At 67.9% G+C, this 56964-nt stretch carries 56 protein-coding genes (1 of these 56 only partly in view); 18 read left to right on the top strand and 38 right to left on the bottom strand.

Translation table 11 applies throughout. The features are described from left to right. Nucleotides 1-201: 201 nt before the first annotated feature. From BHE97_RS11795 to BHE97_RS11805, 3 genes are all read right to left on the bottom strand, one after another. The gene (locus BHE97_RS11795) at nucleotides 202-3126 is read right to left on the bottom strand and encodes a UPF0182 family protein (protein WP_087624242.1); all 2925 of its coding nucleotides are present in this window, start codon (nucleotides 3124-3126) and stop codon (nucleotides 202-204) included. Between the two features lie 62 nt (nucleotides 3127-3188). Beyond that, nucleotides 3189-3695: a PPA1309 family protein gene (locus BHE97_RS11800; RefSeq protein ID WP_087624243.1), complete on the bottom strand. Its 507-nt coding sequence runs from the start codon at nucleotides 3693-3695 to the stop codon at nucleotides 3189-3191. Beyond that, nucleotides 3683-4756 carry a PDZ domain-containing protein gene (locus tag BHE97_RS11805; RefSeq protein WP_140400123.1) on the bottom strand — a complete coding sequence of 358 codons (1074 nt, stop codon included), beginning with the start codon at nucleotides 4754-4756 and terminating at the stop codon, nucleotides 3683-3685. Before BHE97_RS11805 ends, BHE97_RS11800 begins: the two co-directional genes overlap by 13 nt. A gap of 64 nt (nucleotides 4757-4820) precedes the next feature. Between BHE97_RS11805 and BHE97_RS11810 the strand changes: the two genes are divergently transcribed. Together BHE97_RS11810 and BHE97_RS11815 are read left to right on the top strand one after the other, a co-directional pair. Then, complete coding sequence (locus BHE97_RS11810; RefSeq protein WP_087624245.1) at nucleotides 4821-6098, top strand: zinc-dependent metalloprotease; 1278 nt, start codon at nucleotides 4821-4823, stop codon at nucleotides 6096-6098. Continuing rightward, entirely contained in the window at nucleotides 6095-6673 is a 579-nt protein-coding gene (locus BHE97_RS11815; RefSeq protein WP_087624246.1) for an NUDIX domain-containing protein, read from the top strand. The genes BHE97_RS11810 and BHE97_RS11815 overlap by 4 nt, the downstream gene beginning before the upstream one ends. Here BHE97_RS11815 and BHE97_RS11820 read toward each other — a convergent pair. Further along, nucleotides 6606-7115 carry a SprT-like domain-containing protein gene (locus BHE97_RS11820; protein WP_087624247.1) on the bottom strand — a complete coding sequence of 170 codons (510 nt, stop codon included), beginning with the start codon at nucleotides 7113-7115 and terminating at the stop codon, nucleotides 6606-6608. The two genes, BHE97_RS11815 and BHE97_RS11820, sit on opposite strands and share 68 nt — an antisense overlap. Before the next feature lie 356 nt (nucleotides 7116-7471). Between BHE97_RS11820 and BHE97_RS11825 the strand changes: the two genes are divergently transcribed. Both BHE97_RS11825 and BHE97_RS11830 read left to right on the top strand, forming a co-directional pair. Next, nucleotides 7472-8212, top strand: a complete 741-nt coding sequence (locus BHE97_RS11825; protein ID WP_140400125.1) for a hypothetical protein — start codon at nucleotides 7472-7474, stop codon at nucleotides 8210-8212. A gap of 58 nt (nucleotides 8213-8270) precedes the next feature. Further along, complete coding sequence (locus tag BHE97_RS11830; RefSeq protein WP_236757661.1) at nucleotides 8271-9608, top strand: AarF/ABC1/UbiB kinase family protein; 1338 nt, start codon at nucleotides 8271-8273, stop codon at nucleotides 9606-9608. 91 nt (nucleotides 9609-9699) lie between these two features. Here the strand turns inward: BHE97_RS11830 and BHE97_RS11835 are convergent, their stop codons facing one another. Next, the gene (locus tag BHE97_RS11835) at nucleotides 9700-11745 is read right to left on the bottom strand and encodes an ATP-dependent DNA helicase UvrD2 (RefSeq protein ID WP_236757662.1); all 2046 of its coding nucleotides are present in this window, start codon (nucleotides 11743-11745) and stop codon (nucleotides 9700-9702) included. A 286-nt stretch (nucleotides 11746-12031) separates the two neighbouring features. On the opposite strand from BHE97_RS11835, the gene BHE97_RS11840 reads away from it, so the two are divergent. Continuing rightward, nucleotides 12032-12280, top strand: a complete 249-nt coding sequence (locus tag BHE97_RS11840) for a mycoredoxin (protein ID WP_087624251.1) — start codon at nucleotides 12032-12034, stop codon at nucleotides 12278-12280. 21 nt (nucleotides 12281-12301) lie between these two features. On the opposite strand, the gene nudC is transcribed toward BHE97_RS11840, so the two are convergent. The 5 genes from nudC to moeZ are packed head-to-tail and all read right to left on the bottom strand — an operon-like array spanning nucleotide 12302 to nucleotide 20979. Next, nucleotides 12302-13168, bottom strand: coding sequence for an NAD(+) diphosphatase (gene nudC / locus BHE97_RS11845; RefSeq protein WP_236757663.1), 867 nt, complete (start codon nucleotides 13166-13168; stop codon nucleotides 12302-12304). Nucleotides 13169-13172: 4 nt separating this feature from the next. Continuing rightward, nucleotides 13173-16307, bottom strand: coding sequence for an ATP-dependent DNA helicase (locus BHE97_RS11850; RefSeq protein ID WP_087624253.1), 3135 nt, complete (start codon nucleotides 16305-16307; stop codon nucleotides 13173-13175). Then, nucleotides 16304-19489 carry an ATP-dependent DNA helicase gene (locus tag BHE97_RS11855; RefSeq protein WP_140400127.1) on the bottom strand — a complete coding sequence of 1062 codons (3186 nt, stop codon included), beginning with the start codon at nucleotides 19487-19489 and terminating at the stop codon, nucleotides 16304-16306. Before BHE97_RS11855 ends, BHE97_RS11850 begins: the two co-directional genes overlap by 4 nt. Before the next feature lie 12 nt (nucleotides 19490-19501). Continuing rightward, complete coding sequence (locus tag BHE97_RS11860) at nucleotides 19502-19789, bottom strand: MGMT family protein (RefSeq protein WP_087624255.1); 288 nt, start codon at nucleotides 19787-19789, stop codon at nucleotides 19502-19504. A 17-nt stretch (nucleotides 19790-19806) separates the two neighbouring features. Further along, entirely contained in the window at nucleotides 19807-20979 is a 1173-nt protein-coding gene (gene moeZ, locus BHE97_RS11865; RefSeq protein ID WP_087624256.1) for an adenylyltransferase/sulfurtransferase MoeZ, read from the bottom strand. A 127-nt stretch (nucleotides 20980-21106) separates the two neighbouring features. Between moeZ and BHE97_RS11870 the strand changes: the two genes are divergently transcribed. Then, nucleotides 21107-21748 (top strand): TetR/AcrR family transcriptional regulator, encoded by a 642-nt coding sequence (locus BHE97_RS11870; protein ID WP_201791425.1) that lies wholly within the window; start codon nucleotides 21107-21109, stop codon nucleotides 21746-21748. Nucleotides 21749-21750: 2 nt separating this feature from the next. Beyond that, on the top strand, nucleotides 21751-21978 hold the full coding sequence (locus tag BHE97_RS11875) for a DUF3107 domain-containing protein (RefSeq protein WP_087624353.1): 228 nt from the start codon (nucleotides 21751-21753) through the stop codon (nucleotides 21976-21978). A gap of 16 nt (nucleotides 21979-21994) precedes the next feature. Here BHE97_RS11875 and BHE97_RS11880 read toward each other — a convergent pair whose 3' ends face one another. Further along, entirely contained in the window at nucleotides 21995-22690 is a 696-nt protein-coding gene (locus BHE97_RS11880; RefSeq protein ID WP_087624258.1) for a ferritin-like fold-containing protein, read from the bottom strand. Nucleotides 22691-22790: 100 nt separating this feature from the next. On the opposite strand from BHE97_RS11880, the gene BHE97_RS11885 reads away from it, so the two are divergent. Next, on the top strand, nucleotides 22791-24284 hold the full coding sequence (locus BHE97_RS11885) for a DEAD/DEAH box helicase (RefSeq protein ID WP_236757674.1): 1494 nt from the start codon (nucleotides 22791-22793) through the stop codon (nucleotides 24282-24284). 305 nt (nucleotides 24285-24589) lie between these two features. On the opposite strand, the gene BHE97_RS11890 is transcribed toward BHE97_RS11885, so the two are convergent. After that, nucleotides 24590-25225 carry a L,D-transpeptidase gene (locus BHE97_RS11890; protein ID WP_170931389.1) on the bottom strand — a complete coding sequence of 212 codons (636 nt, stop codon included), beginning with the start codon at nucleotides 25223-25225 and terminating at the stop codon, nucleotides 24590-24592. Continuing rightward, nucleotides 25218-25973 carry a ParA family protein gene (locus BHE97_RS11895; RefSeq protein ID WP_170931390.1) on the bottom strand — a complete coding sequence of 252 codons (756 nt, stop codon included), beginning with the start codon at nucleotides 25971-25973 and terminating at the stop codon, nucleotides 25218-25220. Before BHE97_RS11895 ends, BHE97_RS11890 begins: the two co-directional genes overlap by 8 nt. Nucleotides 25974-26055: 82 nt before the next feature. On the opposite strand from BHE97_RS11895, the gene BHE97_RS11900 reads away from it, so the two are divergent. Then, entirely contained in the window at nucleotides 26056-26814 is a 759-nt protein-coding gene (locus BHE97_RS11900; RefSeq protein WP_087624261.1) for an SDR family NAD(P)-dependent oxidoreductase, read from the top strand. After that, entirely contained in the window at nucleotides 26814-27641 is an 828-nt protein-coding gene (locus BHE97_RS11905) for an alpha/beta hydrolase (RefSeq protein ID WP_087624262.1), read from the top strand. The genes BHE97_RS11900 and BHE97_RS11905 overlap by 1 nt, the downstream gene beginning before the upstream one ends. Nucleotides 27642-27737: 96 nt before the next feature. On the opposite strand, the gene BHE97_RS11910 is transcribed toward BHE97_RS11905, so the two are convergent. The 11 genes from BHE97_RS11910 to BHE97_RS11960 form a co-directional block, all read right to left on the bottom strand. Then, the gene (locus tag BHE97_RS11910) at nucleotides 27738-28028 is read right to left on the bottom strand and encodes a transcriptional regulator (RefSeq protein ID WP_087624263.1); all 291 of its coding nucleotides are present in this window, start codon (nucleotides 28026-28028) and stop codon (nucleotides 27738-27740) included. After that, nucleotides 28025-28471 carry a hypothetical protein gene (locus BHE97_RS11915; RefSeq protein WP_087624264.1) on the bottom strand — a complete coding sequence of 149 codons (447 nt, stop codon included), beginning with the start codon at nucleotides 28469-28471 and terminating at the stop codon, nucleotides 28025-28027. Before BHE97_RS11915 ends, BHE97_RS11910 begins: the two co-directional genes overlap by 4 nt. Before the next feature lie 50 nt (nucleotides 28472-28521). Continuing rightward, nucleotides 28522-29142, bottom strand: coding sequence for a TetR/AcrR family transcriptional regulator (locus tag BHE97_RS11920; protein ID WP_087624265.1), 621 nt, complete (start codon nucleotides 29140-29142; stop codon nucleotides 28522-28524). Beyond that, a complete protein-coding gene (locus tag BHE97_RS11925) occupies nucleotides 29139-29996 on the bottom strand; it encodes a hypothetical protein (protein WP_236757665.1) in 858 nt (285 codons plus the stop codon). Before BHE97_RS11925 ends, BHE97_RS11920 begins: the two co-directional genes overlap by 4 nt. A gap of 5 nt (nucleotides 29997-30001) precedes the next feature. Next, nucleotides 30002-30694: a DUF4166 domain-containing protein gene (locus tag BHE97_RS11930; RefSeq protein WP_170931391.1), complete on the bottom strand. Its 693-nt coding sequence runs from the start codon at nucleotides 30692-30694 to the stop codon at nucleotides 30002-30004. Continuing rightward, complete coding sequence (locus BHE97_RS11935; protein WP_236757666.1) at nucleotides 30691-31374, bottom strand: SRPBCC family protein; 684 nt, start codon at nucleotides 31372-31374, stop codon at nucleotides 30691-30693. The genes BHE97_RS11930 and BHE97_RS11935 overlap by 4 nt, the downstream gene beginning before the upstream one ends. 70 nt (nucleotides 31375-31444) lie before the next feature. After that, nucleotides 31445-32272, bottom strand: coding sequence for a PHP domain-containing protein (locus BHE97_RS11940; RefSeq protein WP_087624268.1), 828 nt, complete (start codon nucleotides 32270-32272; stop codon nucleotides 31445-31447). Nucleotides 32273-32339: 67 nt separating this feature from the next. Beyond that, the gene (locus BHE97_RS11945) at nucleotides 32340-33431 is read right to left on the bottom strand and encodes a type I restriction endonuclease (protein WP_087624269.1); all 1092 of its coding nucleotides are present in this window, start codon (nucleotides 33429-33431) and stop codon (nucleotides 32340-32342) included. A 135-nt stretch (nucleotides 33432-33566) separates the two neighbouring features. Continuing rightward, nucleotides 33567-34148 (bottom strand): histidine phosphatase family protein, encoded by a 582-nt coding sequence (locus BHE97_RS11950; protein ID WP_087624270.1) that lies wholly within the window; start codon nucleotides 34146-34148, stop codon nucleotides 33567-33569. Between the two features lie 84 nt (nucleotides 34149-34232). Beyond that, complete coding sequence (locus BHE97_RS11955) at nucleotides 34233-35267, bottom strand: MaoC family dehydratase (protein ID WP_087624271.1); 1035 nt, start codon at nucleotides 35265-35267, stop codon at nucleotides 34233-34235. A gap of 84 nt (nucleotides 35268-35351) precedes the next feature. Beyond that, nucleotides 35352-35828 carry a general stress protein gene (locus BHE97_RS11960; RefSeq protein WP_087624272.1) on the bottom strand — a complete coding sequence of 159 codons (477 nt, stop codon included), beginning with the start codon at nucleotides 35826-35828 and terminating at the stop codon, nucleotides 35352-35354. Nucleotides 35829-35920: 92 nt separating this feature from the next. Between BHE97_RS11960 and BHE97_RS11965 the strand changes: the two genes are divergently transcribed. Beyond that, complete coding sequence (locus tag BHE97_RS11965) at nucleotides 35921-36586, top strand: histidine phosphatase family protein (protein WP_087624273.1); 666 nt, start codon at nucleotides 35921-35923, stop codon at nucleotides 36584-36586. A 353-nt stretch (nucleotides 36587-36939) separates the two neighbouring features. Here BHE97_RS11965 and BHE97_RS11970 read toward each other — a convergent pair whose 3' ends face one another. Next, complete coding sequence (locus tag BHE97_RS11970) at nucleotides 36940-37791, bottom strand: SDR family oxidoreductase (RefSeq protein WP_087624274.1); 852 nt, start codon at nucleotides 37789-37791, stop codon at nucleotides 36940-36942. 42 nt (nucleotides 37792-37833) lie between these two features. On the opposite strand from BHE97_RS11970, the gene BHE97_RS11975 reads away from it, so the two are divergent. Further along, the gene (locus BHE97_RS11975) at nucleotides 37834-38631 is read left to right on the top strand and encodes an aminoglycoside adenylyltransferase domain-containing protein (protein ID WP_087624275.1); all 798 of its coding nucleotides are present in this window, start codon (nucleotides 37834-37836) and stop codon (nucleotides 38629-38631) included. Here BHE97_RS11975 and BHE97_RS11980 read toward each other — a convergent pair. Then, on the bottom strand, nucleotides 38628-39461 hold the full coding sequence (locus tag BHE97_RS11980; protein ID WP_087624276.1) for an alpha/beta hydrolase: 834 nt from the start codon (nucleotides 39459-39461) through the stop codon (nucleotides 38628-38630). The genes BHE97_RS11975 and BHE97_RS11980 overlap by 4 nt on opposite strands. Nucleotides 39462-39603: 142 nt before the next feature. Here BHE97_RS11980 and BHE97_RS11985 point away from each other — a divergent pair, with 142 nt between their 5' ends. Then, nucleotides 39604-41511: a choice-of-anchor I family protein gene (locus tag BHE97_RS11985; protein ID WP_201791426.1), complete on the top strand. Its 1908-nt coding sequence runs from the start codon at nucleotides 39604-39606 to the stop codon at nucleotides 41509-41511. Between the two features lie 66 nt (nucleotides 41512-41577). Here BHE97_RS11985 and BHE97_RS20415 read toward each other — a convergent pair whose 3' ends face one another. From BHE97_RS20415 to BHE97_RS12000, 3 genes are all read right to left on the bottom strand, one after another. Further along, nucleotides 41578-44148, bottom strand: a complete 2571-nt coding sequence (locus BHE97_RS20415) for a DEAD/DEAH box helicase family protein (RefSeq protein ID WP_201791431.1) — start codon at nucleotides 44146-44148, stop codon at nucleotides 41578-41580. Further along, nucleotides 44145-45335 (bottom strand): acyl-CoA dehydrogenase family protein, encoded by a 1191-nt coding sequence (locus BHE97_RS11995; protein ID WP_087624278.1) that lies wholly within the window; start codon nucleotides 45333-45335, stop codon nucleotides 44145-44147. The genes BHE97_RS20415 and BHE97_RS11995 overlap by 4 nt, the downstream gene beginning before the upstream one ends. 186 nt (nucleotides 45336-45521) lie before the next feature. Next, nucleotides 45522-46397, bottom strand: a complete 876-nt coding sequence (locus BHE97_RS12000; protein ID WP_087624356.1) for a DMT family transporter — start codon at nucleotides 46395-46397, stop codon at nucleotides 45522-45524. Nucleotides 46398-46485: 88 nt separating this feature from the next. Between BHE97_RS12000 and BHE97_RS12005 the strand changes: the two genes are divergently transcribed. The 4 genes from BHE97_RS12005 (at nucleotide 46486) to tatB (ending at nucleotide 49948) form a co-directional block, all read left to right on the top strand. Further along, nucleotides 46486-47748, top strand: a complete 1263-nt coding sequence (locus BHE97_RS12005; RefSeq protein ID WP_170931392.1) for a CBS domain-containing protein — start codon at nucleotides 46486-46488, stop codon at nucleotides 47746-47748. After that, nucleotides 47745-48251 (top strand): DUF1003 domain-containing protein, encoded by a 507-nt coding sequence (locus tag BHE97_RS12010; protein ID WP_201791427.1) that lies wholly within the window; start codon nucleotides 47745-47747, stop codon nucleotides 48249-48251. Before BHE97_RS12005 ends, BHE97_RS12010 begins: the two co-directional genes overlap by 4 nt. A gap of 228 nt (nucleotides 48252-48479) precedes the next feature. Further along, nucleotides 48480-49622 (top strand): Mrp/NBP35 family ATP-binding protein, encoded by a 1143-nt coding sequence (locus BHE97_RS12015; RefSeq protein WP_087624280.1) that lies wholly within the window; start codon nucleotides 48480-48482, stop codon nucleotides 49620-49622. Between the two features lie 26 nt (nucleotides 49623-49648). Next, nucleotides 49649-49948, top strand: coding sequence for a Sec-independent protein translocase protein TatB (tatB, locus tag BHE97_RS12020; RefSeq protein WP_236757668.1), 300 nt, complete (start codon nucleotides 49649-49651; stop codon nucleotides 49946-49948). A 152-nt stretch (nucleotides 49949-50100) separates the two neighbouring features. On the opposite strand, the gene glsA is transcribed toward tatB, so the two are convergent. Then, complete coding sequence (glsA, locus tag BHE97_RS12025) at nucleotides 50101-51261, bottom strand: glutaminase A (protein WP_087624282.1); 1161 nt, start codon at nucleotides 51259-51261, stop codon at nucleotides 50101-50103. Nucleotides 51262-51270: 9 nt separating this feature from the next. Beyond that, the gene (sigE, locus tag BHE97_RS12030; protein ID WP_087624283.1) at nucleotides 51271-51822 is read right to left on the bottom strand and encodes an RNA polymerase sigma factor SigE; all 552 of its coding nucleotides are present in this window, start codon (nucleotides 51820-51822) and stop codon (nucleotides 51271-51273) included. A 327-nt stretch (nucleotides 51823-52149) separates the two neighbouring features. Here sigE and BHE97_RS12035 point away from each other — a divergent pair, with 327 nt between their 5' ends. Continuing rightward, on the top strand, nucleotides 52150-52677 hold the full coding sequence (locus tag BHE97_RS12035) for an O-methyltransferase (protein WP_236757669.1): 528 nt from the start codon (nucleotides 52150-52152) through the stop codon (nucleotides 52675-52677). 7 nt (nucleotides 52678-52684) lie between these two features. Here BHE97_RS12035 and BHE97_RS12040 read toward each other — a convergent pair whose 3' ends face one another. The 7 genes from BHE97_RS12040 to rph all read right to left on the bottom strand — a co-directional run. After that, complete coding sequence (locus BHE97_RS12040) at nucleotides 52685-53026, bottom strand: hypothetical protein (protein ID WP_087624285.1); 342 nt, start codon at nucleotides 53024-53026, stop codon at nucleotides 52685-52687. Between the two features lie 6 nt (nucleotides 53027-53032). After that, entirely contained in the window at nucleotides 53033-53194 is a 162-nt protein-coding gene (locus tag BHE97_RS12045; RefSeq protein WP_170931393.1) for a DUF3117 domain-containing protein, read from the bottom strand. Nucleotides 53195-53310: 116 nt separating this feature from the next. Continuing rightward, entirely contained in the window at nucleotides 53311-53850 is a 540-nt protein-coding gene (locus tag BHE97_RS12050; RefSeq protein WP_087624287.1) for a DNA-3-methyladenine glycosylase I, read from the bottom strand. Beyond that, nucleotides 53850-54581 (bottom strand): TIGR00730 family Rossman fold protein, encoded by a 732-nt coding sequence (locus BHE97_RS12055; protein WP_087624288.1) that lies wholly within the window; start codon nucleotides 54579-54581, stop codon nucleotides 53850-53852. Before BHE97_RS12055 ends, BHE97_RS12050 begins: the two co-directional genes overlap by 1 nt. Further along, a complete protein-coding gene (gene dapE, locus BHE97_RS12060) occupies nucleotides 54578-55639 on the bottom strand; it encodes a succinyl-diaminopimelate desuccinylase (protein ID WP_087624289.1) in 1062 nt (353 codons plus the stop codon). Before dapE ends, BHE97_RS12055 begins: the two co-directional genes overlap by 4 nt. A gap of 59 nt (nucleotides 55640-55698) precedes the next feature. Further along, nucleotides 55699-56304: an RdgB/HAM1 family non-canonical purine NTP pyrophosphatase gene (gene rdgB / locus BHE97_RS12065; protein ID WP_087624290.1), complete on the bottom strand. Its 606-nt coding sequence runs from the start codon at nucleotides 56302-56304 to the stop codon at nucleotides 55699-55701. Beyond that, nucleotides 56301-56964 carry the 3' portion of a ribonuclease PH gene (gene rph, locus BHE97_RS12070; RefSeq protein ID WP_087624291.1) on the bottom strand. It continues 56 nt past the right edge of the window, so the window shows 664 of its 720 coding nt (coding positions 57-720); its start codon lies off the right edge, out of view; the stop codon is at nucleotides 56301-56303. The genes rdgB and rph overlap by 4 nt, the downstream gene beginning before the upstream one ends.

Below are 56964 nucleotides of genomic sequence, written 5' to 3' on the forward strand. Positions count from 1 at the left end.
CTGCAGGAGACGCTCACCCTCGCGCACGATGCCAATCGCGACCTGTTCGATCGACTCGACCTCGACGACCTTCGGGCGCTCGTGCGTGGCACCGGCGCGCTACGCCGCGTCGCCGATGAGCTCGACAGATGAGAACGGCCGGTCGTCACCCGCCCGCTCATCTCGGGACGGGCCACGACCGGCCGTCATCGGACCCGGAGGTCAGTTACCCAGGGCCTGCTCCGCCTGCTCGATCGCATCGGCCATCTGATTGATGCGCCGCTGGTACAACGCGAGATCACCGTCCGCCAGCGCCTGCTGGGCCTCGTCGTAGTACTGCGAGGCCTGCTCGAGCAGCTCCGCCGGAGTGGCATCACCGGCCGGCGCATCGGGCTCCTCCGTGCCCTCATCGCCCTCGGCGGGCTCCTCGACCTCTTCCTCCGGCGGCGGCGCGGCCCCTTCCTCCAGACCGAGCGCAGCGCGCAGCGCCTCGTCGAGGGTCGTGCCGATGCCGACATCCTCTCCGAAGGACGCGATGATGTACTGCAGCACCGGGTACGAGCCCTCGGCCTGCGACCGCTGGATATAGACCGGCTGCACGTACAGCAGGGCTCCGCCCACCGGCAGCGTCAGCAGATTGCCGCGCAGAATGGTGGCATTGGACGCCTGTTCGAAGGGCAGCAGGGTCTGCGTCACCTGGTTGTCGGCCTGGATCGCGGCCGCGATCTGGTTCGGGCCGCCGACACGCGTGTCGCTCGGCAGTTCCAGGATCTGCAGCTTGCCGAAGTTCTCCTCATCGGACGACTCGGAGTTGACCGACATGAAGGCGGCCAGGTTCTCGCGGTTGTTCGGCAGATAGACGCTCGTCAGCGAGAACTGCGGGTCCTCCTGCTCCGGACGCGCCGTCGTCAGGTAGTACGGCGGCTGCAGCGTGCCATTGCCGCTGGACGGGTCCTCCGGCACGCGCCACCGCTCGCCGTCCTCGTAGAAGGTCTGCGAGTCGGTGACGTGGTACCGCGTCAGCACATCGCGCTGGACCTTGAACAGGTCGACCGGGTACCGCAGGTGCCGCATGAGATCCTCGGAGATCTCACTCTTCGGCTGCACCGAGTCGGGGAAGGCGTTCGACCACGTCTTCAGTACCGGATCGTCCTCGTCCCAGGCGTACAGGTCCACCGTGCCGTCATAGGCATCGACGACGGCCTTGACCGAGTTGCGCAGGTAGTTGACCTGATCGGTCGGCAGCGCCGCCTGCGCCGCGGTCTGCGTCAACGTGTCGGACGTCGCCTCACGCAAGGAGCGTTGCTGGCTGTAGGGATACTCGTTGCTCGTCGTGTAACCGTCGGCGATCCACACGACGCGGCCGTCGACGACCGCCGGGTAGACATCACCGTCGACCGTGAGCCACGGGGCGACCTTCTGCACCCGCTCACGCGGATCGCGATCGTAGAGGATCTTGGAGTTCTCGTTGACACGATCGCTCAAGATGATGTTCGGCTCAGCGAATTTCAGCGCATACAGCGCCTTGTTGAAGATATTGCCGACCGGGACACCGCCCTCACCGTCATAGGTGTTGGCGGTGACATTGTCGGCATCGTCCTCGTCGCCGCCTCCGCCGCCGGAGCCACGCGGGATGTCGACCTCGATCGGGTCGGCACCCTCGGGGCGGCCGACGATCGAGTACTCCGGCGAGTTCTCGCCGAAGTAGATCCGCGGCGGGATCTCGAACTCCAGCTCGCCGGTCGGCGGAATGTCGCGGGCGACCCACACCGGCTCGCCCTGCGGGCCACGCTCGTTGCCGTACGCGGCGATGACGCCGTAGCCGTGCGTGTAGACCGTGTGGTCATTGGACCAGGTGCGCTGCGAGTCCTGCAGACCCTCCAGACTCACCTCGCGAGCCGCGATGACGACATCGCGCGGCTGTTCCTCGCCGTCGAGCACGTAGCGGTCGACGTCGAGGGTCTCGTTGACCGTGTAGTAGCCGCGGACCTGCTGCAGCTGCTGGAAGGCCGGCGACACGAGCGTCGGGTCGATCAGACGCGAACTGACCCGCGACTCGGCGGTAGCGTTCAACTCCTCGGCCGAGAGCTCCGTGGTGGCCGAATACGGCAGGACCTCGACATCGGCGACCCCGTAGGCCTCCCTCGTCGCCTCGATATTGCGGGCAATGTACGGATCCTCGCGATCGGCCTCGGAGGGGCTGACCTGGAACTGCTGCATGAAGGCCGGCCAGAGTCCGCCGATCAGGACCGAGGCGACGATCAAACCGCCCAGCCCGATCGCCGGAAGGGTCCAGCCTTTGAGGAAGATCGAGGAGAAGAACAGCAGCGCGCAGATGATCGCGACGACGATGAGGATGTTCTTGCTCGGGATCCGCGCGTTGATATCGGTATACGTGGCGCCGTCGACGACACCGCCGCTGGCGGTCAGATAGGCGAAGCGATCGAACCAGTACTGCAGCGCCTTGATCAGCACCGCCACGCCCGCGAGGACCGCGATCTGGATCTGCGCGCCGCGGGTGAAGCTCACCCCTCGTCCGGCGAAGCGGATACCGCCGTAGACGTACTGCACGAAGGCGGTGGCCACGAGGGTCACGATCAGCATCGTGAAGGCGAAGGAGGCCAGGAACTGCCACCAGGGGAGATCGAAGGTGAAGAAGCCGATATCGCGGCCGAACTGCGGATCGGTCTGCCCGAAGGAGGAGCCGTGCCACCACTGCAGGAAGGTCTGCCACCGCGACTGCCCGACGATCCCCGCGAAGATGCCGATCACCACGGCGACGACGATGAACGCTCCGCGACGGACCGGAGCCAGCGCGAAGCGGTAGCGGGCGGCCGGATCGTCGCGTCGCAGCAGATGCGGTTCGGCGCGCGTGCGATAGGCGAGGAAGAGATTGATCCCGACGAAGGCACCGATCACCAGCGCGAAGACCACGAACAGTCCGGTACGGGTCAAGATGACGGTGGTGAAGACGTGGGAGAAGTCGAGCGACTTGAACCAGAGTCGATTCGTCCACACATTCGTGAACACGCTGGCAGCGACAACGAGCGCGGCCAGCGTGATGAGGGTGGGGACGAGCACCTTTCGGCGCCGGTCGGGCGGCTCAGGGGCCGGCTGTGGACGGGGGGCACCGAAGATGTCGCTCACAGTTCTCCTGGGTCATGTCACGGCATGGCCGATGGCAGCCCAATACTACCGAGTGACCCCAATCACGACATGCTCGCCCGCAGCAGCTCCACGAGACCGGGAACGAGGTCGGGACCTTCGAGCAACGGCGGGTCCTCGCCATCGCGTGCGCGGACCCCGGTGTGCGCGCTGCCATCGCGCAGCACGGCCGCGACGATACGCACCTCCTGACGTTCGGGATGCGCGGCGACGTGGTCGGCGAGCTCGTCGGGGTCATCGGGGAGATCCGCCTCGGCCGAGGGAGGAAGCATGACCCGCTCGATCACGACGGCGCATCCGTCGACCGTCTCCGGCCACATGATCGTCGGCAGGATCTCTTCGACCGGACGCTCGACTCCCAGCTGTTCCTGCTCGACCGGCGTGTAGTCGCCATCGAGCTGGTCGGCGAGCTCCGGGTGTAACCGGCGCAGCTGCTCCGTCGAGACGAGGGCGAAGAGCCTCGGAGGCTGGTCCCAGCCGGCCTCGGCCACGTGCCGCTCCACTTCGAGGGCCGCCTGGCGCACGGGCGAGTCGGGGGCTACTTCGAGCATGTGGGCACCGTCGCTTCCGGGTCATCGGCCAACGCCTGGAGGGCTTCGATCGCGTCGTCGAGGGTCGCGACGTCGACGAGGGTCATGTCGGTGTCCTTGGCCGCGGCCTCGGCGCAGTTTCCCGTGGGCACGAGGAAGATCGTGGCTCCCCCCTCCTCGGCCCCGACCATCTTCTGCTGGACGCCGCCGATCGAACCGACGTCACCGTCAGGAGTGATGGTCCCCGTCCCGGCCACGGACCGTCCGCCGGTCAGCGACCCGGGAGTGAGCTTGTCGTAGATCGCGAGCGCGAACATCATCCCGGCGCTCGGGCCGCCGACCCGGTCGCCGATGTGGTTCTCGATCTCGATCGGAAAGTCGAATCCCGCGCCGACGGTGATGCCGATCATCGCGCGATCCGGATCGTCATCGGCCGCCTTCGTCTCCACGGTGACGTCCTCGGGCCGGCCCTCGCGCTCGATCCCGAGACTGACCTGATCACCCGGCTCCAGGGCGCTGATCACCTCGGCCACCTGCTGATTGCTCTGGACCTCGGTGTCCTCGACCCGGACGATCCGGTCCCCTGCTTCGAGGACGCCCTCGGCGGGCGAGCCCTCGACGACATCGGCGATCTGGACCGTCTCCGGCACCTCGATGTCCATCGCCCGCAATGCCGCAGCACGCGACGAGTCCTGCGAACTGCTCAACTGCGCGGCACTGACCTCGCTCGCATCGTCATCGGTCTCGCCGTCCTGATAGAGGAAGTCGTGCGGCACCAGATTGACATCGGCGTCGACCCACGCCTGAAGAGCGCTGAACAGGTTGATCTCCGTCTCCGCACGCGAGACCGCGACGGTGGTGAAGGCGAGCTCGCCCTCCGTCGGATAGGTCTCCACACCCTCGCCGAAGGTGAGCAGCGGCTGGTCGTCGAGACTGCCGAGGGTGTCGAAGGACGGCCCGGGCTTCATGGTCGAGTAGGGCACCGGCAGGATGAAGACCAGGCTGGTGGCAGCGACCAGCGTCACGAGAGCCACGGTCAGGGTGGCGACGCGGCGGCTCATCGCCGGCTCCAGGGAACGCACATCACCCGAAGCCTAGTGCCCTACGCCGAGAGCCCCGCTATCACCGCGTGACTACTCTGGTGTCATGGCTGGCGACGACCCCCGCGAAGAACCGGAGAACCCGTTCAAGGGCACGCCCCTGGAGAACCTGTTCGGCCAGATGGGCCCCGGACAGGTCGACCTCTCGGCGATCTTCGGGCAGATGCAACGCATGTTCGAGCCCCATGAGGGCTCGGTCAACTACCGGCTGGCCACTGACACCGCCCGCCAGAAACTCGCCACATCCGGTCCCGACCCGTCTCCCGGCAGCACCAAGCAGGGCGCCGTGGACGATGCGGTGCGGCTCGCCGAGATGTGGCTCGATCGCGCGACCGCGGTGCCGAGCGGTGTCACGTCCGCCTCCGCCTGGAGCCGCGCCGAGTGGATCGAGTCGACGATGGACCGTTGGAAGGTCCTGGTCGAACCGATCGCCTCCAATGTCGTCAGCTCGATGGGTGATGCGCTGCCCCAGGAGGCGCAGGCGATGGCAGGTCCGTTCATGGCGATGCTCACCCAGGCCGGAGGGGCCATGTTCGGTCAGCAGGTGGGCCAGGGCATCGGGGAGCTCGCCACCGAGGTCCTCTCGTCGACCGATATCGGCCTGCCGATGGGGCCGGACGGCATAGCAGCACTGCTCCCCCACAATGTCGCGGCATTCGCCGAGGGACTCGACCACACCGAGGCCGATGCGCTGCTGTACGTCGCGCTGCGCGAATGCGCCCATCAGCGCCTCTATGCCCACGCACCGTGGCTACGCACCGCCATCATCGACGCGGTCACCGAGTTCGGGCGAGGCTCACGGCTCGACACCGAGGGCATCGAGGAGAAGATGCGCTCGATCGATCCCAGCCGGCCCGATGCCATCGCCGAGGCGATGGAGGGAGGTCTCTTCGAGCCGGAGGCCACCCCCGAGCAGCAGCACGCCAAGGAACGCCTCGAACTCCTCCTCGCCCTGGCCGAAGGGTGGGTCGACGAGGTCGTCGGGCAAGCGACCGCCGACACCATGCCGACCGCCGCCGCGCTCGGCGAGGCCATGCGTCGACGCCGGGTGACCGCCGGCCCCGCCGAGCAGACCTTCGCCGCGCTGGTCGGACTCGAGCTGCGTCCACGACGACTGCGCGATGCCACCACGCTCTTCTCGGCATTGCGCGACCGGGACGGAGTCGAAGCCCGTGATCGGGTCTGGAGCCATCCGGATCTGTTACCGGACACGACGGATCTCGACGACCCGCTGGGCTACAGCGAGCGTCACGGCGATGGTGACTTCGACGCCGCCCTCGGTCGGCTGCTCGACGACGAAGCCGGGCGCGACGACGCCTCGTGAATCTGCACGACGACGCCCGGCGCACCCTCGCGGCGTGGTCGCCGCCGGATCGATCTCAGGAGGCACTGCGCGAGCAGTATCTGACCCATCTGGAGATCCATGGGGACGCGATGTGGCGCTCCTGCCACCCCGATCATCTGACCGCGAGCGCGATCGTCATCGCCGAGGACGCGTCGGCCGTGGCCCTCACGCTGCACGCCAAACTCGCACGGTGGCTGCAGTTCGGAGGACACTGCGAGCCCGCGGACACGAGCCTGGCCGGCGCGGCCGAGAGGGAGACCCGCGAGGAGTCGGGGCTCGACTCGCTGCGCCTCGACCCCACGCCGCTGTTGCTCTCCCGTCATGAGGTGCCCTGCGGTCCGCTGCGGCCGGCACATCACCTGGACGTGCAGTTCCTGGCCGTGGCCCCCGCCGACGCACCGCTGACCGTCTCCGAGGAGTCGACCGAGGTCCGGTGGTTCGGTATCGACGATCTGCCCGCCGATACCGATGCGACGGTCCGCGCTCTCAGCGCTGCAGCTGCTCGACGGCTTCGAGATAGCCCTCGGCGCGCTCTTTCTTCTCGTAGCGATTGACGAGTTCCCGGAAAGCGGGGCCGTGATCGGCATGGAGCAGGTGCGCCAGCTCGTGCAGGAGAACGTAGTCCACGACATATCCGGGCATCTGCCGGAGCCGGTCGGATAACCGGATCCGTCGGTCGGCGGTGCTGCACGACCCCCAGCGCTTGTTCTGATTGGACACCCACCGCACAGAGAAGGGCCGCACGGACCCGTCGAGATAGCGATCGGCGAGCTCGACGGCACGGCGCTCCAGCTCGACGTCCCCTTGCGGACCTCGTCGCCGCGCGACCCGCGCATCGAGCTTGGCGACGAGCTCTCGGACGGTGCGCTCGGCCTCCTCCTCGCTCATCGCCTGAGGGATCATGACGATCGTGCGCTCGCCCTCGCGCCGCGCCTGGACCGTGCGACGCCGGCGCGCACTGCGCCGCACCTCGATGACGGGCTCCGGAGTGTCCATAACGTGGACTGTAGACGAGACCCCTGACAGACCGGATCCGATCGATGATCACGCCTTCAATCTCCACAGCGATGGCGGCCATCGCCGCAGGTCAGGGGCTGCTTCCCGCGTCCGCGAGCACCATCCACACAACGGCGTCCACACCCGGGATCGGCGTGGCGCACAGGTTGCCCACAACGTTGTCCACAGGCGTGGACAACCGCCGTGCCGCGCCAGCTTGACGACCCGGCCCCGAACCCCTAATTTTGACGCCAGACGAACCCCCGGTGGCCGCAGGGGAAGGCGCGCCGCCGGGGGTTCTTCGCTGCCTGTGGATGGCCCCGGCGCCTCCCCTCCTCGACGGTCACTATGGGCTCATGCACCCCGTACTCCCGCCCGGCGCGACGGTCCTGCGCTGCGGCCCCGGTCAGCTCCAGGTCGGCACGACCCCGCCCCTGCGTGTCCCCGATCTTCCGGGCACCGCTCAGATCCTGCGCCACGCCGACGGGGCCACGAGTGCCCTCGCACTAGCAGAGATCGCGGAACGCGACGGCGCCCGCAACGGCCGCCGACTCGTCTCGTCGCTGCTCTCCCGTGGCGCGCTGGTCCCCTCTGTTCCCGGCGAGGGCTCGTTCCCCGGTATCACCATCGCCTATGAGCCCTTGACGGCCCGATTCGCCACGACCCTCGAGACCGCCGCCTCGAGTCCTGGCGACGATGTCACGATCCTCGCGAGCTTCGGCGAACCCCGCCGGTCGGCGATCCGTGACCTCGGCGAACGAGGTCTCACCCACCTCCCCGTCGTCTTCATCCAGGGGTGTGCGCGGATCGGACCGCTGACGCATCCGGGCAGCTCACCCTGTCTGGACTGCTACGACGCGGACAGGTCGCGCACCGATCCCGCTTGGCGGGTCGTCGCCGTGCAGCTGGGGGCCGGTCGGCCCGCTGGCGGTCCCCCGCCGCGCGCGCTGATGCTCTCGGCGGTCGGTCACACACTGGAATTGTTGCGGCTCGACAGGATCGGCACGGTCGTCACTGTGGGCCAAGGTTGTGAAGCTGGCGTGAGCGAGCCGGTGGGATGGGACGATGCCTGCCCGTGTCAGCTGCTCGCGGCCTGAGCATCGGCGAATGTGGCGAACCGCCCCGCACGTTGCCGCGGTCTCCTATCCTGGCAACGTGTCCGGCCGCGACGAGTCCGACGACGAACGCCCGCTGAGCGGCAATCCGATCGCCCGCGGAGCGCGACTGGCAAGCCTGCCCGCCTCCTTCGCGGCCCGCACCACCTGGGGGCTCGGCAGGCGCATGGTGGGAGCGCCGGCCCAGGCGGTGCTGACCGATGTCCAGCGGCGGACCGCAGACCAGATCTTCAGCGTCCTCGGTCAGCTCAAAGGTGGCGCGATGAAGTTCGGGCAGGCACTGAGCGTCTTCGAGGCCGCCCTGCCCGATGAGCTCGCCGGCCCGTATCGCGATGCCCTCACCAAGCTCCAGGATGCCGCCCCGCCGATGCCGGCCTCGACGGTCCATCGTGTGATGGCCGCGGAGTTCGGCCCTCGCTGGCACGACCGGTTCCCGGTCTTCGAGGACCATCCCGCGGCGGCCGCCTCGATCGGACAGGTGCACCGCGCGACCTATGAGGACGGCAGCGATGTGGCGGTCAAGCTGCAGTACCCCGGAGCCGGGGAGGCGCTCATGTCGGATCTGCGACAGATCGCCCGGCTCGCGCGGCTCTTCGGCATTCTCGCCCCGGGCATGGACGTCAAGTCCCTGGTGGCTGAGCTGCGCGAACGGGTCGCCGAGGAGCTCGACTACAGCCTCGAGGCCGCCGCACAGGATGCCTTCGCGACCGGTTTCGCGGACGACCCCTATGTCGTCATTCCGCGGACGATCACGCACACCGAGCACGCCCTCGTGTCCAGCTGGATCGACAGCACCGGATCGCTCGCGGACATCATCGACCACGGCTCCCAGGAGGAGCGCGATGACTACGGTGAGGCCTTCGTGCGCTTCCTGTTCGCCGGTCCCGCACGAGTCGGACTGCTGCACGCCGACCCGCATCCGGGCAACTTCCGCATCCGCGACGACGGACTGCTCGGTGTCGTCGACTACGGAGCCGTCGCCCGGCTACCCGATGGACTTCCCGACACCATCGGTCGCCTGCTGCGGGCCGCGGTGGACGGCGACTACGGGACGGTCGTCGACGGGCTCCGCGATGAGGGATTCCTGCGCGGCACCGATCTGGACCCGGAGGTCATGGAGCGCTATCTCGCCCCACTGATCGAGCCCGCACGCCAGCAGAGCTTCACGTTCAGCAGATCGTGGCTGCGCTCGCAGGGCCAGCGGCTCAGCCGGCCCGATGCCGAGGGCTTCGGCACGGCTCGCCAGTTGAACATCCCCCGCGAGTACCTGCTGATCCACCGCGTCTGGATGGGGGGCGTCGGCGTGCTCTGCCAGCTCGGCGCCACCGCCCCGTTCCGGGATATCCTCGCCGAGTCCCTCCCCGGTTTCAACGACTGACGACCCGCCCAGTCCGACTTTTGCCGGGTTGTGGCCCTCAGAACGTCTCTCCCAGGGCCACAACCCGGCAAAAGTGGTCCGGAGGAGGGGTCTAGGCGTGCTGGGCGACGACCGCGAGGACAGCGTCGCCGTAGCGGTCGAGCTTGGCCTGGCCGATACCGCGGACCTGTGCCAGCTGCTGCACGCTCGAAGGCTTGACCTCGGCGATGGTCTGCAAGGTGGCATCGGTGAACACGACATAAGCAGGCACCGACTGGTCGGTGGACTCCTCCTTGCGCCACGCGCGCAGCGCATCGAAGAGGGCTTCGTCGTAGGTCGACGGGCAGTCGGCGCATCGCCCTCGCGCGCGGTCCGAGGCCGCCAGCGGACGATGGCACACCCGGCACGTCGCGACCTTGCGCCGCCGTGGCTGACGCGCGACCTGCCGCGCCTCGTGCGAGGCCGGCAGCAGCCCATCGAGGAAGCGCGTCGGCTGGCGATTGCCTCGGCCTCCGGGGTTACGGGTCGCCGACCAGCTGATGAGGAGATCGTGGCGGGCACGGGTGACGCCCACATAGAAGAGGCGGCGCTCCTCCTCGACGGCCGCGGGGGTATCGGCGTGGACACTCGGCATCATGCCCTCGTGCATGCCGACGAGGAATACCGCGTCCCATTCCAGGCCCTTGGCCGCGTGCAGGGTCGCGAGGGTCACCCCATCGGCCGTCGGCGCGTGGGCCTGCTGGGCACGGCGGTCGAGATCGGCGACGAGATCGGTGAGATCGGCCGTGGGCTTCTCGGCGGCGAGGTCACCGGCCATCGTGATGATGGCGTGCAACGACTCCCAGCGGTCGCGGACCGCGCCGCTACCGCTCGGCGGCTCGTCGGTGTGATTCATCGTCGCCAGCACCGCCCGCACATCCGCCACCAGCTCTCCAGCACCCTCGCCGGCGCGAGCGGCGCCGCGCAGCAACGTGACCGCCTGACGGACCTCGGCCCGGTTGAAGAAGCCCTCGACCCCGCGGAGCACGAAGGGCACCCCCAGCTGGCCGAGCGCCTCCTCGAAGGCCTCGGACTGGGCATTGATGCGGAAGAGCACGGCCATCTGCTTGTACGGGGTTCCCTGCCGGTGCAACGCCGCGATCTCGTTGGCAACGGCGAGCGCCTCGGCGGGCTCATCGGGATATCCCTGGTAGGAGACGGGATTGCCCGACTGTTGCTGCGACTGCAAGGCGACACCATCGCGGCCCCCGGGGCCGAAGACGGCATTCGCCGCGGCCACGATCTGGGGGGTGGAACGGTAGTTGCGCACGAGCTCGACCTGGGTGGCCTGGGGGAAGCTGCGCGTGAACGAGCTCAGGATGCGCGGGGACGCACCCGCGAAGGAGTAGATGGTCTGCCGCGGATCGCCGACGACGCAGATCTCGTCCCGTCCGCCGAGCCAGAGGCCGAGGAGCGTGGCCTGCAGAGGGTTGACGTCCTGGTACTCGTCGACGACGAACCAGCGGTACTGCCGCCGGATCTCGGCGGCGACACGTTCATCGTCGGCGAGGATCGCCGTGGTGTGCAGGAGGATGTCCTCCATGTCGATGCGGCCACGTTCGCGCTTGATGTCCTCATAGGCGCGCAGCACCTGCCCCGTGGTGGCGGCATCGAGATCGGCCACCTGGCGACGGCGCTTTGGCGCCTCGGCGGCATAGTCGTCGGGACGGATCGTACTGACTTTGGCCCACTCGACCTCTGCCGACAGGTCACGCAGCAGCGCGGTGTCCGTCGACAGCCCGACCCGACGCGCCGCCTCCGCGACGAGCCCGAACTTGGACGAGATGATCTCGGGGAACTCGGTCCCATAGACCCGCGGCCAGAAGTAGCGCGCTTGCCGCAGCGCAGCGGAGTGGAACGTGCGGGCCTGCACCCCCGATGCCCCCAGCTGACCCAGGCGGGTCCGCATCTCCCCCGCCGCGCGGGTGGTGAAGGTGACGGCCAGGACCTCGGTGGGCTTGTAGACGCCCGAGGCGACACCGTAGGCGATGCGATGGGTGATCGCCCTGGTCTTGCCGGTGCCCGCTCCCGCGACGACGCAGACGGGGCCACGCAATGCCTCGGCGACCTGACGCTGCTCGGGATCGAGTCCGGTCAGCAACTCGTCGGCGTCGGGCACGATGCTCCTCGGGTCGGGGACGGATAGCGGCCAGGCCCAGACTAGACGCCGCACCCGACAAGCAGGAGCGCTGAGTTGGCCGGTGCCCGGGCTGGGCCGGGAAGGCCCACTAGGGAGCGGTGGGTTAGCGTCCATCGCTGCGCGGGAATGGACGCTCACTCACCGCCCCGGTGTCGGGTATGGACGCTAACCCACCGCCCTCGTTGAGGGGAATGCGGACGTGGAGAATGGCGTTGATGCCGACGAGCGGTAGTCGCTCATCGCAACTGGATCCGAGGGGTTTGTCGTGTCTGCTGAGAATCAGTTCGTCCTGTACTCCACACCCTGGTGCGGCTACTGCCACCGGCTCAAGAGCCAGCTGCAGCGCGAGGGCATCACCTTCTCGGAGGTCGACATCGAGGCGGACCCCGATTCCGCGCTGATCGTCGAGCAGGCCAATGGCGGCAATCAGACGGTGCCGACCCTCGTCTTCGCCGACGGCTCGGCGCTGACGAATCCTTCGGTCGCGCAGGTCAAGGAGAAGCTCGGCATCTGAGCTGCATCGTCGGGCGGCGTGCTAGGCCCAGGCTCCTGGGATCTCGCGGCCGGCCCACTGCTCGATGAGCCAGCGCGAGATCGAGACGTGCGGCGGGGGCAGGACGATCTCCTCCCGCTCCCCCAGTTCCACCAGTTCATCGCGAGTGAACCAGGCGGCTTCAGCGATCTCGTCGGCATCGACATGGATCTCGGTGGTGGTGGCGCGGCCGAAGAAGCCGAGCATGAGGCTCGCCGGGAACGGCCACGGCTGGCTGGCCGCGTACCGCACCTCACCGACCTGGATGCCGACCTCCTCGTCGACCTCGCGTCGCACCGCATCCTCCAGGGACTCGCCCGGTTCCACAAAGCCCGCCAGCGTGGAGAACCTGCCTTCGGGCCAGCTCGGGTTGCGCGCAAGCAGCGCCCGATCGTTCTCATCGGTGATCAACATGATGACCGCGGGGTCGGTACGCGGGAAGTGATCGGTGCCGCAGGCGTGACAGCGCAGCAGATGCCCGGAGCTCTCCACCGAGAGGTACTCGCCGCAGCGGGAGCAGTACGAGTGGCCGGCGATCCAGCGGGCGATGCCGACGGCGTGGATCGCCAGGGACAGCTCGGGCCCGCGGAGCAGCGGGGCGAGGATGCGTAGGCTCACCGGGGCCAGTTCCTTCGGCACCCTCCCGACGATCACCGCGGCGTGGGTGATGCCCTCGTGCTCGCCGAGCAGGATCCACTCCCCCTCTGGGGCATCGGCGGGCTCCAACCATCGCAGGGCGGGACCGTCGACGGTGGCTACATGTTCCCCGCCGAGGACGAGCACCCGCAATGTCGGGTCCTTGCGCCATTCCTCGTCGGCTCGCCGATTACCCTGGCGGTCATGATGTGTGCGGTCGAAGGCGAAGTCCACCCGCTCACCGTAGCCCGAGTCGGGTGGCCAGCTCGTCACGGCCGGGGAAGTCGTCGGGGCGCTGGAGCTCGTCAGAGCGCACGTAGTAGAAGGCCGCCGTCACACGGTCCGGGTCCACACCGCGCATCTCGGCCCAGGCGAGTCGGTAGACCGCCAACTGCAAGGGGTCGGCATCGGCACGGTGATTGGTCTTCCAGTCGATGACCTCGAAACCGTCATCGGTGGCGAAGACCGCATCGATCCGGCCGAGGATCTGCTGGCCCGCCATACGCAGCGTGAAGGGCACCTCGACGGCGATCGGCTCGCGGTCGGCGAAGATCCCCGACTCGAAGGCCTTCTTGAGCGCCTCCAGCTCGCCGTCATCGGAGATGTCGACGACATCGGTGCCTGGTGCCCCCGGCAGCTCCTCGGGATCGAGCAGGGTCTGCTGTCCATAGCGTGCCTCGATCCAGGCGTGGAACCGTGTGCCGAAGCGTGCGGCGCTCGAGGGGCGGCGCGGCAACGGTCGGGCGAGAGAGCGGGCGAAGGCCTCCGGATCCTCGGCGAGCGCGAGGGTCTGGGTCGCGGAGAGGGTGTCGGGCAACGGGACCTCGACCACCGTGTCCTGGGCCCGCTCCGCCTCCTCGATCAGCAGATCCAGCTCGGTGCGGATCTGCTGAAGTTCCGGATGCACCGTGAGCGGTAGCGCCTCGGTGGCACTCAGGTGCGAGCGAACCTCCTCGGCGAAGGACCGGCGCGATTCCATCCCCCGCAGAGCCACCGGCCAGGCGTAGACGGTGTCGTCGATATGCGGGTTGGTCGCATCCGGCTCCGGTTCGGCGGCCCAGACGAGCGGCTCGATCCCACGCGCAGCGAGCCACTCACGGACGTCAGAGAGGAAACGCGAGACCTGGCGTGGCCGGACCTGTGTGCGCCCCCACCGATGACCGCTCACATGGAGACGGAAACGGGCACGGGTGAAGGCGACATAACCGAGGCGGATCTCCTCCATCAGCGCATCGGCCTTGTTGCGCCGCTTGAAGTCCTCCTCTCCATCGCGCGAGAGCTCCTCGAGATCCGGCACGAACGTGGCATCGCCACGCAAACCGACCGGCAGCACGCTCGCATTGGAGATCCAGCGGGACCGCCCCTTGTCGTCGGGAAACACCCCGGCCGACACGAAGGGGACGAAGACCTCGTCGAACTCCAGACCCTTCGACTTGTGGATCGTCAGCACCTTGACGGAGTCGGCCTCCGAGGGAGCCGAGAGCTCCATGCCCCGGTTGAAATCGGTCTCAGCGCGCAAGTACGCCAGCAGCCCGGCCAGCGAGGCATAGCGGTCGTGCTGCGCGTAGTCCCCGATAGCGTCGAGCAACAGCGATAGATTGTCCGACCCCGCCTCCGAGACGGCGAGCTCGACATCAAGGTCGAGTTCGGCGACCGCCCGGCGAGCGAGATCCGCGAGCGGCTCGTGGACATGCCGCCGCAGTCTCGCGAGAAGGGACGCGAGATCGGCGAACCTGTGCCGGGCCTCATCGGAGTACGGCAGATCGCCCGGGTCTTCGACCGCTTCAGCCAGCGAGACCACCTCGGTCGGATCGGCCCCGGCGGTCGCCTCCGCCAGATCGGCCTGGAGGCGCTCATCGGGCTGTTCAGGGTCGGGCCCCGAGGCCGTCCAGACGCGTCCGAGATCGGCCGCACGACGCCCGAGCAGGGCGAGATCGCGATCTCCGATGCGCCAGCGCGGACCGGCCAGCAGACGCAGCATGGACGGATTGGCGGTGACATCGTCGAGCACCTCGAGCACGGCGAGGACATCGAGGATCTCCGGCTGACTCAGCAGACCGGTCAGACCGACGATCTCGACGGGAATCTGCCGGCCCCGGAGCGCTCGGACGATCTCGGTGTTCTCCCCCGTGGCCCGCACGAGGATCGCGATGTCACGCCAGAGGTGATCGGCCCCGCCCTCTCTGGCGCGCTCCCCCGCGGCCGCGACAGCGTCCACCAGCGCGTCGATCTCCTCCGCGACGCCCGCGTGCAGCGCCACCGTGATCTCACCCGGCGGATTCTCCGGGGCCGCTCGCAGCGGCGTGACGATGGGCTTGACGGCATCGTCCTCGTAGTACTCGCGGGCGACGACCGCGGCGAGATCGATGATCTCGGGAGCACAGCGCCGGGTCACCGACAGCGCGTGCCGCGTGCCGGGCAGCCCGTTCTCGCCGGCGAAGTCGTCGAGGAAGGCCGCCAGATTGCCCGAGGCCGCGCCGCGCCAGCCGTAGATCCCCTGTGCAGGATCGCCGACGGCACTGATGCCCTGCCCGGCGAAGACGGCTCGCAACAGGTCACGCTGGGCGACCGACGTGTCCTGGTATTCATCGAGCAGGACCACGCCGAATCGGTCGCGCAGGCTCTGCTGGACCTCCGGGAGCTGGGCGAGTCGCGCACCCCAGGCCATCTGATCGGAGAAGTCCATCACCCCGGCGTCGAGTTTGGCCGCGCGGTAGTCGTCGACGAGGCGGGACAATTCGATGCGCTTGCGCGAGGTGACCGCCATATCGCGGTGCAGTTTGAGCTGCTTGGGCACCGACTCGGCCTCGGCGATCATACGTTCGTCGAAGGCCCGCAATTGCTCGGTGGTCACCAGATGCTCCGAGAGCTGCCCGTCCAGTGCGAGGAGATCGGTGATCGTGGTGGGCATCCAGGCGGAGACGTGCGCGAGGGCGCCGGTGTGGTCGCGCACGACACGCGCGGCGATCTGGAAGCGGGTGGCGTCGGCGAGCACACGCAGATCGGGCTCGACGCCCAGGCGGAGTCCGTGTTCGGAGATCAGGGTGCCGGCGAAGGCGTGATAAGTAGAGATGGTGGGCTCGCCGTGCTCGGAGAAGTCGCCGATCCGATTCAGCGAGGCACGGACGCGTGTAGCCAGCTCACCGGCGGCCTTGGCGGTGAAGGTCAACCCGAGGATCGTTGCCGGATCGATCTCCTCATATCCCACGAGCCAGACGACCCGGGCCGCCATGACCGCCGTCTTGCCCGATCCCGCACCTGCGATGATGGCCTGCTGGTGGTGCGGCGGCTCGACGATGGCCGCCATCTGCTCGTCGCTGAAGGGGATCTCCAGCACCTCGCGCAGGTGATCGGGGGAGCTCAGCAGTCTCATGCCCCCTCACCCCCGACGGTGAAGGTGCTCTTGGCCGGGCACACGGTCTCGAACTCGCAGAACGAACAGGTCTGGGGCATCGCCGCGAAGCGCTCGGACCGCATGGTCTCGACCGACGTGCGGACGAGGTCGACGGCGAAGAACGGCTCGTCACCGCCGGGGGCGTCCTGGGGTTGCACCTTGGGATCATCAGGATGCTTGGCCCCAGCCGCCGCGCGGAGCTGAACCAGCTCAGCTCCGCCCGCGGGCGCTCCCGGGGCGAGATCGTCGACCGCACCATGCTGCACGGCGAGCTGGTAGACGCCCAGCTGCGGATGCTCGGCGACATCAGCACCACGCGGAGGATTCTTGGAGGTCTTGAGATCGACCACGTGCACTCGGCCATCGGCATCCAATTCGACGCGATCCATCGAGCCGCGCAGGACCGCGCGCTCACCGTCGAGCTCCAGCTCGACCGAGAACTCGTGCTCTGCGGCGATCACCCGGCGGGGATTGGCGACATGCCAACGCGCGAACCTCACGAGGGCCTCACGAGCCGCGCCTTTCTCGCGTTCGCTGATCCACGGGGCGGCGAAATCCAACCGCCCCCAGACGGCGTCGAGGTGGTCCATCATCGCCTCGACATCGGGAGCATCCTCACCGCGACGGACGATGTCGGCGGCAAGCGCGTGCACGATGAGCCCGAATCCCTGTGCCGCGGAACTCGCGCGCGAGCCGCGCACCTCACGCGAGAGGAACCACTTGAGCGAGCAGCTCGTGATATCGCCGACCGTCGAACCGGACAAGCCGAGAGCCGACTCCGTGTCCTTGATCGGCTCCTCGTTGACGGTCAACTCCCGCACACCCCACCAGCGGTCGGGATGCGCGGCGCGACCGGACCGGAGATCGTGCCGGGCGATCTCGGCCAGCATCGCCGCCGCCTCGGATCGCAGGGCGGGATCAGTCGCATCGCCGTAACGGCGCAACTGCGCGATGACCGCTCGCAGCGAGAGCGGGCGGTGCGGGCGAGCGCGTGGCAGCTCGGACCGATCCTGCGGACCGAAGCCAGCGGCCAGCAGCTCGCGCACGAAACGGGAGGGTTGGTCGCCATCGTCGGTGGGCGTCTCGACCGCGGTGACGAGGAGGCGGCGGCTCGCCCGGGTGCAGGCGACATAGAACAGCCGCCGCTCCTCGCGCAGTCGCTCGGCCCGCTCGCTGGCATGCGCCCCCGCGAGGTTCTCCGCGCCGAGCAGTGACCCACGGAAGCGCAGGTCCGGCCAACGCTCCTCCTGCACTCCGGAGACGACCACTAACGGCCACTCCAGTCCCTTGGCTCGATGCGCCGTCATCAGGCGGACGGCGGCAGGACGCATCTGGCTCACGACGAGCTGATCGGCGGGGATCTGCTGGGCGCGCAGATCGGCGATGAAGTTGGCGACCCCCATCCGCCGCTTGCGCTGTTCGCCACGAGCCGCGTGGTGGAAGAGCGCGACGACCGCATCGAGATCACGGTCGGCCGCCAACCGGCCCTCGCCACCCTCCTCCCACTGGCCGAGAAGGCGGGATGGCCATCCTGTCCCGTCCCACAGCGTCCAGAGCACCTGCTCGGGTGGCTCGCCCTGCTCGATCTGCCGAGCGGCCCGGCGCAGCAGGGCGGCAAGGCGGCGCGTGAGCTCGACCGCCTCGGCGGTGGCCGGCTCCAGTCTGCCGAGGCCGAGCATGGCCGGATCGAGCAGGGCATCGGCGATCAGCTCGGGCGAACGGCGGTCCGGGGTGCGACGGCGCAGCGCTCGCCCGACCCGGCGGAGCGCCGGAGCGTCGAGGCCGGCGAGCGGACCCGTCAGCAAGGTCTGGGCGTGCTCAGGATCGAGCGGGAAACCCCGTGCCACGAGGTCGGCCGCCTCCAGCGCCGACAAGAGCGCCCGCACGGCGGGCTCGGCGACCAGGGGCACCTCGTCGCCGGCGACCTCGACCGGGACGCCGGCCGGGACGAGGACCCGCTGCAGCCTCGACAGATCGCTGCCCGAACGCACGAGCACGGCCATCTGCGACCACGCCCAGCCGTCCTCGAGATGAGCGTGACGCAGGACCTCCGCGATGTGCTCGGCCTCTGCGGTGGCCGAGGCGTACGTCTCGACGACGACCTCGCCTTCGTACGGAGCCTCCGATGCGACCTCCCGGTGCCGGCGCAGGACCTGCGGGTCGAGGCTCCCGGGATGGCCGACCCCGCCGAGGACCGTCTGCGCCGCCGCCAGCACCCGGGGGCCGAACCGGCGCGTCACGCGCAACGCCATGACCTCGGCCCCGGCACCCGGCACCCCGAACTGGTCGGTGAAACGCAGGATCCCGGTGGGGTCGGCGCCGCGGAATCCGTAGATCGCCTGGTCATGGTCGCCGACCGCGATGAGCCCCTGCCCGCCGCCGGTGAGCGCGTGCAGCAGATCGACCTGCATCGGATCAGTGTCCTGATATTCGTCGACTACCACGAGCCGGAAGCGACGGCGCAACTCGGCGGCGATACGCGGGTCGTCCAGCATCCGCCGTGCCGAGGTGACCAGGGTCGAGTAGTCGGCCAGATTGGCCAGCGCGGTGACCTGCTCGTACTCCTCGATGGCGTCGGCCAGGCGCGACCAGTCCGGCCGCTCGCGTTCCGCTGCCAGCTGACGCAGATCATCGACGGTCAGGCCCTCGGCCGCGAGGCGGCTCATGAACCCATCGATCTCGGCAGCGAAGCCGCGGGTGCGGAGCGCCTCGCGCAGCGCGGCTGGCCAGGAGGCGATGTCGTGACCCGCCAGCAGCTCGGTGATGACGGCATCGCGTTCCGGTGCGGTCAGCAGGTCGGCAGGGGCCGCGTAGGTCTCGGGGTCGCTGAACTCGCGGACCAATGCGTAGCAGAAGGAGTGGAAGGTCAGCGCCGAGACGGCCGATGCGGTGGCGGTGCGGCGAGCGCCGATGCGCGCACGCAGCTCTTCAGCGGCCTTGCGGCTGAAGGTGAGCACGAGGACCTCGTCGGGACTCAGCTCACCGCGCTCGAGCCGATCGACGACGACCTCGACGATGGTGGTGGTCTTGCCCGTCCCGGGACCGGCGAGCACCAGCAACGGCCCGCCGCGGTGATCGACGACGGCCTGCTGGCTGGCATCGAGCCGCGGGGCGATCGCGGGGGTGTCATCGGGTGCGACGACGCGGTACTCCAGGGGCATGCTCACATGCAATCAGATGCCACCGACAGCTCGGGGAACATCCACCCTTCCGCGCTTGACGGGCGTGGACTCGCGGGCCCAGTGCTCCTGCGCCTCTATCATCAGCGGGGCCGGGAGGGTGCCGTCGGCGCGCACCACACGCCACCAGCACACGAGATGGCCGAGTCGCGACATCACCTGGCCGACCTGACGCGGCCCGCCCTGGCCGATCTCCTCGGCGATCAGGCCGTAGGTGAGCACCTGGCCCGGGGGAATCGCTTCCACCCGGGCCAGGACACGTTCGTCGAACTCTTCGCTCAGAGCCGCTCACTCACCGATCAGTAGGCGGGCTGCGAGGGATCGATCTGGTCGACCCAGGCCGAGACCCCGCCGCCCACGTGGACCGCGTCGGAGTAGCCCGCGCCCTTCAGCACGGCCAGAGCCTCCGCCGAGCGCACACCGGACTTGCAGTACAGCACGACCTGCTTGTCCTGGGAGAGCTGCTCGAAGGCCTTGCCCGAGAGCACGTCGCCCTTGGGGATGAGCACCGAGCCCGGGATCTTGTTGATCTCGTACTCGTTCGGCTCGCGGACGTCGACGAGCGCGAAGTCGCGTCCGCCGTCGGCGCGCTCCTTGAGCCAGCCGTCGAGGGTCTGGACGCTGATGGTCGACCCGGCGGCCGCCTCGGCGGCCTCCTCACTCACCGCCCCGCAGAAGGCGACGTAATCATCCATGAGTTCTGTTGGAGGAGCCGTGTCAGGTGAACGCCGAACCCTCAACGTTGTATAACGCATCTCCAACGCGTCGTAGACCATCAGACGGCCGATCAGCGGGTCGCCGATGCCGGTGATGAGCTTGATCGCCTCGGTGACCATGATCGAGCCGATCGAGGCGCACAGGACGCCCAGCACGCCGCCCTCGGCGCACGACGGGACCATCCCCGGCGGCGGCGGCTCGGGATACAGGTCGCGGTACTGCGGACCCTCTTGGGCCCAGAAGACCGACACCTGGCCCTCGAAGCGGTAGATCGAGCCCCAGACATACGGCTTGCCGAGGATCACGGCCGCGTCGTTGACGAGATAACGCGTGGCGAAGTTGTCGGTGCCGTCCAGGATGAGGTCGTACTGACTGAAGATGTCGAGGACGTTGTCGTTGTCCAGACGCTCCTGGTGCACGATCGTCTTCACATACGGATTGGTCTCGGCCACCGACTCCGCGGCGCTGAGCGCCTTGGGCTTGTCGATATCGGACTGACCGTGGATGATCTGGCGCTGCAGGTTGGACTCATCGACGACGTCATCGTCGATGATGCCGAGGGTTCCGACACCGGCGGCGGCCAGATACAGCAACGCAGGGCTGCCGAGTCCGCCCGCGCCGATCACGAGGACCTTGGCGTTCTTGAGGCGCTTCTGGCCGGTCATCCCGACATCGGGGATGATCAGATGGCGACTGTAACGGCGGACCTCGTCGATCGTGAGTTCGTCGGCGGGTTCCACGAGTGGGGCTACCAAAGGTCTCTCCTTCTCCCCTGGGGTGCTGATGTCGGTACAACCATGAGGACGTGCCTATTGTTCCCTGCCGGCGAGCACGGGCCGGAGGCTGTCCAGATCATGAACGCCCACCCACTACGCTGGCGTGGTGAGTTCCCCTCCCGATGCCCGTCCCCGCACCAGTCGACTTCCCCGCGATGCTCGCCGTGCGCAGCTGCTGGGAGTCGCCCGCGAGGTCTTCGTCGAGCAGGGTTACCACTCCGCGTCCATGGACGAGATCGCCGAGCGCGCGGGCGTCTCCAAACCGGTGCTGTACCAGCACTTCCCCGGCAAGCTCGACCTGTATCTCGCCCTGCTGACCACCTCGGCGGATGAGATCATCGCGGGCGTCACCACGGCGCTGGCCTCCACGACGGACAACCGCCGACGCGTGCAGGCCACGATCGAGCTGTGGTTCGACTATGTCGATGCCCAGGGGCAGTCCTTCCTGCTGGTGTTCGGTTCGGACCTGACCAATGATCCCGAGGTCCGCGACATCGTCGACCGGGTGATCAGCGAGTCGGCCTCGGCCATCGCGGAGGTCATCAGCGAGGACACCGATCTGCCCGATGCCGCGGCGCAACTGCTCGCGGTCAGCCTGGTGGGCATGGGCCATGTCGGCGCGCGCAACTGGCTCTCCGCCGAGTCCTCTCTCGGCCGCGACGAGGCCGTCCAGCTCGTGTCGGCGCTCGCGTGGCGCGGTATCGGCGGTTTCCCCAATCCTCATCGTCAACCCACCGAAGGAGAATGACCGTGGAGGTCAAGATCGGCGTCCAGAACGCCTCCCGTGAACTGTCCGTCGAGACCGATGCCGCACCCGAGGAGGTGCTGGGCGAGTTGAACGCCGCGATCGAGAAGGAGACGGTGTTCAGCCTCAGCGATGCCAAGGGCCGGACCGTCGCCGTCCCGGCGGACAAGGTCGCCTACCTGTACTTCACCTCCGACACCGGCCGCAAGGTCGGCTTCGGCATCGGCGGCTGAGTCCCTGGCGTCAGGGTCAGGCGGCGAGGCCGAGCTTGTCCATACGCGCGGTGTGCGCCTCGGTCAGTCGGGTCAGCATACGGCCGATGACCGTGAGGTCCATGATCGCGCCGGGGCGGTCGGCATTGCCCACCAGCACCGCGGTCAGGGCATCGCGCTCCGCCACGACCGTCTGGGCCTGGCTCAGGGCCTCGCCCATGAACCGGCGGCCCCAGAGCGCAAGCTTCCCACCGACCCGCGGTTCCTCCATGATCGCATCGCGGATGACGTCGACGACGAATTCGGAGTGTCCGGTGCCGCTGAGCGTGTCGAGCACGAGCTCGCGCGTATCGGCATCGAGGAATGCGGCGATCTCGCGATAGAAGTCGGCTGCGAGGCCGTCTCCGACATACGCCTTGAGCAGTCCCTCCAGGAAGTCCCCCGGCTGCGTCCGCGCATGGAATCGCTCGAAGATCGGCCGGAACGGCAGCATCGCCTCGTAGGGATCCTCCCCCAGCGCGACGAGCCGATCGCGCAACTGCGTGAAGTGCTGCCATTCCGCGGAGGCCATCGCCGCGACCTCGGCCTCCTGGGCCAGCGTGGGGGCCATCTTGGCGTCCTCGGCGAGCCGCTCCCAGGCACTGATCTCACCGTAGGCCAGCAGTCCCAGCAGCTCGACGACGCCTTGCCGGTAGGCTGGGTCATCGAAGGCGTTCGGTACGGCGGCGGTCATGCACCGCAGCGTAGCGCGGCACGATGCATCATGTGAGGCCGCCCGAGCGATACAGACGTGCGACGTCCGCGGACGTCAGAGAAGAAATCCGAGAAGAACCCTGACTACTTTCACCGAACTGGGCGTCGAGTCCTCCATCGCCGAAGCCTTGGCCGAGGTCGGCATCACCACGCCGTTCCCAATCCAGGAGATGACCCTGCAGGTCGGTCTCATGGGCACCGACCTCATCGGCCAGGCGCGTACCGGCACCGGTAAGACCCTCGCCTTTTCCATTCCCGTCATCCAGCGCACCCTCATCCCCGGCGATGCCGACTACGACGAGCTCGCCGCACCGGGCAAGCCCCAAGCCCTCATCGTCGCCCCGACACGTGAGCTGGCCCTGCAGGTCGCCAAGGACGTCGACACCGCGTCCAAGCACCGAGGGACCCGCAATCTGACGATCTACGGCGGCGTGCCGTACGAGCCGCAGCTCGAGGCGCTCGAATCGGGTGTCGACATCGTCACCGGCACCCCGGGCCGGATCCTCGACCTGATCAATCGCGGTGCCCTCGACGTCAGCCACGTCAAGTCGCTGGTCCTCGACGAAGCTGATGAGATGCTCGATCTGGGCTTCCTGCCCGATGTCGAGGCTATCCTCGCGCGCACGCCCGAGACCCGCCAGACGATGTTGTTCAGCGCGACCATGCCCGGTGCGATCGTCTCGCTGGCCCGTAAGCACATGCACCACCCCATGAACATCCGGGCGGAGTCCGCTGAGGCCAACCAGACCGTGCCCGCCACGAATCAGTTCGTCTGGCAGGCGCACGATATGGACAAGCCGGAGGTCGTGGCGCGGATCCTGCAGGCCGATGACGTCGGCCGTGTGATCATCTTCACCCGCACCAAGCGCCAGGCGCAGCGGGTGGCGGATGACCTCGCCGATCGCGGTTTCCCGGCCTCTCCCCTGCACGGCGACATGGCGCAGAAGGCGCGCGAGAAGGCTCTGCAGGGCTTCCGCGACGGCGAGGTGAGCATCCTCGTCGCGACCGATGTCGCCGCGCGCGGCATCGATGTCGCGGGCATCACGCACGTCATCAACTACACATGCCCCGAGGACGACAAGACCTATGTGCACCGCATCGGCCGCACCGGGCGTGCGGGCGCGAGCGGCACTGCCGTCACCTTCGTCGATTGGGCCGATATCCAGCGCTGGAAGCTCATCAACACCGCACTCGATCTGCCCTTCGAGGAGCCGGAGGAGACCTACTCCACCTCCGAGCACCTGTTCCGCGATCTCGGCATCGACCCGAAGGTCAAGGGCCGGCTGAAGCCGGCGGCCCCGCGGGAGCCGAAGCCCAAGCAGGGTGATCGTCAGTCCTCCGGTTCGGGCGGCTCGTCACGCAATCGACAGCGCAACCGCCGGTCCTCCGGTGGCTCCGGCGGCTCGCCAGAGCCCTCGACCGAGAAGGCGCAGGCCTCCTCCGGTGACGCCCAGCCGCGTACCGGTGAGGACGGACAGCCACGTCGACGGCGTCGTCGCCGCCGTCATTCCGGCGGTGGCGGCTCGGGTGAGGGCAACGCCACCTCGGCTCCGGCCTCCACCTCCAACAATTGATACCCGTACGTCTCGATGGGCGGTGAGCAGTCACGTACCTGACCGCTCACGCCCCAGGCTGTCTGGAGACTAAGGATGTGATTCCGTGGTCGCCATGGCAACCGCAGAATCACATCCTTAGTCTCCGTGGGACGAAGCATGTGACTCTGCGGTTGCTATAGCAGCCCTAGAAACACATCGTCCGTCGCCTCGTGCACCGCGAGCGACGAGCGAGCGGGCCGGTAGTGGTTGACCGCTCACCGCCCATCGTCGTAATACGGGATAACTCACCGCCCACGGAGGTGAGGGGTGTCAGCGGGGAGGCGTCAGACGACGATGACCGGGGTGCCCATCGGCGCCCAGTCCCAGAGGAAAGCGGCGTCTTCGATGTCCTGACGGATGCACCCGGCCGAGAGCGCCACGCCCAGATCGTCGAGGGACTGCTCCAGCTGACCGTCATGATCGACGGGGATCGCGTGGAAGCCGATCGGCTCGCTCCAGCCGGTGGTGAACTCGACGAAATACTCCATCGTGCCCGAATTGTCGAAGCTCGTGGCGTGCCGATAGCGTGCCCGCACCTCGTACGAGCCCGGGTCGAGATTGTCGAAGCGGCTGCCGGACACCAGATAGGTGGACGTGACGGTGCCGTCGTCCTCCACGAGCCAGACCCGTTGGTCCCCTTGGCTGAACACCACCCGGCGGCCCTCCCCCGAGTCCGCCGGTACCGCGGGATCCGCCTCCTCGGCTGGCGGCTCCTCGGGCTCCGGCTCGGCCGGCGGGACGACCTCCTGGGCGAGCACGGGCAGGGTCGCGCGCACGAGCGCCGGCGTGTCGTCGTCACCCGCACTCGACGACGGCGCCAGGATCGCCGTCAGTCCGATGCCGAGGGACACGGTGACCGAACCGAAGAACATCGTCCCCCGGGCTCGCATCCGCTGCGAGGAGCGGCGGTGCTTACCCATCGAGGAACCCCCTGGCGATCGCTCGATAGGCATCCGCGCCCTTGTGGTTCACCGAGGTGGCGAGGATGGAGCGGCCGATCGCCGGGGCCTCGGCGAAGCGGATCGACTTGGGGATGGGCGGTTCGAGGAGCCTCAGGTCATAGGTCTCGGCGATCGCCGTGCGGACATTCTGCGCGTGCCGGGTGCGGCCGTCGTACATCGTCGCCAGCACGCCGCGGATGACCAGAGCGGGGTTGATGAACTGTCGCACATCGTAGATGGTGTCCAGCAGCTGACCGACGCCGCGATGTGAGAGCGTCTCGGCCTGCAGGGGGATCACCACTTCGTCGGCGGCGGAGAGCGCGCCGACCGTCAGCACGCCCAGCGCCGGCGGGCAGTCCAACAGGATCCAGTCATAGTCCGAGCGCACCTTGTCGAGCGCCACGCGGAGGCGCTGCTCGCGGCCCGTGCGCGTGACGAGCTGCTCCTCGGCCTGTGTGAGCGCGATACTCGCCGGCAGGAGGTCGACGCCGTCATCAGTCTCCAGGATGGCCTCGATGGCGGGCACCTTGCCGAGCAAGACCTCCCCTACCGTGACGTCGAGTTCCTCGGGATCGATGCCCAACGAGAAGGTGAGGCTCCCTTGGGGATCGAGGTCGACGACGAGCACCCGCTGGCCCTCTTCGGCGAGCGCAGCACCGAGCGAGGCGACACTCGTGGTCTTGGCCACGCCGCCCTTCTGGTTCGCCAGCGCGATGGTCGTCGTCACGTGCCCATTGTGCCATCGTCCCCACCCGCCGCGCGGTGTATCCACATCGGACAGCGCATGGCGGGGATGGCATGCTGGCGCCATGACTGCGCGCGCCCTCGTCACCGGACCGACCGCGGGGATCGGTGCCGCCTTCGCCTGGCGGCTCGCCGCCGAAGGCGTGGACCTCGTCCTGGTCGCACGCGATGAGGATCGACTGCACCGGCTCTCCGACGAACTGCGCCGCGATCACGGCGTGGACATCGAGATCCTGCCGGCCGATCTGACCGACCCCGACGCGCTCGACCGCGTCTCCACGCGGATCGCCGATGAGTCCCGACCGATCGGCCTGCTGGTCAACAACGCCGGCGCGTCGATCGCGGGATGGTTCGGCACGACCGATATCGCGCTGGAGGACCGCCAGCTCGATCTGCTCGTTCGCGCCCCGATGCACCTGATGGATGCGGCGCTCAAGGCGATGTCCCGACGCGGTTACGGGGCGATCGTCAACGTCGCGAGCGTCGCGGCCTTCACCCCGCGCGGAGCATACTCAGCCCACAAATCGTGGCTGGTGAACCTCTCGCTGTGGGCCCATCTGCAGTACGCGGACGCGGGCGTGGTCGTGCAGGCCCTCTGTCCCGGCTTCACCCGCACCGAGTTCCATCAGCGTATGGACGCCGACATCTCCGATATCCCGGAGTGGATGTGGCTCAAGGCCGATGACGTCGCCGCGGCCTCCCTGCGTGATCTGCGGCGACGCAGGGCGTTGTCGATACCGTCCACGCGCTATCGCGTGCTCTCGACGCTCGCGCGGCATGCGCCGATCGGTCTCGTCGCGGCCGTCGCCAAGCGAGGTCGCTGATGAGCGTCCCGCAGACCCTGGACATCCCCGACGGGGTCGAGGTGACCCGTATCGCATCTGTCCGTTGCGAACACGCGGTACATCGGGCCAGACCGCAGGGAGAGGCCCGTGGGGCGATCCTGCTGGTCCATGGATGGACGGGGAGCAAGGAGGACTTCACCCCGATCCTGCCGTTGCTGGCAGCACACGGCTTCGATGCCCTCGCCTATGACCAACGCGGCCAGTACGAGACACCCGGCGAGCCGGACGACGACTACACCCTCGACGGTTTCGCCCAGGACGCCCTCGCTCTCGCGGAGACGGCCTTCGGTACTCCGTTCCACCTCCTGGGTCATTCCTTCGGCGGCCTCGTCGCGCAGCAGGCCACGGTCGCGGCACCCGAGAGGGTCGCGACGTTGAGCCTCCTGTGCACCGGTCCCGGGGCTCTCGGGGACTCGCCGACTCGTCCGCTCAAGCATGTCGTCGCGGCGATCGGCCAGCTCCCGCTGTTGAAGATCCATCAGCTGCGCGAGCAGGGCATCAAGCGGCCCGCCCAGATCACCGCCTTCCTGGCCCGGCGCTTCACCTCGCAGTCCCAGGCGGCGCTCGCGGCGATGACGCAGGCGCTGATCGATGCCCCGGACATCATCGAGGATGTCGCGGACACGAGTGTCCCGGTCTGGGTCGGCCGGGGTGAGAACGACGATGCCTGGTCCTTCGAGGCGCAGGACGAGATGGCGCGACGACTCGGGACCCAGGTTGTCGTCATTCCCGATACGGGCCACTCCCCCGCCGTCGAAGCCCCCGGGACGCTCGTCGACGCCTGGCTGCCCTTCCTCATCAGCTGACTCCGATCCGCCCACGCGAGTGGTGGAATCCTGTCTGCGAGTGGGGTCATGAAGGCACCACTCGGTGATGGGGAAGGATCGCGACGCGCAGGCGGATCAGCCGACGATCGCGCGTAAGGCGGCCACGTGATCGCGGTAGGCGCGACGGCCCTCCTTCGTCAGCGACGCCCAGGTGCGGACCCGCCGGTCGCGGGTCCCCTTGGTGACGCTGACGTAGCCGGCCTCGTCGAGGGCCTTGACCTGCTTGCTGAGCACGGACTCGCTGACACCGAGCACTTCACGCAAGACCGCGAACTCGACATGATCAACGGTGGCGAGAGCCGCGCAGATCTGCAGTCGGTGCGGGGCGTGGATGACCGTGTCGAACCCCTCGACCCCCGTGGTCATGAAGCGGCTCGCAGGGCGCGCCGGTAGTCGCGATCCCACTGGGGCCCGATGATCGCCCACAGGAGCACGACGGCCACGCCGGAGATGGTCGCGACCGCCAGGTTCTCGGTGATCACTGAGGTGAGGACGCCGAGGACGAACGGCACGATCATCAGCCAGTAACGCCATGCCTCGCGGACGAAGGGGTTGCCGAAGTCCCAGACACCGGTGCTGCGGCGATACCAGAACACCGAGCTGATGACGATGACGGCGCCGAGGAGGGCGATCAGCGGCTGCCAGGCATCGGCTGCCGGGGAGACCGTCAGCAAGCCGGCGCCCACGCCGAGGTAGGCGTAATAGCCGGTGGGCGCCGCAGCATGATCGGCGACGCCATCGCGGACGCCGTCGATCGAGGCCAGCGCCTCGCGGGCGGCGTCATCGTTGAACTCATCTCGACTTTCCATGATGGAAACTCTATTGCTTACTTTCCATCATGGCAAGCCACCGAGGAAAGTCACCTCAAGGCAGCGCGGATCGCCCGGCGCGCGACCGGACCCAGCCCGTCGATCGTGTGCGCCAACGAACCGAGGGTCGTCAACGCTCCGTCGGCCTCTGCCGTCCGCATCGGCGCCGTCAACTCGATGCCGATGAACGCCGACGACACCAGATGCGCCAGCTCGTCCGCGGCGATCAGCTCGGCGAAGGGCGATCCCACCAGCACGCGCTGCGTGACCTCGCGGACTTGATCGGTCCAGAGGTCAAGCGCGGTACCGGACACCTCGGCCATCGCCGGGTCGGTCTGCGCGGCCGCGAGCGCCTGGCCCAGGATCGCGACATTGCCCGATTCCCGCTCCTCACGACGGACCCGGGTCGCCAGGTCGACGAGCCCGGTGAAGGTGTCGACGGCGTCGAACTGCTCGGCATAGCGGTCGACCCGCTCCTGCGTGGCCGTCAGACAGGCCTCGCCGATGAGCTCCACGACGCTGCCGAAGTGGTAGAAGATCAATCCCTGGGCCAGGCCGGCCCGCTCGGCGATGCTCCGAGCCGAGACCTTCGCCAGACCATCGGCCTCGATGCTCGCGATCGTGGCGCGCACCAGCCGACGCTTGGTCTCCTCCGATTTGGGCGTACTCACACGCTCACCCTAGAACGGAGCGGCGGCACCAGCGCGCACGCTCCCGCCGCCCCGACGCCCGCAACGACACCTCCGATACCCGCCAGGACAGCCGTGAGCGACGGATCAGATCCGCCGCCCCACCCACCTGATGCCATCAGCACCGCCATCGCCGATCCACCCAGCGCAGCCACCCCGGCCGCCCGGCCAGCACCGAGCCACCGCGCCCCGGCACCGAACGACACCACAGCCACAACCCCCGACGGAATACTCGGTGGCACCGCCTGCACCCCCACGGTGAGCGGTGACAGAGCCATGAACTCCTCGGGGTACCGGGTGAAGGTGGGGTCGAGTGAACTGTCCCCACGACTCTGCATCCATGCGAGGCCGACCGCGACCACTGCCATAGCAAGCAGCAGACCCACCAGGACCGCGGCTGCCACGCTGACGAGACGTTCCAGCGCCTTCATCACCCCGCGAAGCGTGCACGCGAACCCCCTGCCGTCGCGAAGACCCAGCGCTGCGACGATCATCGCGATCGGCACGAGGGCGAGCGAGCGCTCGGCGGCACCCGCCAACACGAGGCATCCACCGGTGATGAGCCCGACGATCACCGCGATCCCGGACCGCGCGGCCACCTCGCCACAACGCTCAACCATCGGCGGAAACAGTATGGTCGCCACGATCATGCCGGGCAGACACAGGATGACACCGGTGGGAATGCCCAGCATCGCCCCGAGAGCGGCGTACCCGAGCCCCGTGCCAGGTGTCCCGTCCGCGCCGATTCCACCGAGGAAGCCGACCACAGCCCCGAGGAATCCACCGGTCACGCATCCGGCGGTCAGCGCTCGACCGGCGATCTCCCAGCGCGGCATCATCGTCACCTGGACGACCCCGCGAAGGATCTTGCCCCCGGGACCGGGAGCGGCCGTTCGAGCGTAGGCAGCACCGCAGCGGGGGGCGGTCCGTGATCGAATTCGGCGTTGAAGCGACCGTCGTAGCCGAAGACCGGCCCGCACACCGGATGCTCCACCCGTACCGAGATCACATACTCATCGGAGTCGTCATCATAGGATTCGCGCACCCGCGCGTGTCCGGTCGCCCAGCGCGGCAGCGGCCACCAACGACTCACGGCGATCAACTGGGCCGTGCTGCGCAGATCAAGACCACCGTCGCGAACCTCGAGCGCGAGGGCCGCGGCGATGTGGTGGTGTGTGCCGAGGAAATCCACGATGCCGTGGTCGGGGTCGAGGACCATCGCGGCATCGAAACGGCGCCGGAGGCCCGGTGCCACCTCGAAGGTCCGCACGAAGGAGACGGCCTCGCGCCCGAGACCGTCTCGGTAACCGCAATTCTCGATGGTGAAGGGGATATCGGTGCCGGACTCGGGGAAGAGCAGGTGGCGCGACGCCCCCAGCGCCAGGAACGGGGTCATATAGGCGGGTCCGCGCCAGAGCCGCTTCATGACGCCTCGCCCGATGCTCCGGTCCCCCGACGACAGTCCGAAGCGACGTTGCATCGCGGGATGCAACGCGTCGAATGAGGTGCCCAATGCTTGCCGGAAGATGCTCATCGGGGCACGTCGATTCGGGTGAGCTGCCCCGGCGCGGTCGCCGATGTCCGATCGGGCGGGGTCCGAAGGCATCGACGAGCGGACGGTACACGCGATGGCGTAGGCCGCAGCGCGAGCAGTGTCGCGACCGGCAGAAGCCACGGCCGACGGAGGACGAGGAGGAAGGGCAGTGTCCGCGCTGCCACGTCCACGAGGGCGAGCGACACTGAACGTCGCGGCGTCTGGCCGATCTCCGCCCATAGCCGCAGCCGGTCGAAGGACCATGCCGTCGCCCATCCCATGAGCGGACGCACGAGGCGGTCGAGACGGCGATAACGCGGTTCATAGTCGTAGCCGGTCAGGAACCTCACCCGTCCGCCATCGGTGGGCACGTAGCGCCAGTAGCCCGCCCCTTCGGCGATCGGCGAGAGCCGATGGGGGGAGGTGAAGCGCAGCGAGGACGTCGCTCCCCCGTCCGCACGCTCGCGAGTTCCCGCATGAGCACCGAGGCCGTGCACGCCGAATGTCGAGTAACGGAATCGGCCGGGCGCCTCGGCGACGATGCTGCCGAACCGCAGATCCCAGCGGGCGTGTTCCTGAGGATCCTGGGACAGTGCCCAGACCCGCTCCACCGGCGCATGGATGGTCGTCTCGACATAGATCCGGGCCGGTGCATCGTGCCGTCTCGGGGGCAGCATCATGGATTCTCCTTTTTGAGCAGTCGATCAAAAAGGAGAATATGACAGTTTGAGCAGATGCTCAAATGGGGATTCAGTCCAGTAGCCGGGCGAACTGCTCGGGATCGGTCAGGTTCGCCCCGAGGGGGAACCCCACCTTGCCGGTTCCGTGGTAGTCGCTCGAACCGGTCGCTATCAGACCCAGCTCATCGGCCATGCCGGCCAGCGTCGCCCGATCGTGCTCATCGTGGTCGTTGTGGTCAACCTCGATGCCCACGAGTCCGGATTCCCCGAGCGCGGCGAATACCTCGAGATCGAGGACCTCCCTGCTCTCCCGCGCCCACGGATGGGCGATCACGGCACGTCCACCGGCCGCGGCCAGTAGCTCTATGGCCCTCTGGAGGTCGGCGGCGTAGCGATCGACATAGGCCGGCTTGCCGGGCGAGAGCAGGGTGGCGAAGGCCTCCTCACGAGAGGCGATGTAACCCTTGGCGATCAGCGCGTCGGCGATGTGCGGCCGCCCCGAGGAGATGGCATCGGCCGCGACGGCATGCACGTCGTCCTCGGTGATCGCATAACCCAGCTCGTTGAGCCGGGCGATCGTCAGCGGAAGGCGGTCGTCGCGGCCACCGAGCACCCGCTCCAGCTCCTCGACGAGCGGCGGATACGCAGGATCGAACTCGTAGCCGAGCAGGTGCACACTCGCGCCCTCATAGCGCGTCGAGATCTCGATACCGCGCACGAGGCGGATACCGCCCACCTCGTCGGCAGCGGCCTGCGCCTCCTCCCAGCCAGCCGTGGAGTCATGGTCGGTCAGGGCGACGATGTCGAGTCCGGCGTCCTCGCGCGCGTGACGGACGAGATCGGCGGGAGAGTCGGTGCCGTCCGAGCGGGTCGAGTGCGTGTGAAGGTCGATGCGCACGATCCCAGGCTAGGGCATCAAACCTTCGATGCTTCTGTGACACGGCTCGCCCCAGAGCGCACATCTATCAGTCGTAGTAGTGCACGGTCTCCCTGAGAGTCTCAGCGTGCTCGTAGATCTCATCAAGCGTTGCGATCGGATGCCGCGTCTCGTTCTTGTCCTTATCGAAGGTACCCAGGTAGCGCTGCGAGGTATTGAAATGAAGCCTTGCGATCGGCTTGCGGTTGTTGTCGTCGAGCAGCACGCCAAAGTACGACTTCGTGTCACGTTGGGCCACCCGGCCTACCGCAACCTCGCTGCACACGATCGCCCGCACTATCTGGAAGGCTTCGATCTCTTCGAGGGTCGTGAGGATGCCATCAGCTTCCGCCTCTGACCTCTCCAGGTCCGCCTCGGCCACTGGCTCACTGAGCGAGTCTCCGACCGAGACGGCATCGACCGGCTGCCCACCCAGCGCTGCCTTGAGGCGATCGTTGACACGGTCCGCAAGAAACTGCTTGTGCGCTTTGACAACGAGCCCCGAGAACTGTTCGCGGACGCGCTGCGTGAAAGGCCCTCCATAGACCTGCGAAGTGAGGAACCGCACCCACTCCACGTCCGGCTCGACGAACTGAGCGCCGAGTACTCGCTTCAATTCTCCGATGTACTTCAGCTCTTCGGCAGCATTCAGGACCGATTCGAGGTCGAATGTTCCCTTGGCCAGTTTCGTCAGCTCCGGAATGAGGTTGGCATCGAGGTCTGTCACCTTCAGCACTAAGAACGGCTTCTCGTCCATGCGATTCGGGGCATCGAGATCAGTATAGAAATGGTAGTCGTCGCCGTTCGTCAACAGAGCGATCCGAGCATGAGTCACCGCGAAATAACGGAACAGCTGCGAAGCATGCTTCAGATTCAGGACGTCGCCATGTCTCTTGCACTCGATGAGGATCTGGACCTCGTCGCCGTTCATGATGGCGTAGTCGATCTTCTCACCACGTTTCGTGCCCACATCAGCAGTGAACTCTGGGATGACCTCGTGGGGATTGAAGACGTCATATCCGAGGACCAGAGAGATGAAAGGCATCACGAAGGCGTTCTTCGTCGCCTCCTCCGTCTCGATGCCTGCTCCCTGCGTCTCGATCTTGGACGCAAGACTCGACAATCGCTCTCGGATCTCCATTGCCTTCTCCGATACTCACCGATGACTACTGCCGGCCCGAGCCTAATCGGAATAGATGCCACGATGTGCCGATTCTGAATACTCAGTTATCTGAGGAACGCCGACATGTCACGCCTTCGCGGTTGAGGGCATCGACTACCAGCCGGTGACATTCCATCGCTTGACCACCGGTGTGCCACGGTCGGCGCTCAGCACCGAGTAGGTGGCGGTGTCCAGGTCGAAGATGCGCCCCTGTTCGACCTCGAGCCCCAGCCAACGCGCGGCGAGGACGCGCAGGCTGTGTCCGTGCGCGAACACCAACGTGCGCCCGGGCCGACGCGCCAGATCGACCACGCGATCGAGTCTGACACCGATCTCCGCGGCGGTCTCACCGTTGGGACACGGATGGGTCCAGACGGTCCAGTCCGGCACACGCTCCCGGATGGTCTCGGTCGTCAGACCCTCGTAGTCGCCGTAGTCCCACTCGGCGAGGTCCTCATCGAGAATGACGTCATGGAAGCCGGCCAGCTCCGCGGTCCTGCGCGCGCGGATCCGCGGGCTCGACAGCACGCTGTCGAATTCGACGGAGGCCAGCGCGTCCCGCAGAGTCTCAGCCTGCCGTTCCCCCTCCTCGGTGAGCGGCAGATCGGTGAACGACGTGTGCCGCCACTCACGGCTCCACTCGGTCTGACCATGCCGGACGATCCACAACTCAGCTTCGGGAGCAAGAACGTTCACGCCGCCAGGCTACTGGCAGAGCCCGGTGGTCACGTCGCCTCCTGCATGAGCACCGGTGCGCGATGGCCCGGGGCCGGCCGACACTCACCGGGGAACGAGTACCCAGTAATCGAGATCGAGCAGCACCTGGGGCAGATACCTGCCGTCCTCGCCACGCAGGCTCAGCGACTCATCGCGTCCCTTGGTGGCGACGAGCCTCAGCCGCAACGCACCGACACCCGGCGCGGTGGTCTCCGCCTTGTCGAGCACCTCGGACCAGGCGTAAACCGTATCGCCGGCGAAGGCCGGCGATGTGTGGGCCCCGGCGTTGATCGCCGCGATCAGCTGAGCATTGGCCAGCCCATTGAAGGAGAGCGCCCGGGCCATCGAGATGACATGGCCCCCGTAGACCAGACGGCGACCATCGGGACGCGCCTCGGTGTTGAAGTGCACCTTGGCGGTGTTCTGCCAGAGGCGGGTCGCCATCATGTGCTCGGGATCGGTGAGCGTGACGCCGTCGACGTGGTCGATCTTCTCCCCCACCTCGTAGTCGTCCAAACGATGGGGCTCACCGGCGGCGACGAAATCATAGTCGGTGAAGTCCAGACCCTCAGGGAGGATCAGATCGTCGGCGGCAACCACTGCGGCGAGCTCGGGGAGGACGGTCTCGGGAGCCGGCGCGTCGATATCGCGCTTGTGCACCATGACCCAACGCGCCCACTCCAGGGCGACCTCGCCACGCTGGTTCGTGGCGGTCGAGCGCACGTAGACCACACCGCTCTTGCCGTTCGAGTTCTGCTTGAGGCCGATGACCTCCGAACGAGTCGAGAGGGTGTCCCCGGGAACCACCGGGCGGTGGAAGCGGCATTCGGCATAGCCGAGGTTCGCCACCGCATTGAGCGAGACATCCGGGACGGTCTTGCCGAAGGCGATGTGGAAGGCCACCAGATCCTCGACCGGAGCCGGATCGAGCCCCACTGAAGCCGCGAACTCGACGGAGGACGGCACAGCGAAGCGTGTCGGGTACAGCGACTGATATAGCGCGCGGTCGCCTTCGGTGACAGTCCGCGGAGTCGCGTGCTCGATCACCTGCCCGACGGTGAAGTCCTCGAAGAAGTTGCCCGGATTCGTCTTGGTCATGTCATCCTCGCGTTCGGTGGCCTACGGCACACATCATGGCCGATACCGGACGCGAGGAAGTTACTGCCCCGTCACCCCACGGTGTCAGAAGGCCGAGGCGGCACCCGGTCGCTGCGCGAGCAGCTCCTGGCCCTGCGCGAGGAACTTGTGCTCGACCAAGACCTCGAACTTGCTGGGCAGGATCGTCTTGACGCTGGAGAAGTCGCGCTGTCCACGCTGCATCGCATACGATACGGCGGCGAGGATGCCGCCCCAGACGATGCCCAGCAGCAGACCCGTGAGGACCGCACCGACCCACTGGCCCTCCGCGGCGAAGATGCCGAGCAGGAGGCCCACGAGGAGGCCGAGCCATGCACCGGCACCGACCCCGCCGAGGATCGCGCGGCCCCAGGTCATACGCCCGGTGACGCGTTCGAGCTGTTTGAGCTCGGTACCGACGATGAGGACGTTCTCGACCGGGAACCCATGATCTGAGAGGTAGTCGACCGCCTTCTGCGCGTCGGCGTAGTCGTCGAAGATGCCGAGCGATTGCGGATACTCCAGGGAGAAGATCTGTGCCATGTCTCCAGCCTAGTCCCGGACCGGGTTCAGCGGAGCGCGCCGGGGCTCGGGGCCTGGTCGAGCCGGCTGGAACCACCCGGAAGAATGGAACGATGCGACTGCTGATGCTCCGCCACGGCCAGACCCCGGCGAATGTCGCCGGAGCCCTCGACACTGGTGCCCCCGGCCCGGGCCTGACCGCCCTGGGACAGTCACAGGCCGAGGCGGTCCCCGGTGCGCTGGCCGACCTGTCGATCGACGCGCTGATGATCTCTCCGCTGGTCCGCACGTCGCTGACCGCCGCGCCCCTCGCCCAGGCACTCTCCCTCGCGCCGCAGACCCTCGAAGGGATCCGGGAGGTGGAGGCGGGCGACCTGGAGATGAACCGAGACAGTGCCTCGCACCGCGCCTACCTGGAGACCGTGTTCGCGTGGGGACGAGGACGTCTCGACCATCGGATGCCCGGCGGGAGCGACGGTCACGCCTTCTTCGACCGTTTCGACCGATCCGTGGCGCAGATCGCAGAAGGCGGCTGGCAGCGGGTGATCATGGTCTCGCACGGCGCGGCCATCCGCTCGTGGGCGAGCGCACGTGTCGAGGGAGTCGATATCGACACGGTCGAGCGGACCCCACTGGCGAACACCGGGCTCGTCGAGATCGAGGGCGATCCTCGGTCGGGCTGGCGGCTCGTGAGCTGGAGCAGCACACCGATCGGCGGTGCCCATCTGGCCGCCCCCGCTGCCGACGATCCCACGGGGGACACCGTCGAGAACGCCTGACGCGAGGGGCCTCGGTTCAGCTGGCGTGGGGTAGGTCTGGTGGTGGAGGGCGCGCTGGCGGGCGAGGTTGCGTCGTCTTCGGTGGCGTGGGTGGCTGCCGGGCAGGAGGCAGTGGTGTCTGTCGCGGAACTCGTGGGTCGTGGGTCGACCATCAGTGTCCCGGTGTGTACTGCCCGGTACTCCATCGCGGCTATGCCCCTGGTGCGATGACTCCATTTCTGGGGCACAAGCCGATCAGATTCGTCAGGTCGGGCGGCCATCCAGTGGTGGGCAAATTCGCCCACGAAAGCGGCGGTCCGAGGGCGAATTTGCACCACTCGGCGGGGCGGTGAGACGCGCACCGCTCAACGCGCTCAAGAGGCGCCAGGCCCACCGCCGCCTCGAGGGCGCCAGCGGCCGAAGCCCCCTTCGGTATTGATCGTCTGGCCGACGATCCAGCGGGCCTCATCGGTCAACAGCCAGGCGATCAAACGGGCGGGATCGTCGGGCTCACCGAAGCGGCCGAAGGGGAACATCGGCTTGACCATTCGCATCATGTCCTCGGTGAGGTAGCCAGTGTCGACGGGACCAGGATTGACCGTGTTCACCCGGATGCCGCGATCGGCCAACTGATCCGCGATGGTCGTGGTGACGCCGGCGAGCGCTGCCTTGGCCGCCGCGTAGGCCACCTCGCCGGGCATGGGCCCAAGTCCCTGCCCCGATGTCAGGAAGACGATCGAAGCAGGTGTTCCATCCTCGTGTCGCGCGGCGAAGGCTTGTGCCAGCAGGATCGACGCCCGCGCGTCCACAGCCCAATGGCGGTCGAGCTCGACTGCCGTCAGTTCGCCGAGAGCACCGTCCGAACCGCTGAGCGCCTGATTGCACACCAGCGCGTCCAGCCGGCCGAACTCCCCCGCGGCAGCTTCGATCACCCGCTCAGGCGTGTCAGCCTCCGCGAGATCGGCGTGCAGGTCAACCACCCGAGCATCACCGACGAGGTGACGGCGCACGCCGTCGAGTACGAGGGCCAGATCATCGGAGCCCCATGGCTGCTCATCGTCGTGAGGCGAGAAATGGTGGCAGAGGATGCTCGCGCCATAGGCGGCGAGCCGGCAGGCGAGCGCATAGCCGATCCCCCCACGTCGGCTCACCCCGGTGACGACCACGGATCGACCACGAAGAGGCAAGGGGTCGCGGGCCAGGTCACTCGTGTACGCGGGCTGCATGAGCCCAGTAGAGCAGACGGCGATCGACTACCGTGTCGAGGAATGGAGCCGCCCGTAGACGCTGCCGTCGAGCGGCTGATCGCACCCGTCGTCGACCATGTGTGCCGACATGACCCTGGGGCCCTGGCGGGCTTCTACCTCTACGGATCAGCTGTCACCCGGTTGAATCCCGACAGCGATATCGATCTCCTGTTGCTCACCCACCGCTCGCTCACGTCCGGGGAACGCGCCGCGATCATAGGAATTCTCCTGGAAGTCTCCGGTTGGCACGACCACGCGGAGCGCTTCCCCGAGGCCGCCGACAGACGTCCGATCGAGCTCACCAGCGTCGTTCTCGGTGACGTCTCCTCTTGGCCCGAGTGGCCGACGCGCGACTTCCAGTACGGCGAGTGGATGCGTGCCGAGTTCGTCGAGGGAGGGCTCTCGCCGCCGGCGAGGGACCACGACGTGGTCACCCTGCTAGCCACCGCCCAGGCCGAACATCGCGCATTGATCGGTCCAGCCCTGTCAGATCTCGTCGCGGCGGTCCCCCGCGGCGCGCTGCGCGATGCGGTCCTGGCCGGCATCCCCGACTTGCTCGATGACATCGCCGGCGACGAGCGCAACACCCTGTTGACCCTCGCCCGCGCCGTCGTGACGATCCGCGACGGACGGATCGTCGCCAAGGACGTCGCAGCCGAGGAGGTGATCGAGCATCTCGATGGGCACGGCCGATCACTGCTCGCCTGGGCACGAGACGGCTACCGCGGCATCGTGGTCGACGACTGGAGCGATCGCACTGCCGAAGCTCACGCGCTGGCACACCGCCTCGCCGAACTCGCGGGCAGCCTCGACGACTAACGACCGTCCTGGACGAAGTCCACGATGAGCTCGGCGAGCAGCTCGGGTCGGTCCTCTGCCACGAGTGTGGCCGTGCCCTCGACGACCTCCAGACGAGAATCGGGGTAGAGCGCCTCGAGCCGCGGGCCGTGGGCGGCGGGCATCAGCCGGTCCTCGGCGGCCCAGACGATCAGCACAGGCCTGGTGAAAGACCTCCACTGCTGTGAAAGCCGGAGCAACTCGGCACGAGACGGGTTGCCCGTCGCGAAGGCGACGAAGTCGCGGCGGATCCGCCGATCCACCGTCGCCGGACGGAACCAGTCGACGATCAGCTCATCGGGCAGACCGACGACAGACATGCCGCCGTAGCCCCGCTCCATCTGCCGGAAGGCCCGCAGGGCCATCAACCGCAACAGCAACCAGAAGCCGCCGGGAATCCTGCCCGCGATGTTCATGATCTTCGCCGACCCGGGAGGGAAGTTGTCGAAAGCCTCGCAGGCCACCAGCACCAGACGGCCGATGCGATCGGTCCGGCCGTCGTTGATGAGGAACTGGCCCCCACCCCAGTCATTCAGCACGAGGGTGACGTCGTCGAGTTCGAGCGCGTCGAGGAAGTCCCCGAGGATACGTGCGACGCCTCGTTGCGACAGGTCCGCACCGGGACGCATCGGCAGGCGATGGCCTCCGAGCGGCAAAGTGGGCGCGACGACCCGCAACCCCGACAGCCGCGGGATGACCTTGCGCCAGATCCGATGATCCATCGGAACTCCATGACAGAGCACGACGACAGGCCCTTCTCCGCCGGTGTCCTCAAAGGCAAGGGGTCCGGCCTCCAGCTCGACGAACGGCATCGCAGCACCTCATCGGCCCTTCCCTGCGTCGCCCACCATCCTCGCAGGGACAGCTCCGGCATGGAAGGCTTCGCGTCACCTCCATCTCGTGTTCACCCGGACGCCGCCCACTCGTCGTCGCTCATCCCTAACGTCTCGCCACGTGCATCGACACTTTCTCTCCCTGACCGCCGCAGCGACCATCGTCCTCGGAGCCTCGGTCACCGCGGCCGCGACCACCACGTTCCCCGCCGATACCGATCCGACCGGATCGCTGACCCCGCTCGGCACGCATCACACCGGCCAGTTCGACGAGAGCGCCGCGGAGATCGTGGCCTTCCACGCCGGTACACAGCGCGCCTTCGTGGTCAACGCGTTATCCGGTCAGATCGACGTGCTCGACGCCTCGGACCCGGCCTCACCGTCGCAGGTCGGCACCATCGCGGCACCGCAGGGCGTCGTGAACTCCCTGTCCGTCCGTGACGACGGTCTGGTGGTCGCGGCGATCGAAGCACCCGTCAAGACCGACCCAGGGCAGCTGCTGTTCGCCGACGCCGTCACGCTCGGCAATCTCGGCACGGTCGAGGTCGGTGCGCAACCGGACATGGTCAGCGTGTCCCCCGACGGCGCATTCGCGGTCTCGGCGAACGAGGGTGAACCCGCCGACGACTACGGCGTCGACCCGGAGGGCTCGGTCAGTGTCGTCTCGCTGTCGGACACGGTGAGCGCTCCCCCGCAGCAGGCCGTTCGCACGGCCACCTTCCACGAATGGGAGGCGGACGGCCCCCGCGATCTGCCCGAGGACGTACGCATCTTCGGGCCCGAGGTCGATACCGAGTTCCCGATCTCCACGAATCTCGAACCCGAGTACGTAGCCATCGAGGACGGCACGGCATACGTCACGCTGCAGGAGAACAATGCCGTGGCCGTCGTGGACCTGGCGAGCTCGCAGGTGACGGACATCTGGCCCCTCGGCTTCAAGGACCACAGTCAGCCCGGGCAGGGGTTCGACGCCTCCGACCGCGATGGCGCCATCGACATCGCTCCCCGTCCGGTGCTCGGTATGTACCAGCCCGACGGCATCGCTTCCTACACCACCGGCGGCCAGACCTATCTGGTGACCGCGAATGAGGGTGACGCCCGCGAATGGGGCGACTACGCCGAAGCCGTCCGCGTCAGGGATCTCGGCACGGAGGACAATCCGCCGATCTGCTCGGACTCTCCAGCCGCCGGTCTCACCGGTGATGCCGATCTCGGACGGTTGAACATCACCCTCGAGAACGGGCTACGCGCCGACGGCACCTGCTATGAGCAGCTCTACTCCTTCGGCAGCCGCTCATTCTCGATCTGGACCCCCGGCGGCGAGCTCGTCTTCGACTCGGGCGACGAGTTCGAGCGCATCGTGGCCGCGGCGCTGCCCGAGCACTTCAACTCCAACCACTCCGAGTCGAACTTCGACGGCCGCAGCGACGACAAGGGGCCCGAACCGGAGAACCTGGCCATCGGGCAGGTCGGTGACCGGACGTACGCCTTCATCGGCTTCGAGCGCGTCGGAGGGGTGATCGTCTACGACATCACCGATCCGACCGCACCAGAATTCGTCCGCTACACCAATGAGCGTGACTTCTCCGTCTCGGCCGAGCAGGAGATCGACGGCGGGGCCGATCCCGCGGAGGTGCTGCGCCGAGCCGGTGACCTCGGACCCGAGGGCATCGCCTTCGTCGACGCGGGTGACTCCCCTATCGACCAGCCGCTCGTCATCACGGGCAACGAGGTCTCGGGCACCACGACCTTCTTCGCCGTGACCACCGAAAACGACGGTGGGGCCGGCCCCGGCCCTGAGCCGACCGAGCCGGCACCGACCGAGCCTGTTCCCACCGAGCCTCAGCCGACACAGCCCGGGCCCGAGGAGACGGGGCAGCCGGACCGCAATGAGGCAGCTCGGCCCGATCGCGATCTGCCGGGCACCGGATCCCCGGTCTCGCCATGGTGGTTCGCCCTCGGCGCTGCTCTGCTCTCCGGCGGTGGGCTGCTTACCTGGAGACGCCTGAGCTCGGGAGCCTCTCGTTGAGTGTGACGTTGGGGCGGTGAAAACGCCGTCTCAGCCGTCCAAACGTCACACTCAGCGAGAGGGAGGTCAGGACCAGGCGGAACGCACGAGGGTGTGGACGGCGGCCGGGGCAAGACCCGCGCTGGCCGCCAGCGCCGCCTCCCCCTCGGGCGAGTCCACGGCATAGAGCGTCGAGCGCCCGAACCAACGCGCCCAGCTCTGGGCGAAGGCCTCCCGCCGGTCGCGACGCCGGGCGAACTCGCCGGGCACCGCATACCACGTACGACCGATCGGGCGAGCCCTCCCGAACAACACCGCCCACCCGGTGCCCACATCGGCGGGCGGCGCGAGCTGGCGGGCCACCAGATAGCGAGGGACGCTGATCGGGGCAAGCAACTCCTCCAAGGCCTGCGCGAAGATCCCGTCCTCAGACTCGTCACGCAGAGAGAAGCGGTACGCGCCCATCGCATCGATCAAGACCTCGACTCCGGAGGCGCCGGGCTCGTACAGCCCGGCGAGGGCGAGCGCATCGGCTACGACATATGCATGCCCCACCATCCCGACCTCCCGCGCGGTCTCTCGGGCGGCGCGCCACGGACGCCGCCTCACTCCCTCGCCCTCGATGCCCTGCTCACCCATCCGGGCCCAGGGCGGAACCGGAACCGCCCGCGGAGGATCGGCCATTAGCACCGACACTTCCCGGTCGGGGACGACACGGAGCACCGTGCGGGACCGGTCCTCATAAGGCTCGCCCACGCGCCAACGCCCCGCGATCACCTCCCGCTCCTGTGCACGGACCGCCATCGCGTCGTTGATCGTGGCCAGCTCACCGAGCTCCGGCGGCGTATAGGGCGAGAACCGGGAATCCACATGGGGCACTCCCGAGACGATCTGCCCGTCGTCGTCAACCCCGAAGTAGCCATCGTGCTTGCGCACGAAGCGGCGCCAGTCGCTGTCCCCACCGGGATGATCATGCGCGACGCACACGACGCTCCAGGTGAGCGCCACCTTCCGACTCCACGCCGGATCGATGCGCAAGGCCCGGCCCCGGGTCTGGATGACCGCGGAACTCGTGCTGGCCGTCGACAGATCGATCAAGGTGGTGACCTGCTGCGCGTCCCATCCCTCGCCCAGCAGCGCCCGGGTCCCGACCAGCACCTGGCAGCCTCCCTCGCCGAAGAAGTCCGTCACCAGCGGCACCCACCGCCGGCTGGTCCAGGATCCGACGAGCTCGACCAGGTCGGACGCACCCTCGATCTCCCTGGCCTCGAGGCGGTCGGCGATCTCCGGTTGCCGCGTCGTGATGTAGTCCTGCAGGCGCTCGACGACTGCGGGCCGCGCGGCGACCGTACGGCCGGTCATCAGCACCGCTTCGACGGGCGATTCCGCGAGCCCCGCCATCACCTCGAAGGCCGACCCGTGCTCAGCCGGCGCCCCCAGCGACTCCGCCGAGGTCGCACTCGCCCGCTCGAAGTCACACACCACCACGGCCCGCAACCGGTCCCCCAGCGCCACCCGCTCGATCCCCACTATCTCTGCGGCGGCGCGCATCTTGCTCACACTCCGGCTCAGCACCCGGTCCACCCGCGACTGCGCCGGGCGCGAGACCCCACGGCGTGAAGCCTGCAGACCGATGCCGGGCAATGCGGCCCGCAGGTCATCGATCACCGCCTCATCGATCGGATCATCGCTGTGCCGGAGGCAGCCGCCGACCCAGTCATCGAGAAGCACGGCCCAGTCATCGGTGGACAGCGGCACCCGGTGCTCCTCGGTGAGACGGGCACCGTCGGGGAGGGCGAGCAGGCCCGCGTGCACGAGACGCAGGGCCGACCGCGCCAGCTCGGGCTCCTCGCGCGCGAAGCCGTTCCAGTCGGCCGGATGTTCGCCGAATCGGCGGTCACACCACATCAGGAGCGATGTCGTGCCGTAGTCCGGGTCCAGCAGCTCGGTGGTCAATTCCGCGAACCGTCTGGAGGAATCGTCCAACCACCATTCCTCGTCGGCATCGGGTGTGGTGAGCCACGCCAGCTCCACGAAGGGTGCGAGGTCGCCCTCCCGCACCGCGGCCGGGATCGACGCGGTGTAGACGATGTCGCCGAAGAGCTCTTCGACCTGCGCGGCCTGCCGCCGGGACAGGGTGCTCGGCGGAGTCGCGGTGAGACCGAGGACCTGCGCCTCAGGCATCTGGGCCAGCACCTCGGCGAGCAGCGCACCCCAGGTCTCCAGCAGGTGATGGCACTCGTCCAATACGACCGTCACCGGACCGGCGGCATGAAGTGCGGACACGAGCGCCTTGCCGTTCTCGTGCAACCGGTCGACGAGCCGGACTTCGTCCCCGCTCAGTTCGTCGGAGTCGAAGCTCGCCAGCGACTGATAGGTGAGCGCGGTGAACGGCGCGCCGAGATCACGCGCCGTCGACGCCGGTCGTGAGTCGTAGCGCTCCCACGTCCGCGCCCACTGACCCTGGATGGCGGTATTGGGACAGAAGACGACAGCCGGCTGTTCCAGCTCTCGGAGGAACTCCATCCCGAGCACTGTCTTGCCCGCGCCCGGCGGGAGCGAGACCCAGAGACGGCGACGGCCCTCGCGGCACTGATCAGTCAGCGCCGCGAGGGCCTCGCGCTGGAAGCGCCGTAGCCGGTAAGGCCGTGTGCTCAGAGCTTGTAGTCCTTGAGCAGGCTGCGGCCGATGATCATCTTCTGGATATCGGAGGTGCCCTCACCGATCAGCATGAACGCCGCTTCTCGGTACAACCGCTCGATCTCGTACTCCTTGGAGTAGCCGTAGCCGCCGTGGATACGGAACGACGCCTCCACGACCTCATTGCAGTACTCGCTCGCGACCATCTTGGCCATCCCGGCCTCGACATCCATCCGCTCGCCGGCGTCCTTGAGGCGCGCCGCCCGGACGACCATCGAATGAGCGGTCTCGACTTTGGTCGCCATCTCCGCGATCCGGAACAGCACCGCCTGATGCTGTGCGATCGGCTTGCCGAAGGTCTCACGCTGCTGCGCGTACGCCACGCCCAACTCGAAGGCGCGATTCGCGATGCCCACCGCACGAGCGCCCACGTTGACGCGACCGACCTCGACACCGTCCATCATCTGGTAGAAGCCCTTGCCCGGCTCCCCACCGAGGATCTGGTCCGCACCGATCTTGTGCTTCTCCAGGATCATCTCGGTCGTGTCGATGCCCTTATAGCCCATCTTGTCGATCTTGCCCGGGATCGTGATCCCCTGAGCAGTCTCACCGAAGCCGGGCTCCTTCTCGATCAGGAAGGTCGTCATGTTCCGGTAGACGCTGTCGGCGCCCTCATCGGTCTTGCACAGCACCGCGACGAGATTCGATGAGCCGCCATTGGTCAGCCACATCTTCTGACCGGTGATCTCATAGCCGCCGTCGACCTTCGTCGCCTTGGTCGACACCGCCGAGACATCCGAGCCCAGCGACGGCTCGGACATGCTGAACGCGCCGCGCACCTCGCCCGTCGCCATCCTCGGCAGGTACTTCTGCTTCTGCTCGTCGGTGCCGTGCTGCATCAGCATGTACGCCACGATGAAGTGGGTGTTGATCACACCGGAGACGCTCATCCAGCCACGCGCGATCTCCTCTACCACCAGCGCATAGGTCAGCAGGGACTCGCCCAGGCCGCCGTACTCCTCAGGGATCATCAGACCGAAGATGCCCAGTTCCTTGAGCCCCTCAACGATCTCGGTCGGGTACTCGTCGGCGTGCTCCAGATCCGTGGCGACCGGCAGGATCTCCTTCTCCACGAACTGCCGGACGAGCTTGAGGATCTCCTCCTGCTCATCGGTCAGGCCTTCGGTACGGACAAGACGACCCATGGGGATCCTCCTCAGTGTCAGGTGTGATCGACGCGACTGTACCGCGAATGGCAGTCCCGGTGACCGGCGAGTAGCGTGTTCCGCCTCACGCCTCTCCACCCGGACCGAGATTTGCTCCCGGTTCGTCGATCACGGCAGCTCTCGGTGGACGAATAGGGAGCAAATCTCGGTTCTACGCTCGCTCGCTCATGCCGGTGCTGTCGGCGGCACCCGTCTGCCCTGCGCGGAGATGACGACCACCAGTCCGCCGAGAATGAGCGCCAGCCCGATATAGGTGCCCCACGGCAATGCCTCACCGAGGAAGACGGCCGCGAGCATCGCCGCGGTCGGCACTTCGAGGAGCAGCGCCAAGGAGATCACCACCGGCGTCATCACCGCCAGCAGATGGTTGATGATCGAGTGGCCGAGGAACTGCGCGCAGAGCACCACGCCGGCGATGAGCCACCAGTCGCGCCCCGAGATCCCGGTCAATCCCACGCCGAGGACCACGCAGAGCGCGGCGGTCGTCACCGAGCACACCCCGTAGACGCAGAAGGTATACGTCGTGGTGCTCATGCTGGCTCGCGCTCGACCGCCGGCGACGACGTAGAGGGCCGCGAACAGCCCTCCCGCGAGCGCCAGCGCATCACCGATCAGCGCATCGCGCGAGACACCGAGGTCGACACCGGTGATCGCGAGTACTCCGGCGATCGCCAGCGCGCACCCGACGAGGACGACCGGCGCGGTGCGGGTGCCCCGGAACGCCTCGATCACCACCACCCAGAGCACCTGCATGGAGACCAGCGCGATCGCGGCGGCCACGGACGTCAGCTTGAGCGCGGCGATCCACGTTGCGAAGTGCCCGGCCAGCATCACGCCGGCGAACACCACGAGTCCCCACCGCCGGCGTCCCAGGCGCGCGAGATCACGGCGTCCGGCCGTCAGCGCGAAGGGGGCCAACAAGGCCGTCGCCGCCGCATTGCGCCAGAAGGCGATGGCCAGCGCCGGTGCCGCGATGGCCGCCATGAGCGGTCCCGAGGCGGAGACGCCGAGGATCGCCACGGCCAGCAGGAAGACGCTCACGGGAACAGTCTCCCGGGCGCGCACGCAGCAACGGCCCCCGGCTCCTTCGCATCGCCGTCCATCGGGTCCGAACCACTAGAGTTCTACCGTGAGTACGACCACCGGACGCATCTTCCTGTCCCGCATCGTCGGGCAGGCCGTCTTCGACCCCGTGGGCGACCAGGTCGGCAAGCTCCGCGACGTCGTCCTGGCGGTCCGCAGTGCCCGTCAACGACCTCGCGTCCTCGGTCTCGTCGTCGAGATCCTGGGCCGGCGACGCGTGTTCCTGCCGATCATGCGGGTCACGTCGATGGACTCCGGGCAGATCATCACCACCGGTGTCCTGAACCTGCGTCGCTTCGAGCAGCGCCGCACCGAGACCCTCGCCGTGCATGAGCTGTTCGACCGCACGGTCTCCTTCGGGGAGGGTCTCGAGGGAACGGTCTACGATCTGGCGATCGAGTCCGATCCGCGACGGGACTGGTATGTGTCGGACGTCGCGGTGCAGGAGAAAGGCAAGCGTTTCAGCCGTCGTGGCGCGAGCCACGTGCTGGAGTGGGACGAGGTGAGCGGCCTCGCGCAGGACGAGACCGGCCAGGGCGCGACGCATCTGCTGGCGACCATGGACGAGATGCGGCCGGCCGACCTCGCGAGTGCCCTGCGCGACCTCACCCCCAAGCGCCGGCTCGAGATCGTCGCCGAACTCGGGGACGAGCGCTTGGCCGATGTCCTGGAGGAGATGCCCGACACCTTCCAGGCCGAGATTCTCGGCGTGCTCGACCCCGAACGCGGTGCCGATGTCCTCGGGGAGATGAGCCCGGACGATGCTGCCGACCTCCTCGGTGGCCTGCCCGCCCAGACCGCCGAGCAGCTGTTGTTCCTCATGGAGCCCGATGACGCCGACGATGTCCGGCGTCTCATGGAGTATGAGGACCGCACGGCCGGCGGAATGATGACCACGGAGCCGGTGGTGCTGCTGCCGGACGCGACCATCGCCGAGGCGCTCGCGTTGATCCGCGAGCCCGAGCTTCCGCCGGCGCTCGCCGCGATGATCTACGTGTGCCGTCCGCCTGTGGAGACGCCCACGGGCAGATTCCTGGGCGTGGTGCACTTCCAGGCACTGCTGCGGGAACCGCCCTCGACCCTCGTGGGAGCGATCGTCGACAATGACATCGACTGGCCCCGTCCCGAGACCTCGCTGGCCCAGGTCTCGAGCCTGCTGGCCGCCTACGACATGGTCGCACTCCCGGTCGTCGATGAGAATCAGCATCTGCTCGGGGCGGTGACCATCGACGACGTGCTCGACCATCTGCTGCCCGAGGGATGGCGGGAGCAGGACGACACCGCACTGGAAGGGGGTCTGGTCCGATGACCGAACGAGAGCGCGCGCGCCTGGACCAACCGCGCGACCTTCGCCGAACGCTGCGACCCCGCCGCGATCCGGATCCCGAACGCTTCGGCCGGTTCGCCGAGGGGGCGGCGCGCTTCCTCGGCACAGCGACCTTCATCGCCTGGATGACGATGTTCATCGCGGCCTGGCTGGCGTGGAATATCGTGGCGCCACCGTCCTGGCGGTTCGACCCCTATCCGTTCATCTTCCTGACTCTGATGCTGTCCTTGCAGGCCTCCTACGCCGCTCCGCTGATCCTTCTGGCGCAGAACCGGCAGGAGGCGCGGGACCGGATCACCGCCGAACAGGATCGCGACGCCGCGAGCCGTGCGCACGCCGACATGGAGTTCCTCACCCGCGAGGTCGCCAGTCTGCGACTGAGCCTCGGCGAGGTCGCGACCCGCGACTTCCTGCGCGGCGAGCTCCGCTCGCTCGTCGCCGAGATGAAGGAACCCGCGGACGACACCTCCGACGCCCCCCACTGACACCGAGCCCGTTGAGTGTGGGGATACCTCCCTGGGGGCACCTCCCTGCACGGAGCTCTGCGGAGTGCTTGGGGGAGACGAAGCGCAGCGGAGTCCTTGGGGGAACGTTTGGACGGTCGAATCCGGGATTCGACCGTCCAAACGTCCCACTCAACGGGGGCCCGCAGAAGGTGTTCCCGTGGTCAGCGGGGTGTCGGGGCGGTTTCGGGGGCACGTACGATAGGAATCATGGCTGCCGTGACTGAGGACCAGGTCCGCGAGGCGCTCTCCGCCGTCAACGACCCGGAGATCAAGCGTCCCATCACCGAACTCGGGATGGTCGACACGATCACCATCACCGACGAGGCGATCACCGTCCGTCTGCTGCTGACCGTCGCAGGCTGCCCGCTGAAGGACACACTCAACCGTGATGTCACCGCGGCCGTCGCCAAGGCGGCCCCAGCGCACCTCGTCACGGTCGACATGGGCGTCATGACCGAGGAGCAGCGCAAGGCCATGCAGGAGCATCTGCGAGGCGGCCGCGCCGAGCGCGAGATCCCCTTCGCCCAGCCGGGCTCGCTGACCAAGGTCTACGCGATCGCCTCCGGCAAGGGCGGCGTCGGCAAGTCCTCGGTCACCGTCAATCTGGCCCTCGCGATGGCCCGTAGCGGACTCAAGGTCGGCATCGTCGATGCCGACATCTACGGCCACTCGATCCCCGACATGCTCGGCCTGGGTGACCAGCGACCGACGCAGGTCGAGGAGATGATCATGCCCGTTCCCGCGGCGGAGGGCATGAAGGTCATCAGCATCGGCATGCTCAAGCCGCGCAAGGACCAGGTCGTGGCCTGGCGCGGCCCGATGCTCGACCGTGCCCTCGTGCAGATGCTCGCGGATGTCTACTGGGGCGACCTGGACGCCTTGTTCCTCGACCTGCCCCCCGGCACGGGCGACATGGCGATCAGCCTCGGACAGCATCTGCCGGGTGCCGAGGTCATCGTCGTCACCACACCGCAGCAGGCCGCCGCTCAGGTCGCCGAGCGCGCGGGCACGATGGCCTCGATGATGCATCAGCGCGTCGTGGGCGTCATCGAGAACATGTCCTATCTCCAGCTGCCCAGCGGCGAGCGCATGGAGATCTTCGGCTCCGGTGGCGCCGACGAGGTCGCTTCCAAGCTCAGCTCCCGGCTGGGTTATGAGGTCGACGTGCTCGGCCGGGTGCCGCTGGAGGAGAACTTCCGCGAGGGCGGGGACTCCGGCGACCCGATCGTGGGTGCCGATCCCTCGGCCCCCTCCGCCGTAGTGCTGCAGGGCATCGCCGACGCCCTCAGCGGCCGTCAGCGGGGTCTGGCGGGCATGCAGCTCGGGCTGTCCCCCGCCGGCCGGCTGTGATTCGCGGAGCCTGAACCGTGTTCGGGATGGGATGGCCGGAGATCGCGGTCATCCTCATCGTCGCGATGATCGTCTTCGGTCCGGACCGGCTGCCGGAGCTGGCCCGCCAGTCGGCCCGTTTCCTGCGGACCGTCAAGCAGATGGCCGACAATGCCAAGGCGGATCTGCAGCGAGAGGTCGGAGACGACTGGAAGGATCTCGACCCACGTCAGGCAGTGCGCGAGGTGCTCGCCGAACAGGACCGCGATGCCACTCCTCCACCGGTCCCGTCCGCACGGATCCTGCGTCCGGGCGAGATCCCGCCCTTCGACGACGAGGCCACCTGACTCACGCCCGCCTTCCCCACCCTGCTGATGTGGCGGCGGTAGCTCATCAACCTTTCCGTCCCGGGAGAGGTAGACCTTCAACCTTATCGAGCCGTCGTGACGTTGATGACCTACCGCGCCACGAGACACGAGGTTGGTGCCAGCACGGCACGTCACTCCTCTATCGCGGCGTCGAGATCATCGGCCACCCGTCGCAGTACGACGCCACATGACTCGTCGAGCCTCTCAGTGTCTCGCAGATCGAGCGTCAGCCGCGCCGTGGCGGCCTCCTCGCGCATCCGATGGGCCACCTGCGCGGCCGTGCCGAAGTTGATGTGCCCGTGCAGCCGGACGACGGTCGTGTCGTCGCGATGATCGACATCGACCACCGGGGACGAGGTCTCCGGACGATCGGCGAGCATGTGCAGGCCGAAGCGACGCGAGATCTCCTCCAGTGCCCGCACCCCGCGCACGCTGTTGCCGAACCGATCGAGCCGCGGGCTGAAGGCGGCGACACCGAATTCCGACGGATCGACCGCGATCACGCCGCCGGCGACGCCGCTCTTGGCCGGCAGCCCGACCCGCAGCGTCCACCGCCCGGAGGCGTCGTACATGCCGCACGAGGACATCACGGCGACGACGTCGCGGGTCACCTCAGGTGCCAGTGCCTGCTCACCCGTCGCGGGATTTCGTCCCCCGAAGGCCAAGGTCGCGGCCATGGTGGCCACGTCCTTCGCGTCGACCAAGGTCGAGCACTGACGGAAGTAGGTCTCGACGGCCGTGTCGACGCCGCAGTCGAAGGCGCGATAGGAGGCGAGGAGGTGCGCGATGCCACGGTTGCGCTCCCCCGTCTGCGACTCCGAGGTGTAGACGTCCTCGTCGACGCTCAGGTCGCGGCCGGCGCACGCCGACATCAACGACAGCAGACTCGCGGTCTTCTCCTCCACATCGGACCCCGGTGCCATCGCCGTCGTCGCGATCGCACCGGCATTGATCATCGGATTGGCGGGCTTGCCGCTGTCCGGCTCGAGGCTGATCGCGTTGAAGGGCTCACCGCTCGGCTCCACACCGACCCGCTCCAGAACCTCGTCTCGTCCCAGTGTCTGCAAGGCGAGGGCGAAGGCGAAGGGCTTGGAGATCGACTGGATCGTGAAGCGCCGGTCGGCATCGCCCGCTGCGTGGACTTCCCCGTGGGGGGCGACGAGGACGAGGGCGAGCGCATCGGCATCCGCCGATGCGAGCTCAGGGATGTAGTCGGCGACCTCGCCTGACGTGTCCTCGCGCACGTCGTCGAGGACAGTGGTCAGGGCATCGACGATGGGATCACGGCTCATGCCCCATGGTCACACGGTGACCGGACCCAGGAAACGGGTGCGCCCCCTGCGCGGCTCACGATGGGCCAGCGCCTCGCGCAGCTGCCCGCGGCCTCGGTGGATGCGCGATCGCACCGTGCCGAGCTTCACACCCAGCACGTCCGAGATCTCCTCATAGCTGAGGCCCTCGACATCACAGAGGATCACCGCGACGCGGAAGTCGGCCGGCAGGGAGGCGAGCGCCGCCTCGACATCGGGATCGAAGCCGGCATCGTGGACGATCGACTCAGGCAGTACCTCCGCACTCGGCAGTCGCTCCTCGGCATCGTCGAAGAACGGATGTGTCTTCTGCCGCTGCGCCTTGCGCGCCTTGTCCAGGAAGAGATTGGTGGTGATCCGGTGGACCCAGCCGGCGAAGTTGCCCGGCTCATAGGTCTCCAGCGAATTGAACACGCGCACGAAGACATCCTGCATGAGATCCTCGGCGTCCTGGCGATTGCCCGTGAGGCGGTAGGCCAGGCGGTAGACCTGTGCTGAGTGGTCGTGGACGATCGCATCCCACTGCACGGCGTTCGACTCCATGATTAGATCCTCGGCCCCGATGCTGAGAGCACCCCCAAAAACTCCTGACGGTTCGCCCTCACCACTTGTGACGTTCTTCACGACCAGTCTGACACGGCGAGGAGCCTGCTGAACAGTCCTGTCGTCGCGAGCGTCGGATCGGGGCAGGGCTCGCGAGTCCGTACGGCACGGCGGCGGCAGCACGCTAGGCTGAACCACGACAACGGTTCGGACGAGGAGAGCATCATCACCACCGCAGCGAGCCTGGCCTTCGCCGAAGACCTGCATCCCGAGGACGATCACCTGACCGCGGCGCGCGCCCACGGCGAACAACTCGATGCCGTCCCCGTGAGCCCGGGCGCGGGTTCTGCCCTCACCTTCCTCGCAGCCGCGGTCCACGCCAAGGCCGTCGCCGAGATCGGCACTGGCGCGGGTGTCTCAGGGCTCTATCTGCTGCGGGGCATGGCTGCAGACGGCGTGCTGACCTCGGTGGACTTGGAGGCGGAGCACCAGCGGCTCGCACGGGAGGCCTTCGTCGCGGCCGGATTCCCGCCGCAGCGCTACCGACTGATCACCGGCTCCGCCCTCGACGTGCTCCCCCGTCTCATCGACCACGGTTACGACCTGGTCCTCATCGACGGGGACAAGGTCGAATACGGCGAGTACTTTGATGAAGCCCTCCGCCTCATCCGCCCCGGCGGTATGATCATCTTCGACAACGCCCTCTGGCACGACCGGGTGGCCGATCCCTCCCAGCGGGATCCGCAGACCACGGCGATCCGCGAGCTCATCTCCCGGGTCCGGGCCGACGAGACGCTGCGTAGCGTGGTGATCCCGCTCGGAGACGGCCTCCTGGCAGTGCAGGTCGGCTCCTGAGGCGTCGTCAGGACTCGAAACGCGCCGCGGAGCGGAAGCCCGCCGGTCCGCGCACTACCGCGACGACCTCGAAGGGCTCGATCGTGGGGCTGACGCCCAATCGCTCTGTGGCAGGGGCCGTAGCCGCCTTCGCCTCGAAGTCCTGTTGGAAGGCAGCGCGAGCGGCATCGGACACGAAGACATAGGTGCCCTCGAACCACTCCCCTTCCCGCGCACGCCACGTCTTGAAACGCAGGCCCTCGAGACCCGCGAACTTCGCGAAGGATTCCTCCTCCACGTAGCTACGCAGGTCCTCGAGGGACTCGGTACCGGCATCGGCTAGGGACCAGCGGACCGAGAGTCCGAACATCCGGGCTCAGATGGCCTTGAGCTGATCGCCGAGGGTCTCGGCCTCGTCATTGGTGAGCTCGACGACCAGACGTCCGCCGCCCTCGAGCGGGACACGCATGACGATGCAGCGCCCCTCCTTGGTGACCTCCATCGGTCCGTCGCCGGTCCGAGGCTTCATGGCCGCCATGTGTTCCCCTCTCGTCATCAACGTCCGGCGAATGCGCCGGACGTGTCGATCTATTATCGCTCATCTCGACGACGATCGGCGACAGGGTTCGAGAAAATCAGCCGGACCCGCCATCGCTAACGCGCCACACAGTCCACCAGGTGGTCATTGACCATGCCGGTGGCCTGCATGAGGGCATAGGCCGTAGTGGGCCCGACGAAGCGGAACCCGGCACGCTTCAGCGCTCGCGCCATGGCCGCCGACTCCTCGGTCGCGGCGGGGATCTCGCTCATGTCACGGGGTGCGACCGTGACCTCAGGACGGAAGGACCAAAGCAGCGCGTCGAGACCTCCGGCCAGCTCGGTCACGACTCGGGCATTGGCGATCGTCGCCTCGATCTTGCGCCGATTGCGCACGATCGACGCGTCTTCCATCAGCCTCTCGACATCCCGGTCGTCGAAGCTCGCGACGGCCCCCGGGTCGAAGTCCGCGAACGCGGCGCGGAATCCCTCGCGCTTGCGCAGGATGATCGCCCAGCTCAAACCCGATTGGAAGGCTTCGAGGCTGATCCGCTCGAACAACGCCTGCTCACCGTGCAGCTCACGCCCCCACTCCTCATCGTGGTAGGCACGCATGAGCGCATCGGAGCCTTCGGCCCAGGCGCACCGCGTCACCATCAGTCGTTCGCCACGAACCAGCGCACCGCATCCTCGGGATCATCGCAGAGATGGACGCGGTCCAGGTCCTCCTCTGCGATCATCCCGGCGGGCAGCATCGTGTCGCGTAACCAGTCGACGAGTCCACGCCAGTACTCCGAGCCGTAGAGCACTATCGGGAAGGTGGTGATCTTGCCGGTCTGCGAGAGCGTGAGCGCCTCGAAGAGCTCGTCCATCGTGCCGAAACCACCCGGCATGACGATATAACCCTGGGAGTACTTGACGAACATCGTCTTGCGCACGAAGAAGTACCGGAAGTTGATGCCGATATCGACCCAGTCGTTGAGGGTCTGCTCATGGGGCAGCTCGATCCCGAGGCCGACCGAGACTCCACCGCATTCGCTCGCGCCGCGATTGGCAGCCTCCATGATGCCCGGGCCTCCCCCGGTGATGACGCCATAGCCGGCTGCGCACAGACCCTCGGCGATACGCCGGGCCGCGTCGTACATGGGGTCGTCGGGCGAGGTGCGCGCCGAACCGAAGATCGTGACGGAGGCGCCCAGCTCGGCGAGCCCGCCGAATCCCTCGACGAATTCGGACTGGATCCGCATGACGCGCCACGGATCGGTGTGGACCCAGTCATGCGGCCCGCGATGATCCAGCAGTCGCTGGTCGGTCGTGGAGTCCGGCACAGCGTCGCGCCGCAGCCGCATCGGGCCGCGGCGCCATTCGGCCGGTCGTTGCTTGCTCATCGGGTCAACCACCTCGTCAGTCTCGTCTGGACGGCGCGCAGATGCGCGACGGGGACATGTTCATCGGCCTTGTGCGCGAAGGACGGATCGCCGGGACCGTAGTTGACGGCGGGCACGCCGAGCACGGTGAACTTGGCGACATCGGTCCAGCCGTACTTGGGGCCGACATCGCCGCCGACGGCCTCGATGAAGGCGGCGGCCGCGGGGCGATCCAACCCTGGCAGCGCGCCGGGGGCGCTGTCGGTCACCGCCAGGCCGAAACCCTCGAACACCTCCTGCAGGTGGCTGAAGGCGTCGTCCTCGCTGCGGTCGGGGGCGAAGCGGAAGTTCACCGTGACTACGGCCTCGTCGGGGATCACATTGCCGCTCACACCTCCGGCGATGCCTACGGCGTTGAGGCCCTCGCGGTAGAGCAGACCGTCGATCTCGACCTCGCGGGGGGCGTAGGAGGCGAGGGTGTCCAGCACCGGGGAGAGCGCGTGGATCGCATTGCTGCCCATCCACCAGCGTGCGGAATGCGACCGTTCCCCCAGCGTCCGGATCTCGACACGCATCGTGCCCTGGCAACCGGCCTCGACTCCGGCATTCGAGGGCTCCATGAGAATCGCGAAATCGCCCGCGAGCCACTCGGGATGCTCACGGGCCAACCGGCCGAGCCCATTGTGGACCGCGGCGATCTCCTCGGCCTCGTAGAAGACGAAGGTGATATCGCGGACGGGCTCGGCGAGCTCGGCGGCGAGCTTCAGCGCGATCGCGACGCCACCCTTCATATCGCAGGTGCCGAGACCCCACAGTGTGTCGCCCTCCAGGCGCGACGGGAGGTTCCCGTTCTCCGGCACGGTGTCAAGATGCCCGGCGATGACGACGCGCTCGCTACGCCCCAGTGACGTGGAGGCGACGATCGAGTGACCATCTCGCCGCACCCGCAGGTGCGGCAGCTCGCGCAGTGCGCGCTCCACCGCATCGGCGATCTCGGCCTCGTGCAGGCTCTCCGAGGCGATGTCGACGAGCGCTGCGGTGAGGTCGACGACGTCCAGGGACAGGTCCAGTTCAGCCACGCCTCCACCCTAGGGGCTCCCACCGTCAATGGCGGTAGACCGTGCGCCCAGCGCATGGGTCAGCGCAGGTGGTCGGCGATGCGGGGGGCGATGGCCCGCAGCGCGCGGCCACGGTGGCTGATGGCGTCCTTCTCCTCACGGCTCAACTCAGCCGTCGAGATCTCGTGGCCGTCGGCGGCGAAGAGGGGGTCGTAGCCGAAGCCGCCCTCGCCGCGCTCCTCGTGCAGGACGCGGCCGGGCATCTCACCCAGCTCGACGATCTCCACACCCGGCGCACAGAAGGCCATCGCACAACGGAAGGACGCACCCCGGCGCTCATCGGGGACGTCGGCCAGCTGCGCCAGCAGCAGTCTGTTGTTAGCCGCATCGCCACCCTCGGCCTTGGGAACACCGGACCAGCGTGCCGACAGCACGCCGGGCATCCCGTTCAAGGCATCGACGCATATCCCCGAGTCGTCCGCGAGGGAGGGCAGCCCCGTGGCCGCGAGCGCCGCTCGCGCCTTGAGGAGGGCATTGCCCTCGAAGGTGGGCTCGGTCTCGGCGGGCTCGTCGTAGTCCGCGACATCGCGCAACCCGAGCACCTCGACCTCGGGGACGAGGGGCCTGAGGATACGCCGTAGCTCGTCGAGCTTCTTGGCGTTGTTCGACGCCAGCACGACCTTCATCGGGTCAGCGCCTCCCGCTGGAGTGCAGTCACGTCCGAGCAGCCCTTGGCCGCGAGGTCGAGCAGCGCGTCCAGCTCAGCCTTGTCGAAGGGTGCACCCTCGGCGGTTCCCTGTACCTCGACGAAACGGCCATCGCCGGTCATCACGACGTTCATATCCGTCTGCGCACGTACGTCCTCGACATACGGCAGGTCGAGCATCGGCGTGCCGTCGATGATGCCGACGCTCACCGCCGCCACCGAGCCCGTGAGCGCCTCGCCGCTCAGAGCGCCCGCGCGGCCGAGGTGAGCGACCGCATCGGCGAGCGCCACATAGGCTCCCGTGATCGCCGCGGTGCGAGTCCCGCCATCGGCCTGGAGGACATCGCAGTCGAGGGCGATGGTGTTCTCGCCGAGAGCCCCGTAGTCGATCACCGCACGCAACGAGCGGCCGACGAGCCGGCTGATCTCGTGTGTACGACCACCGACCTTGCCCTTGACGGACTCGCGCGGCGACCGCTCGTGGGTCGCCTGCGGCAGCATGGCGTACTCAGCGGTGACCCAGCCGAGTCCCGAGCCCTTGCGCCAGCGCGGCACTCCCTCGGTCGCGCTCGCCGCGCACAGCACCCGGGTGCGCCCGAACTCGACGAGACACGAGCCCTGCGCGTGGTCGAGCCAGTTG

This window comes from Aeromicrobium sp. PE09-221, assembly GCF_002174305.1.
Lineage (GTDB): Bacteria > Actinomycetota > Actinomycetes > Propionibacteriales > Nocardioidaceae > Aeromicrobium.

Coding starts and splice junctions, on each gene's coding strand:
- BHE97_RS11800 (WP_087624243.1), bottom strand. CDS start 3,695: ATGCTCGAAGTAGCCCCCGACTCGCCCGTGCGCCAGGCGGCCCTCGAA.
- BHE97_RS11810 (WP_087624245.1), top strand. CDS start 4,821: ATGGCTGGCGACGACCCCCGCGAAGAACCGGAGAACCCGTTCAAGGGC.
- BHE97_RS11820 (WP_087624247.1), bottom strand. CDS start 7,115: ATGGACACTCCGGAGCCCGTCATCGAGGTGCGGCGCAGTGCGCGCCGG.
- BHE97_RS11825 (WP_140400125.1), top strand. CDS start 7,472: ATGCACCCCGTACTCCCGCCCGGCGCGACGGTCCTGCGCTGCGGCCCC.
- BHE97_RS11850 (WP_087624253.1), bottom strand. CDS start 16,307: ATGAGACTGCTGAGCTCCCCCGATCACCTGCGCGAGGTGCTGGAGATC.
- BHE97_RS11855 (WP_140400127.1), bottom strand. CDS start 19,489: ATGCCCCTGGAGTACCGCGTCGTCGCACCCGATGACACCCCCGCGATC.
- BHE97_RS11880 (WP_087624258.1), bottom strand. CDS start 22,690: ATGACCGCCGCCGTACCGAACGCCTTCGATGACCCAGCCTACCGGCAA.
- BHE97_RS11890 (WP_170931389.1), bottom strand. CDS start 25,225: ATGGGTAAGCACCGCCGCTCCTCGCAGCGGATGCGAGCCCGGGGGACG.
- BHE97_RS11900 (WP_087624261.1), top strand. CDS start 26,056: ATGACTGCGCGCGCCCTCGTCACCGGACCGACCGCGGGGATCGGTGCC.
- BHE97_RS11905 (WP_087624262.1), top strand. CDS start 26,814: ATGAGCGTCCCGCAGACCCTGGACATCCCCGACGGGGTCGAGGTGACC.
- BHE97_RS11910 (WP_087624263.1), bottom strand. CDS start 28,028: ATGACCACGGGGGTCGAGGGGTTCGACACGGTCATCCACGCCCCGCAC.
- BHE97_RS11915 (WP_087624264.1), bottom strand. CDS start 28,471: ATGGAAAGTCGAGATGAGTTCAACGATGACGCCGCCCGCGAGGCGCTG.
- BHE97_RS11925 (WP_236757665.1), bottom strand. CDS start 29,996: ATGCCGCGCTGGGAGATCGCCGGTCGAGCGCTGACCGCCGGATGCGTG.
- BHE97_RS11930 (WP_170931391.1), bottom strand. CDS start 30,694: ATGAGCATCTTCCGGCAAGCATTGGGCACCTCATTCGACGCGTTGCAT.
- BHE97_RS11935 (WP_236757666.1), bottom strand. CDS start 31,374: ATGATGCTGCCCCCGAGACGGCACGATGCACCGGCCCGGATCTATGTC.
- BHE97_RS11945 (WP_087624269.1), bottom strand. CDS start 33,431: ATGGAGATCCGAGAGCGATTGTCGAGTCTTGCGTCCAAGATCGAGACG.
- BHE97_RS11955 (WP_087624271.1), bottom strand. CDS start 35,267: ATGACCAAGACGAATCCGGGCAACTTCTTCGAGGACTTCACCGTCGGG.
- BHE97_RS11960 (WP_087624272.1), bottom strand. CDS start 35,828: ATGGCACAGATCTTCTCCCTGGAGTATCCGCAATCGCTCGGCATCTTC.
- BHE97_RS11965 (WP_087624273.1), top strand. CDS start 35,921: ATGCGACTGCTGATGCTCCGCCACGGCCAGACCCCGGCGAATGTCGCC.
- BHE97_RS11970 (WP_087624274.1), bottom strand. CDS start 37,791: ATGCAGCCCGCGTACACGAGTGACCTGGCCCGCGACCCCTTGCCTCTT.
- BHE97_RS11975 (WP_087624275.1), top strand. CDS start 37,834: ATGGAGCCGCCCGTAGACGCTGCCGTCGAGCGGCTGATCGCACCCGTC.
- BHE97_RS11980 (WP_087624276.1), bottom strand. CDS start 39,461: ATGCCGTTCGTCGAGCTGGAGGCCGGACCCCTTGCCTTTGAGGACACC.
- BHE97_RS11995 (WP_087624278.1), bottom strand. CDS start 45,335: ATGGGTCGTCTTGTCCGTACCGAAGGCCTGACCGATGAGCAGGAGGAG.
- BHE97_RS12010 (WP_201791427.1), top strand. CDS start 47,745: ATGACCGAACGAGAGCGCGCGCGCCTGGACCAACCGCGCGACCTTCGC.
- BHE97_RS12015 (WP_087624280.1), top strand. CDS start 48,480: ATGGCTGCCGTGACTGAGGACCAGGTCCGCGAGGCGCTCTCCGCCGTC.
- tatB (WP_236757668.1), top strand. CDS start 49,649: ATGGGATGGCCGGAGATCGCGGTCATCCTCATCGTCGCGATGATCGTC.
- glsA (WP_087624282.1), bottom strand. CDS start 51,261: ATGAGCCGTGATCCCATCGTCGATGCCCTGACCACTGTCCTCGACGAC.
- sigE (WP_087624283.1), bottom strand. CDS start 51,822: ATGGAGTCGAACGCCGTGCAGTGGGATGCGATCGTCCACGACCACTCA.
- BHE97_RS12040 (WP_087624285.1), bottom strand. CDS start 53,026: ATGTTCGGACTCTCGGTCCGCTGGTCCCTAGCCGATGCCGGTACCGAG.
- BHE97_RS12045 (WP_170931393.1), bottom strand. CDS start 53,194: ATGGCGGCCATGAAGCCTCGGACCGGCGACGGACCGATGGAGGTCACC.
- BHE97_RS12050 (WP_087624287.1), bottom strand. CDS start 53,850: ATGGTGACGCGGTGCGCCTGGGCCGAAGGCTCCGATGCGCTCATGCGT.
- BHE97_RS12055 (WP_087624288.1), bottom strand. CDS start 54,581: ATGAGCAAGCAACGACCGGCCGAATGGCGCCGCGGCCCGATGCGGCTG.
- rdgB (WP_087624290.1), bottom strand. CDS start 56,304: ATGAAGGTCGTGCTGGCGTCGAACAACGCCAAGAAGCTCGACGAGCTA.